Here is a 57671-nt window from a genome sequence, read left to right on the forward strand (position 1 = left end):
CAAGTTCAATGTTAGGCAATATTACATCCCGAAACTCATCTTCGATTACCGGCTTGATTCTACTTCCGAATTTTTGATAGGATTGGTCCTCTGCCTGTTTTAATAAAAACTCTACAAAACTATCTCTATTAAACTCGGATTCCTCGGAACCAGCAGCCGTAACATGTGAATAACTGCCCGGAGAAGGAATTTCAAAGGCATCTCGGTCTGTTGGACTATCAGCCTTTGCGGGATTCATTAGCTGGGTTGGTGTGACAAGTCCAAAGGTTAATACAGATACCATGACAAAAAGCGTTTTTCGAAGCCATTTATACATGTGCAACTCACCCAAATTCATTTACATATGTTTGTACTTTATGGAAAGGATATCCTTTATTATACTGCTTTTTCGAATAAATAGAAAAGTTACTTTTAAAAAAACTGGCAGTTTTTTTAAACCGCCAGTTTTCACTTCCAAATTATTTGCAATTGGTTTCCAGCGCATTTAGTACATTTTGCATCACAGCTTCCATTGGCATTCCTTCAATATCGTGCCTTGGAATAAAATGAACGACTTCTTTTCCCTTTAGAACGGCCATAGATGGTGAAGAAGGCTCGATTCCTGTAAAATACTCGCGCATCTTTGCAGTGGCTTCCTTGTCTTGGCCGGCAAACACCGTAACAAGATGTTCTGGTTTTTTCTCACTGGCTGCAACCGCTTGTATGACAGCAGGCCGTGCAAGTCCGGCCGCACAGCCACAAACTGAATTGACAATTACCAATGTTGTCCCATCGGCATTCCCCATAAATTCTTCAACTTGTTCCGCTGTATTTAACTCCTTAAACCCCGCTCTCGTCAGTTCTTCACGCATCGGCACCACCATTTGGCGCATATATTCTTCATAAGCATTAGACATATTAAATTCCTCCAATATTTAATCATTGACTTTAATTATCATTTTTTCAGAAATCTTTATTCTCAAGCATCGCCTTTTCGGGATTCTGTCATTTGCTTCCATACAGATCCCTTTGCCTCTTTGCCGCCTTCAATCCTTTCAATAGCCATTTTAATCTGCATGCTGACTTCAAATTCAGGATCGTTTTCTGCAGCTTTTAAAGCCGGCAACGCCGATTCATCACCCAGTTCGTATAAAAACATCGCTGCCCTCCAGCGCACCAATTTGCTCGGGTCTTGTAATGCCTTCGCCATTTCGGGGATAGCTTCCGGAAACCCCAAGTCGGATAAGCAATCTCCTGCTGTTCTTCGGACAGTGACCGTTTTATCGCGCAATGCTTTATAGAGCGGCAGCAACACTGCCTTATCTTCAATCATCCCAAGGTAGACGGCAGCCAATCTGCGGATGGAAGGTTTCTCATCCTCCAATGCTTTTTCAAGTACCGCCAGGTCATCAACATCAGGGTCATCCATTTGCTCAAGCACTTGATAGCGAACCTGCCAGTCAGGATGAGTCAAGTCTTCAACCCTAATTTTGTTTCGAGGCCTCTTTGTTTTGGCTCCTATCGCCGTTTCGCCTTCAGTCGCTTTGGCTATTAAGTCTTCCAGCCGCTCACGTGGAAAGGATGCTATTAACTCGTCGATTACCTCATGACCTACCTGGTCAAATTCACCGTATCTAACCCCTTGATTTTTCCATTTTCGGAGTAAAATATAATTGTCATCCTGAAGCTGGGCCCTTTCCCTGGCTTGCAGAAAATATTCCGGCATCCCGTACCGCTTTTCCGTCGTTCCATCTGTTAGCTTAACCTGAAGCGGAATGTCCTTAAACATTTGGACCTCTACTTTTATCTCACCGAAATGGTCGTTAACAAACACCTGAGCATCCATCACACCGGAGATATTTTCACCAAAAGCCTGACGGACCTTGGGCAATAATTCCTTCCAGTCGTATTTCGCATTTCGCTCCACAGCCAGGAAATCCGCTACATGGTATACACCCTTAACCCCTTCAATTTGAAGGATGGCCTGAATAATCGAAGGTGCATCTTGTATAGTATCTTTTTTATAGTTATGGCTTTTCCCCATTGGCAGTTCCTGGTCGAGGGTAATTTTCATTGTATTCGGGCTGGGCGTTGGTTCTATCGAGATAATTTTCACCACAATCACCTGATTCCTCTGTTTTCTTTTACAAGTTTATCATATTGATTACGGTTCATTCACATATTATGCATTTGTTTTAGCTATTTTCAGCTATTTCAGCAAGATAGGTCCATCGCTCAATTAATTGCTCTAGTTTCGTATTCAATTCAGATGCTTGCGCCATCAGTTCCTGCAATTTCGTAAAGTCGCTTTCGCACTTTTCCATTTCTTTTGTCACAGTTTCCAATTTTTCTTCTGTTTGGGCAATCGTTTCATCGATTTCTTCCCATTCTTTTTGTTCCTTAAAGGTGAGCTTTTTCTTTTTTTCTTTTTCAGATGCTTTGGCTGGAGCAGGTGGAGCCTTTACTTCTTTTTTTGTTTCCTCGCTATCCGCTTGTTCTAGATATTCGCTATAGTTTCCGTAAAAAGTGCCAATTTTCGCATCCCCGTTAAAAATAAGCAGCTGACTGGCCACTTTATCAAGGAAATACCGGTCATGGGAAACGGTAATTACGACTCCAGGAAATTCTTCCAAGTAATCTTCCAGAATTGTAAGTGTTTGCGTATCGAGATCATTTGTCGGCTCATCAAGCAGCAAAACATTAGGTGCTGTCATCAGGATTTTTAACAAATATAGCCGTCGTTTCTCACCACCTGAAAGCTTCCGGATCGGGGTCCCGTGTGTATAGGCCGGAAAAAGGAACCGTTCCAGCATTTGGGCAGCCGATATCGTCTTTCCATCTGATGTCTCCACGACTTCTGCGGATTCCTTAATGTACTCTATCATCCGCTTAGTTTCATCCATATCCTCGCTTTCCTGAGTGTAATAGGCGATTTTAACAGTCTGTCCAATATTAAATTCACCGGAATCAAGCGGAATCCTCTTGGCCAAGATATTCAAAAATGTTGATTTTCCCGTTCCGTTATGACCGATTATGCCAATCCGATCCCCAGGCTTTATAAGTAAATCAAATGACTCAAGAATAGGTTTGTCGCCATAACGTTTGGCGGCATGTTTAAGTTCGAACACTTGCTTTCCTAACCTGCTGCCATTAAGTGAAATATCCAATTTTTCAGCGGCAGGCTTACCGTTAGACACTTGGCCGTCTAATTCTTCAAATCTTCCAATCCGGGCCTTTTGCTTGGTGGACCTTGCTTGCGCCCCGCGCCTAATCCATTCCAATTCCCGCCGGTACAGATTTTTCTTTTTTTCATATACAGCGACTTCGTTCTCTTCTCGAATTGCCTTTGCTTCCAAGAAAGCTGCATAGTTACCTTTATAGCTGTATAGCTTTCCTCCGTCCAATTCAAAAATCCGGTTAGTGACCCGATCCAAAAAGTAACGGTCATGTGTAACAACCATTATCGAACCCTTGTACCGGCTTAAATAGTCTTCCAGCCATTTAACCGTCTCAAAATCCAAATGGTTGGTCGGTTCATCCAGAATGAGCAGATCCGGTTCAGCGATTAAAACCTGTGCCAAGGCTACCCGCTTTTTTTGACCGCCAGACATTTGCCCGACCCTTTGATTAAAATCAGTGATTCCCAATTTTGTTAAAATGGATTTAGCATTGCTGCTTGCATCCCAGGCATTAAGGGCGTCCATTTGTTTTTGCAAGCGGTATAGCTCGTCCAAATCAGCTGCATTGCCTGGGTCATTATTCAACTTAAGCAAAGCATTTTCATACTCCCGCAACAATTTTAAAATCGGTGCATCCCCAAGGAATACTTGTTCGAGCACCGTACGGTCTGTTTCAAAATCAGGCTTTTGCAGCAACAAGGAGATGGAATAGTCTTTGCCTGTAATGACCTTCCCAGCATCGGGAGTATCCAATCCGGCCACAATCATTAGTAACGATGACTTACCTGTTCCGTTAACGCCAATTAACCCGACACGTTCCTTCTCGCCGATTGTAAAAGAAATTTGGTCAAATAATTGCTTTTCCCCATAAGTTTTCGTTACATTTTCGACCGTTAACATTTTCATGCTTTAACCATTCCATTCTTGATAAAATTGATCTAAAAATACCTCCATGAATTGATGGCGCTTCTCTGCCATCCTCCTGGCAGAATCTGTATTTAATAAATCTTTTAGTTTAAGTAGTTTCTCGTAAAAATGATGAATACTAGAGGACTTTCCGTTCCGATATTCTTCAAGACTCATGTTTTCCCTTACCTTAAGGTCGGGTTCATAAATGGGCTGCCCCTTCTTTCCTCCATAGGCAAACGCACGTGCAATGCCAATTGCGCCTATCGCATCCAATCGGTCAGCGTCTTGGACTATTTTGGCTTCCGGCATGGTTAATTCGGTACCTTTTCCGCCTTTAAAGGAAATCGATGAAATGATCTGCCTTATCATTCCTTTTTCATCCGCTGTCAACGGGACGGTTAACAGGAAATCTTCTAGTTTTCGTTCCCCACTGGCTAAACTCTCATTGAGTTTCTCATCGGGGATATCATGAAGCAGCGCTCCCATCTCAATAATAAATGGATTGCCCGCTTGTTCTTCTCTGCATATAATCAGCGCGTTCCTTCTGACACGATCGACATGGTACCAGTCGTGCCCGGTCGCGTCGCTTCCTAATTGGTTACGGACAAACTGCTCGGTTGTTCCAATTATCTGTTGTTTCACTTGCGTTGCACCTGCCTTCATTCTGCTATTTTATCATGAAGAGGCGAAAAAAAATAACCCCAAAACTCCGGGGTCATGATAATCCGTTAAACCAGCTAATCCCTATCGTATTTTCCCCTGCGTGCACTCCTATAACCGCACCGAGTGGGCAGCATGTTATTTTTAGCTGGGGGTATTCTGTCTCCAACTGCCGCCGCCATTCCTCCGCTTGCTCTCGATGCAGGCCGTAGAGAATATAAACTTCTTTAATATGGTTTTTTTCATTTGCCAGATGGAAATAATCGAGAATTTTATCTTTGGCCTTTTTCTCGCTTCTCACTTTTTCCTTGACGAATAAAGCACCATTGTCAAAAGAGATAATCGGCTTGACATTTAGCATACTGCCGAGGAAAAATTGCAGGCCCGACATTCTTCCGCCACGGTGAAGCTGCTCTAGACTTCCTACGAGCACATAGGTTTCTCCGGTATTCCTAATTTTCTCCAGTTTTTCGATTACTGTTTCGAGAGGTTCCCCTGCTTCTGTCATCTCGATTCCCTTTTTTAACAAAGCAGACATCGGATAGGTTAGGATTTGTGAGTCCAATGTGATTACCGGAATATCTACCAGGTTCCCCGCCTGCTCGCTGGAGGAAACTGTTCCACTCAGTTTTCCGGAAATCAGCACAGATACAATTTGGTCGTAATCATTTGCCAGGCGTTGGTATAATGTTTGAAACGCACCAATAGACGGCTGTGACGTCTTTGGAGGGGTTTTCAGATGTTTTAGCTTTTCAAATAATTCGGCAGGTGTTAAATCCACCCCATCAGTAAATTCTTTGCCGTCGAGAGAAATTGTTAGTGGTACCGTATATAAATCGGGATGATTTTTTAACTCTTCATCTAAAAAAGCGGTACTATCTGTTACCCAAGCCGTTTTTGCCAAGGCCATCTCTCCTTATTTAAATTTAGTATCTGGTCTTAACATATAGTTATAATCATGTTACATTCAAATCTGAATATTGTAAATATTAATTTTAAAGCCCTGTTAAATTGACAGTTGTTTACAGTGGAAGAAGCTCAAGCACCCCCGTGGGCGTACCGGAGGGGCCTCCCCGGCTCCAGAAGCGCCTGCGGGGGTTTCCCCCCTGCCCCCGTACTCCCCCAGGAGTCAAGCGGCGCCTTCCGCTCCAAACAACAGAGTTAAAAAAATTAATATTATCGTTTTATAGAGCCAAAAAACAAGGGATACTCCACCTGGGGCAGTTATCCCTGTTTTCCTTTTATTGAGAGCCATGAATAAGTTCGTTTAATTCTTGTAAAGTGTTCCGCATAATCCAAATCATATCCATCAAGTCATCCAACTGTTCCTCGCTGACCAGACGACGAAAGTCAACCGTGGCCACATTTTTTATGGTTTCGGACGGAACTAGTGGATTGTATTGGACCGTTTGGGCAATTTCCCTTGTACTCCCCCAATTTTCCGCCAGCAATTCTTCAATTTTGCGGAACATTTCTGGGTCATTTGCATGTTCGAGGAAATACTGGAGCTTCACATAACAACCTGCTGATTGCTCCGCTTGGGAACCGGGAAGCAGTTCGGCCGCCAAATTCTCCAGTCCCGATTCCAGCTCCATTTTAGCGGCTGTTTTACCTTGACCTTCCTCAGACATACGAAAATTGATTGTAAACAAGCGGGACATCTTTGCTATATTTACCCAATCATTCCGGTCCGTAATGACGATTTGGCCAGTTAAATCCATATCATAAAAAGCGCCCTCTATGATGACCTTCATATTGTCAAATGCTGTGGGATCAAACATGCATTCATTACTCCTTTAAAAAAGTCCGGTTGCATTGCCAGCTTCATCCACATCCATATTTAAGGCTGCCGGTTTTTTAGGGAGACCTGGCATCGTCATGACATCCCCCGTTAATGCAACGATAAAACCTGCACCAATGGATGGCTTAAATTCCCTGACTGTGACTGTAAAATCTGTTGGCCTGCCAAGTTTGCCGGGATTATCAGATAAGGAATACTGGGTTTTCGCCATGCAAACCGGTAAATTGGACCAGCCGAATCTATCAAAATCGTTTAGTTGTCTTTTGGCAGCAGCTGAAAACTCTACCTCTTTTCCACCATATACCTTTTGAACCACCGTTCTGACCTTTTGTTCAATCGTTTCAGTGAGTTCGTACAACGGGTGGAAATTGTTTTCTTCGCGAGCCAATACTTCTAATAGTTTTTCTGCTAGCAGGATTCCTCCTTCACCGCCTTTTGCCCAAACTTCCGTTAAGGCGGCAGGGACCTTTTCCCGATTACATAACTCCAATAATGTTTCCACCTCGGCATCGGTATCTGTCACGAATTTATTTATCGCAACCACGACCTGCAGGCCAAAACTTTTAATGGTTTCAATATGTTTTTTCAGGTTGGCAAAACCTTTATTTAATGCGTCAATATTTTCGTCAGCTAGTTCATCTTTTGGTGTGCCTCCATGCATTTTTAATGCACGGATGGTCGCCACAATAACAACAGCTTCCGGCTTAATTCCCGCCATTCGGGATTTTATATTTAAAAACTTTTCCGCTCCCAGATCGGCTCCAAAACCTGCTTCCGTAATCACATAATCCGCAAGCTTGGATGCCGCGCGTGTCGCAATCACACTGTTGCAGCCATGGGCAATATTGGCAAACGGACCGCCATGGACCAAGGCTGGGGTATGCTCGATTGTCTGAACAAGATTTGGCTTTATCGCTTCCTTGAGCAATAAGGTTAAGGCTCCCTCGACACGCAAATCGCCGACCGTGACCGGCTCTTTATGATCATTATAGGCAACTACTATTCTTGATAACCTTGTCTTTAAATCCTTGAGGTCAGAAGCCAAACATAGTACGGCCATAATTTCGGAGGCCACTGTGATTTGGAAGCCATCCTCTCTTGGCACTCCTTGTCCCGGTCCGCCAAGTCCGACAATAACATTCCTTAATGCGCGATCGTTTAAATCCACCGCGCGCTTCCACACAATCCTTCTAGGGTCAATATTTAATTCATTTCCTTGGTGAAGATGGTTATCAAGAAATGCTGCAAGAGCATTGTTTGCCGTCGTGATGGCATGCATATCCCCGGTAAAATGGAGATTAATATCTTCCATCGGCAGAACCTGCGAGTAACCCCCGCCGGTCGCACCACCTTTAATCCCCATGGTCGGTCCTAAGGAAGGCTCCCTTATGGCAATCATGGCTTTTTTCCCAATACGGTTAAAAGCATCTCCCAATCCAACCGTTACCGTTGATTTCCCTTCTCCGGCAGGGGTTGGGTTAATCGAAGTGACCAGAATAATTTTACCTGTTTTATTGTTGTTGATTTTGGTTAATGCTTCGTTCGAAATTTTAGCTTTGTATTTTCCATACAGTTCAAGGTCATTTTCTTCTAAGCCGATTTTATTAGCAATTTCTTTAATCGGCAACATCTTTGCTGCCTGGGCAATTTCAATATCTGATTTGATTGTTGTATGCATCACCGATATGTGTCCCCCTCAATCCAGATTAGAATCATTTTCTTCTTTATTGTATCAAATTCTTTGTTTTATTCCGAGATTTAATGATTATCCAAAATAGTATCTTTCCTAAAATTCCAATAATGTATATAATTAAAACATTGAATTTTTTTAATACTCTTTAAGTGTGGCCAAATGTCCAATAAAAACTACTTACAAAGGGGATGATTGTTTGCCTATTAACATTCCAAGACTCTTGCCGGCACGGGAAATTTTAGAGCAGGAAAATATCTTTATTATGGATGATGAGCGGGCTGTCAGCCAGGATATCCGGCCGCTTAATATTTTAATTTTGAACTTAATGCCTGATAAAGAAACGGCAGAAACACAGTTATTAAGGCTGCTGGGAAACTCACCACTACAGGTCAATGTCCAATTTCTCAAAACCCTATCCTATGAATCTACACATACAAGCAGACAGCATCTTGAACAATTCTATACAGACTTCACACGAATTCGGAATCAAAAGTTTGACGGCATGATTATTACAGGTGCGCCTGTTGAGCTAATGGATTTCGAGCAGGTCAAGTATTGGTCGGAATTAACGGATATCATGGAATGGACCAATACAAACGTTACGTCCACCTTACATATATGCTGGGGTGCACAGGCTGCTCTTTACCACTTTTATGGAATTGACAAATTTGAATTAACCAGGAAATGCTCTGGTATCTATGCCCATCAAATTGTTGAGCAAAATGATATCCTATTGCGCGGGTTTGATGATCAGTTTTATGCGCCACATTCCCGTTACACGGACGTTTCTATTGAAGCCATCCAAAGCAATTCAAAGCTAAAGTTACTAGCTGCATCCAAGGAAGCCGGGGCCCTGTTGATCGCTTCCACCGACCGAAAACATGTCATGATAACAGGTCATCTGGAGTATGAGTCTGACACTTTGGCACAGGAATATGAGCGGGATTTAAAACGGGGATTAGAGATTCATATGCCGGAAAACTACTTCCCCGATAACGACCCGACCCAGCCGCCAATAAACCGCTGGCGGTCGCATGGGCACTTATTTATCTTAAACTGGCTTAATTACTATGTATATCAGGAGACACCATTTATTTGGAGATAATAGCCTGCCAATTTGGCAGGTTTTTTTTACAGTAAGGATGATTTTCCTTAAAAGTAGTCATAATAGTATCTTATAGGAGGGATGTTGATGGAAACAATTGTTGGGGTACACCGAAATCATTATGGAGATATTATTAGCTTTGTTACTTCAGGTGGAAGGGTCATTTCTTACCAGAAGGCATTAATTGAGACAGAGAATGGGGTAATCGGGGGTGTCCAAAAACAAGAGGCCCCCAATGGACATAGCATGCTAATTCCTGACCAAGACATGGATTTTGATTATTTGCCCACTTTATTTTAAAAGGCCGACTCTGAAATAGAGCCAGCCTTTTAAAATTTATTCATTTTCTTCGTTTTGTTTTTGGATTTCTCTCAGTGCATCCACCCGTGAGGGGTCTTCCTCAAAATATTGAACCAGATCTCCGATACGATCGATAGAATCCCAGCTAAGATGATGTTCAATGCCTTCGACATCATGATAAATATTTTCATCCTTAACCCCGATAATTTTTAAAAATTGCTCCAATAAATCGTGCCTGAACACCAGACGCTTGCCGATTTTTTTCCCTTTCACGGTTAACACAAGGCCGCGGTATTTTTCATACACTAGATATTCATCTTTATCAAGTTTTTGTACCATTTTAGTAACTGAGGAGGGATGTACGGATAGCGCCTCCGCAATGTCGGAAACCCTGGCGTATCCTTTTTCTTCAATCAGAATATAAATTTGTTCAATATAATCTTCCATACTAGGTGTTGGCATCCCATACCCTCCAAAAGTCTATCTTCATTAAAAAGTTTACTATAGAAAAATAAGAGTGACAAGGCAGTTTATCACTTAATCAATATACTCGCCCTATTAGGAATTTATATTGGCCTGTTCAAATAAAAATTTCAACCGGCTTTCTTTTTCATCCAACATTAGACTGGCATTAAAGGTGCGTTCCTTGTTGACAAACCCTTCAATCAGATCAGTTTTACCTTCTGAGAGAAGTAATTTAATATTCTTTTGGGTAATCATTTTTCCAAGTATTTTTTTAGAGATGGTAAAATTACAATGATTTTTATGATAATTTGAACAACCGTAAAAATCGCCCTTATCGATTATATATCCATCACATTTCTTACAAGGTCCCAGTTTTGTTGGACTACGCTTCTTAAACTTTGGCTTACCTGGAGAAAAACTGTTCGCTACCTCATCCGAAAAAGTCCAGCTGTCCGAATGATTTACGGCTGCAGAAATTATATGCTGAACCATTTTTTTCGTCTGCTCCATAAATTGTCCCGGTGAAGCATCCCCTTCTGAAATTTGCTGTAATTTCTGTTCCCACTTTGCAGTCATTTCTGGTGAGGCGAGTATTTCCTTCCCGATGGCATCTATTAAAATCCTTGCCTTTGAGGTTGCATAAACGAGATTTTTTTTGACGTCTATATAAGCGCGGTCTTTCAACATCGTGATGATTCCCGCGCGGGTAGCCTCCGTCCCCAATCCTTCGGTCTTCGATAATATTTTCTCAAGCTCTTTATCGTCTATATGCTTTCCCGCTGTTTTCATTAGTGTAATCAATTGACCCTCGGTGTAACGTTTGGGTGGCTGGGTCTGGCTTTCCTTTACTTCCACTTTCACTGTTTGCCCTGTTTCACCGGCAGTGAGCGATGGAAGGACCGGTTCATCGTCTTTCTCTTTATGGCTGATTACCTTGCGCCATCCTTCGGCAAGCTGTACTTTTCCCTTAGAGAGAAACCGGGCCCTGCCCTCGATTAAGGTCGTTACGGTTGTATACTCGGAAATGGATTTATCATAATGTGCCGCGATTAAGCTTCTGACAATAAGGTCGTAAATTTTTTTCTCGTCTTGGCTGAGCTTCTCCATTCGTGGCACTTGTTCAGTCGGTATAATCGCATAGTGATCCGTAACTTTTTTTTCATTTACATACCGCGAATTTTCTGCAATTGAGGAAATTGGGAGTGGAAAAAAGCTTTGGTAATCGGTGAACTGACTTATTTTAGTAAGAATTTCAGGAAAATTACCGGCTTCCTCTTTGGTAACATACCGCGAATCAGATCTCGGGTAAGACACGTGCCCTCTCTGATATAAACCTTGAAGAACATCCAAGGTTTTTTTCGGTGAAAATTTGAAACGTCTATTTGCTTCCGCTTGGAGAGCGGACAGATTAAATAACAGTGGCGGTAAAAATTCTTTTCGTTCAGATTTTACTTCACTGACTTCGGCGCTCTTTTCGCGGCAGAAGGCGGCTACCTTTTCAGCCATTTCTCTCTTATTGACTCTGGTCTCCCCTTCTAACTGCCACTTCCCGGTATATTTTTTACCGTTGACTAAAAAGTGGGCGATTACTTCCCAAAACGGTTCAGACTTAAAATTCTCAATTTCCAGCTCCCGTTTTACAATCAAGGCCAAGGTTGGCGTTTGAACCCTGCCGACAGAAAAAGCATCAGAAAAGCCGCGTTTTTGCAGAAGAAGACTGTAAAGCCGTGAGGCATTCATGCCTACTACCCAATCAGCACAGGCACGTGTATATGCTTCAAAATAAAGATTTCTCGTTTCCTGCTCCTCTAAAAGCTTTTGGAATCCCGTACGAATCGCATTAGCCGTCAACGAAGAAATCCAAAGTCGTTTCATTGGCTTGCGGCAATGGGTCAATCTTAGTATGTTTCGGACAATTAATTCTCCCTCACGCCCGGCATCGCCGGCATGTATGATTTCACTCACGCGGGAATCAGAGACTAATTTTTTTATCACTTCATATTGTTTGTATTTATCTTTCGTCACTTCATATTCAAAATGCTCAGGTATCATAGGCAAATTATCCAACGACCACTTTTTCCAGTCCTGCCTGTATTTCTCAGGCTGAACCAGTTGACAAATATGTCCAATTGCCCAAGTAACAAAGGCTCCCTCTGGAAAAAGCTCGTTCGGATACACCTCTATAAATCCATTTTGTCTTTTATGTTTAAAAACAGATGCTAGAGTTGATCCTTGATCTGGTTTTTCAGCAATAATCAATTTCATATGATAACCCCTTTTTAAGGTGGAACATGCTTTTTTATGGGATCAAGAAATCCCCTTTAGAAAACTTTGCTCTTCATTTTACCTGTTATTTTGATGTTAAGTAAAGACAAAAAGTTATAGACCTTGTGTTTCAAAGGGATGATCCAGTTCGTATAACCTTCGATATTTTTCTTCAGTCTGAATGAGAACTGAGTGACTGCCCTCCATGGAAATGGCACCTTGGTCAAGAAATAAAAGTCGGTCCATATGTTCCATGCCTGTGAGATGATGGGTCACCCAAATGATTGTTTTACCCTTTAATGTTTCAAAAATCGTTTTTAACAGCCTTACTTCCGTTATCGGGTCAAGACCGATGGTTGGTTCGTCCAACAGCACGATGGGGGTATCCTGCAGAAGGATGCGGGCCAATGCCACCCTCTGCCGTTCACCACCCGAAAACCGCTGCCCTGTTTCCTGCATATTCGTCTCGAAGCCATTGGGTAATTGGTTGATCATTTCATCAAGTTGCACTAGTTTGCAAGCTTGACGGACCTCTTCATCTGAAGCATCAGGTTTTGCTAACCGAATATTGTTCATTAAAGTGGTATTAAATAAATAAGCCTTTTGATTTAATACACTCATCCATTTCGTGATTTCCGGACTGAAATGAAACACGTTTTGTCCGTTCATTCGCACCTCGCCTGCTGTAGGCGGCAAATAGCCTTGTATCAGTTTTAGCAGTGTCGACTTACCGGTACCGCTCCTGCCCAATACTGCAATTTTCTCCCCTTGTTTAATCGAGATATTCACATGGTCTAACAGAAGCTTTTCTGAATTGTAACCAAATGAAAGCTGGTCCACTTCAAGCAACAGGTCAGACCCGTCAGTAAACGAATGACTAATATCCAATCCCTTTTCCATTGAAAAAGGGGTTCCAATGTTTTCAAGGCGCTTCCATGCATCCTGATAAACCGTCATTTCACTGAATTCTCCAGATAGAGGTAACAACGACTCTAAGATAGATAACATCGCAAGACCGATAGCAGCAATAAATTCAGGTGAAATTTTCCCGCTTTGCGACAACCCGCTTGCCCAGGCAATAGAAGAAACCACAATCGTTCCCAAAACAAACCGGTTTAATACATCACGCCAATTCGCAAAAGCTTGTTTTCTTGCTTCAATTTCGAATATTGCTTTTTCTTGATGAACATAGTTTTCAATAAACTGAGGATCATTCCCGCTAAAAATCCAATCACCAATGCCCATTATGCCATCTGTGAATTGTTGATAAAGCACATTCCTGGTCCTTTTTAGCTTTTGATTCCTCTTTTGGTTAAAAATCAGTGACACAATCGGGCCCACAAATACCAAGAGCCCGACCAGCACCGCGAGCAGGATGGCAAAGGGAATGGAGAAATACCCTGTACTAATCACAATGACAGCATAAATAACGAGAGATACAACTGCAGGTAGCAAAGTTCTTAAATAAAAATTTTGCAGCAGTTCAATATCATTGGCAAGCAGCCCCAAAATATCGCCCGTCCGAAATGAAGCATGAAGCGAGAGTACTCGTGGCTCCACCAGTTTATATAATTTCATCCTCATGCCTGAAAGAATTCTTAATATAAATGAGTGGGAGGACAACCTTTCAACGTAGCTGAAAACTGCCCGTGCCAGTCCGAAGGCACGCACGCCTACGATGGGTACATATACCATAAGAATGGATTCAGGTTGAGTTGACGACTTCGATATTAAATACCCAGAAGTGAACATTAACGCCCCTCCCAAAAGCAATGTGAGCGACCCCAAAAAAATGGAAAGGATGAACAGACGTCGGTATTGCCGTATATAGGGTAATATCCATTTTTCTCTATCCATTTAGAATTCTCCTTTTTGGGCCTGAATCAGATGGTAATACACCGATTTTCTTTCCATTAATTCATTGTGGCAGCCTGTTTCAACAATCCGTCCGTTATCCATGACGATGATTTCGTCCATGTCCACCATCCAATGCAACCGGTGGGTGGCAAAAAACACCAATTTGCCTGAAAATAGCTCCAGCAAGGTTTCCTTTATTTCTGCCTCCGTCTCAATGTCGAGATGGGCTGTCGGCTCATCGAGGATAATGATAGGCCGCCTCCCTAAAAACGCACGTGCAATCGCAATCCTCTGTTCCTGTCCCCCGCTTAAATCACGTCCGCCGTCTCCAATTAAAGTGTTCAGACCGTTTGGTAACGATTGGACGACCTCATGCAAACCGGCTTTTTTAATAGCTTCTGTCACTTCCCAATCAGCCGCTTCAGGATGATAGAATCGAATATTATTTAACATCGTATCGTTAAATACATATGGACTTTGCGGAATATAGGTTATTTGGTCCCGCCAATTCCGTACTGACAGTGTAGGCAATTTATTTCCGTTTATTTGAAACTCTCCCGATACTGGGGTAATAAACCCGCTTAACAGATTAATAAATGTGGATTTACCGGCACCGCTTGCTCCAATGATTCCTATCCTTTTGGCTCCAGCTACCGTAAAATCGATATCCCTTAGGCCCGCTTTATCGTTATCTGAATAACGGACATTCACCTTCCGCATCGAAAACAAACCGTTCGCGCTCCAGTACATTGCCTCTCCCATGGATGGAAGGGACGATTCTTCCGCTAATATTTCAGATATCTTCTTCCCCGCGTTCTTTCCATCAAGGGTTGCATGGTAGTCCGCACCGAATTCCCTGACAGGAAGAAAATATTCTGGAGCTAAAATCAAAATGGTTAACGCTTGTGACAATTGTAACGTTCCGTTTATTAACCCCAGACCTAAAAAAACAGCAACAGTGGCAATCGACAACATGGTGAAAAAATCCAACGCAAACGTTGACAGAAAGGCAATTTTTAACGTTGAGATGGTCGCGTGCCGGTAATTTTCACTCACCTTCTTGATATTCTTTATATGTTGTTTGCTAAGCCCTAAATATTTTAGTGTTTCAAGTCCTCTTAGGGAATCTATAAAATGATTCGCAAGCATTTGGTAGGACTGAAATTGGCGGTCTGCTTTACTCTTTGCAGCATGTCCAAGCAAAACCATAAAAACAATTAATATCGGCATAACAGCCAGCAAGATTATAGCGGAACGGGCATGAAACCAAAAGCTATAAACCACAATGGCCACAGGTATAATCAGCATATTCATTGTTTTAACGACAATCAGCTCGAGATAACCGCGATATTTGAAAATGCCGTCCATGACCAGTGTAACTGTTTGCCCGGTACCTACTTCGCTTATATATTGGGGTCCTAGTTGGAATAGTTTTTGGACGAGGGATTTACGTAGACGATCACATGTATTTGCCGCAAAATGGAAGGCAGTTTTCTTTTTCATCACAACAAGAAGTTTACGAAAAAAAATGGCACATAAAAAAATGGCCAAGTCATCGCTTACATTGTGAAGCAAATCTCCTCTAAATAAAGAGGAGATTGCTGCAGCCAATGTATAGGCCTGCAAGATAATCATGGCGCCCTGCAGGACAGTTAAGATTCCTATTTTCCATAAAACCGGTTTGATTCCTTCGGAGGAAAACATTGCTCTATCCATCAGTAAGTTAAATGCTCCTTATCCGTTACCCGTTTTCGGAATATATAATAGCTCCAGACTGTATAACCGAGAACAAAAGGTAATATGGTAAATGCTACAATGGTCATGACTTTTAGGGAATATCCTCCGCTTGAAGCATTGTATACGGTTAAGTCAAAGGCCTTGTTAATTGAGCTAATCATGACACGCGGAAATAACCCGACAAAAATAGCCGAAACGGTCAATGCCAAGCCCATGCCTGAAAGTGTAAACGCCCATCCTTCCCGGTTTGTTGACACAGCATAAAAGCCGGCACCGTAGGCAAACACAATTAACACCACGATAATTAGTTCGGGAACCAGCCTGACTTGAAAGATGTCGGTCATGGACCAGGATAACCCGACAAACACCACGAGCGAACCCAATACGGCCAAGTTAATTTTTTTCGCTAACTTTGCGGCACGCTTTCTGATTTCCCCGGCTGTCTTTAAGGTAAGGAAATGCAATCCATGCAAGAAACAGAGAAGCGTTACAGTGACCCCGCCCCATAAGGAGTAGATGTTAATAAAGTCTGAAAATCCAGCCGACATGTTCATATCCTCTTGGATGGGCATTCCTCGTAACATGCTTGTGAACAAGACACCCAACAAGAACGGCGGCAGCAAACTGCTGATAAAAATGACCCAATCCCAAATGTTAGTCCAACGTGGATTTTCAACCTTGCGGCGGAATTCAAACGATACCCCCCGTCCGATCAGGCAAAGCAGGACAACAAACAAGGGTAAGTAATAGCCGCTGAACATAGTCGCATACCAGTTAGGAAAAGCCGCGAAGATTGCTCCGCCACCTGTCAAGAGCCATACTTCATTTGCATCCCAAAAAGGGCCTATCGTGTTAACCAATACGGTCCGTTCCGACTGATTTCGAGCCAAAAACCTTGATGACATGCCCACCCCGAAATCAAAGCCCTCAAGAAAAAAGAATCCTATAAACACAATAGCAATTAATACAAACCATAATTCGCTTAATTCCATCTTAAGCACCTACCTTAAATGGATCCGTGGATAGATGTTCTCCATGCTCGGACAGTTGATCTGGACCCTTTTTCACTTCACGAACCATTAAGTAAACCATTACCCCAAATAGAATGGTAAAGACAACAAGGTACAAAATAGTTGAAAATAGTACCATGCCGGCAGGGACATTCGGTGACACGGCATCAGCTGTTGTCATTAGACCAAACACCGTCCAAGGCTGGCGTCCCACTTCGGTCATAATCCAGCCAAATGTGTTCGCCAAAAACGGAAACGCAATCCCAGGAAGAAAGAATTTTAACAATAATGCGCTTTTTTCCAGACGGCCTCTTCTTAACTGGAATAGACCAATAATAGGGAGAAGGATCATCAGCATCCCAAAACCAATCATTAACCGGAAGCTCCAATAGGTAGTTTTGACCGGCGGTATATAATTTGTCCCTTCGCCTACAACAGAATCGTATTTAGCCTTGTATTCTTGCTGCAGGGTTTTCATCCCTTTCAAACTTCCTTCAAATTTTGAATAAGATAAAAAGCTTAAAGCATAGGGTATATTTAGTTCAAATGTATTTTCATGATTTTTCGAGTCAATAATTGCCAATGCCGACCATGGAGCTGGATCTGCTGTATTCTCCCAAATCCCCTCTGCCGCCGCCATTTTCATAGGCTGCGTTTTGACAAGATATTGTGCCTGGGAGTGTCCGCTAAGCGCAACACCGATGCTTCCAATGAGTCCGAAAATCATGGCCATTTTCATTGATTTTCTGTAGAAAACCAAATGTCGTTTTCTTAGCAGATTGTAGGCACTGATACCCGCCACGAAGAAGGCACCGGTGCAAATGGCTCCAGTAATCACGTGCGGGAATTCCACGAACAACTGGCCATTAGTAATCAAAGCGAGAAAATCATTCATTTCCGCACGTCCATTTTTTATCGAAAAGCCGACAGGAACTTGCATAAATGAGTTGGCGGTCAGAATCCATACAGCCGACAATGTCGTTCCTAATGACACAAGCCAAATACACGCCAAATGCAGCTTTTTCGATATACGCTCCCAGCCAAAAATCCAAATTCCAATAAAGGTTGATTCCATAAAAAAGGCAAGCAACGCTTCAATGGCCAACGGGGCACCAAAAACATCCCCTACAAATCTGGAATAGTCAGACCAGTTCATACCAAACTGGAATTCCTGGATAATCCCTGTTACTACCCCCACCGCAAAATTAATTAAAAACAGATGCCCCCAAAACTTTGCCATTTTTTTGTAGAGTTCATCTTTTTTAACCACGTAGAATGTTTCCATGACCGCAACCATCAGCACAAGGCCTATGGAAAGCGGAACAAAGAAGAAATGGAAAATAGTTGTTGCGGCAAATTGGGTTCTTGCCAAAAAAACCGGATCCACTTAAACTCCTCCTTTTTTAATATAAACATGGTGTTTACGTTACTTTGCTCACAATTTCACAAATAGATTTAAAAAAATAGGTATGGTATGTAAGGCATGTCTGAATACTATTCTTGAATTGTGATTTTTCTCACTTATATATTATCAAATTTAACCAATACGAATGGAAATAATTGTGACGAATTTGTGTCTTATGTATGAAATTATTCCTAGTGTTTATTAGCCACAACAAGGACTATCCGAACGGACAGTCCCTTATATCAGAATATCACCTTGAAATTCACCAAACGTAAGAGTCCTCCTGGTACCAATTTTCTTTTGGAATGATATTGGATACGGTTAAAATCAAAGAAGGAATCCTTTCAACATCAAAAATAATGGCACCGATTTTTTTTGTAAACATGATAAAGGCACTGCCATGCGAAAAAGTCTTAAGATCGCCTCCGATGTGAAGCAGAGCCATTAGGACCGCTTGCTTCTCTGCTTCTTCCATCACAATCTGTGGTGAGAATCTTAAAATCCATTCCTCATTTTCAATGGAAAAACGGAACATTGTCCCACCCCAATACTTATAATATTAATAATAAATAATATGTCATATAAGTTGTTTTATGTTATGGGCCACAAAACATTTTTTGATTTTGTCCGTTATATTACTTTTCCACGAAAACAATCGTCTCACCTTGACTGTCTAATTCCGTTATTGTATATTTAATTCATCATGTAATCGAATACATTAGCTTTTGCTTTGGTCATTTGTTACATGGTAATATTTATCTTTGACACAATGGTGTCTTGAAAGGCTTAGGAGGAAAAGAGCACATGCAAACTGGTAAAGTAAAATGGTTTAACAATGAAAAAGGCTTTGGTTTTATCGAAGTTGAAGGCGGCGACGATGTATTCGTACATTTCAGTGCAATTCAAGGTGATGGTTATAAATCCCTTGAAGAAGGCCAAGAAGTTTCTTTCGAAATCGTTGAAGGAAACCGTGGACCTCAAGCTGCAAACGTTACAAAACTATAATTCATAAATGACTAATAATGACTTAAGGCTGACATTTCGTCAGCCTTTTTAATTTAAGATAGTTTTTTTCCACATTGTTGAATTTTTTCGCCAATTGTGCATTGGGAAATGCAAAACCGATGTGCCGCCCTCCGCCCGCTCTCCCTTTTTATGTGGCTATGTAAAAAACAGCCATCACAATATTGCATCATTAAGGTTTCAACTTGGTTAACCAGTCCCTTTCTTTCTGCATAATTCACGTAATCTTTTACCCCCTATGCCAACAGATTGAACAGATCCAAATCATTCGTTTCTAATTGAAGCCTTATCAGGCGCTGCCTACAATATAATCGTTTTTGAAAATATCTCTTTCCCCTGTAAAGCCTGAGTAGCCAGCCTATCAGCTTCTTTATTATCGTTTCTTGGAATAACGGTGTACTTGGGTTTTATGTTAAGTGATTTCATTTTTTCTTCAATCCGGTCAAGCCAACTGTTTAAAGTTTCTTCATAACACGGCCATTCCCCCTCAAGCTGTTTTAACACAACCTGAGAATCACCCTTGAATTCACAAGTTAAATGATGAACTCCCAATTCCTCAAGGATATTTAATGAAAAATAAAATGCCGCATATTCCGCTTCATTATTCGTTTCCATTTCCTCAAAAAGTTGATTGGCCCGGATCCGGTATTTCTTCTTCCCTTGCTTAAAAAACGCCACCACGCCCAATCCTGCCTGATTGGTTTCCTTTTGAAATCCTCCATCAAAATAGATAGTAATATCATGAGGATCCTCCTCGATTTCGGTTAACAACTTTTTCATTTCCTTCATGATCCACGATGTCCCATTCTCATCGTAAAAATACAGGTCCGTAACCTTTCCGCTGGCTTCCAATTCTTCGCCCGTTTGGATGGCGGTTTCACCCGATACCCATTCAGAGGAAAACTGAACCTTTTCGCCACTTTTTAATTTATGCATCCACTCTAACCGGTATTTCATTGTTTTCAGCCTTTCGAGATGTATTTAGATGGGGATTTATAATTCATATGATAGAATATATTCTTTATCATACCCAGTTGTACATTAGAAATATATTTTAATGCTCTACAGTGGTAATATATGATAAACTTTCTTTTAGATTGAGGCTCTGATATATGGCTGTTGATTGCAGCGAAAGAAGTACAGCGAACCCGCAGGAGTCGAGCTTATCCGCTCCAATCAACAGAATAATAAAAATTAACATTATTGTTTAACCATAGCCTATATTAAAAGATATTTTTATTTCTAAAAAGTGGAAATGACGAGCAGAAACCGGAGGACCGTTTATGAATAAAACTTTCATGGCAGATTTAAGTTTACTTTTGGTCACATTGATTTGGGGTATCACGTTTGTTTTAGTGCAAAATGCGATTGATTTTCTTGAACCGTTTGCTTTTAACGGAATTCGCTTTTTCATTGCTGCCTTGCTGCTATTGGCAGGACTGCTGCTATTTGAGAAAAAGCAGTTAAAGTTATTAAATAAAAAAATTATTGGTACAGGCATGTTTATCGGTTTCTGGCTTTTTCTTGGCTATGTGACGCAGACGATTGGTCTTTTATACACATCCACCTCAAAGGCTGGTTTTATTACGGGATTAAGTGTTGTATTTGTACCATTGGTCTCGATGTTTTTACTAAAACAAATACCTGGGAAAAATGCTGTTTTTGGTGTGCTGACAGCAACCGTTGGCCTATTTCTGCTGACAATGACAGATGTTTCTGCCTTGACCGTTGGGGATGGGTTTGTATTTATCTGTGCCATCAGTTTTGCTATGCATATCATTATAACTGGGAAATATTCAAGCCAATATCCTACCCTGCTATTAACGGTGATTCAAATTTCAACGGTAGCGATATTGTCTCTTGGTTCCTCCTTTTTATTCGAGGACTGGCGAACATCGTTTAACTTGGATACCTTAACGCATGCAGAAGTAATCACTGCACTATTAATTACAAGCGTATTTGCAACAGCGATTGCCTTCTATGTTCAAACCAATTTTCAAAAATATACTTCCTCCACAAGAGTGGCATTGATCTTTGCCATGGAACCCGTGTTTGCTGCGATCACTGGTTACTTTTGGGCACATGAGCATTTATCCATCACATCATTTTTCGGCTGTCTGCTGATTTTTATCGGCATGATTTTAGCGGAACTTCCAGTCAATAAATTCCAACTGTTCCGAAAACAAGATAGTCTAAATAGCTGAAAAACTCCCTTATAGGGAGTTTTTTACAATTGAGATTCCCAATTAAAATCTTACCTTAATTTTTGGCCATTTACTATCCTTTTTGGTGCACAGATATCCAATTATCCCAACAATTACGCCAAACACAGCTCCTCCCACCACTTCCTCCGGTTCATGACCAAGAACCTCTTTCAATTTTTTCGGGGGCTTTTGTTCAAACTTTACGGTTTCATCGTGATGGATTGTTTCAATTAAGTCATTCATGGAATTTACTTTTAAGGTCAGTTCACCTGTTTGCCTTCTGACACCTTGGGCATCGTACATGACAATGAGACCGTAAACGAGTGATAAGGCAAAGTCCACCGCCCGCAGGCCTCGTTTCAAGGCAATATACGTTGTTAAGGTAGCGACGCCAGCCGAATGTGAGCTTGGCATGCCTCCGGTTCCGAAAAATAACTCCGGACGCCACTCCCGCTTCTTTACAAAGTGGATCGGTATTTTCACTCCTTGGGCAAGCCCGATGCTCAACAAGGCTAAATAGATGCCTTTATTCATGTTATTCACCTCATGTTTATTGTGATAAAGCTTGGGTTTTATTATTCGGTGCGGGTCATACTAATTGATGGGAGGTGAAGACAAATGGGTAAAAAAGGCGGGGCAAGCCGTGGAATCAAAGCACCTGGAGTCAATCCTCAAGGTTATGGACAAGATGCGGAATTCTCTGAGGAACCAAAAAGCAAATTGGAGAATGCAGCGAAAAAGAGCAACACCAAGAGATAAGTTTTGAGCTGATGAGTTTTTCGACACAAACATAAATCAGGCTGACTCTTATCTGAGTCAGCCTGTGAATTTCTACGATATAATGGCTTCTTCTACTGGCAGCAACCTTCCTGCTCCACGAAGCTCCAATTCCATCAGTTTCTTTAGTGCCTTGTCTTTTTCAATTTTTAAACCAGCTTCATCCAAGCTGCAGCTGACCGGTACATCGCATTTTATTTCTGCAAGCTTTCTGGATAGCCGGAGCATATCCAGATCCTGTTGAATTTTGGTTTTATGGGATTTGGAAAGCGAGTCCAAATTATCAATAATGTCCTCTACATGATGGTACTCTTTTAATAGCTTAAGAGCCGTTTTTTCACCAATTCCTTTTACACCCGGATAATTGTCGCTTGGGTCGCCCATTAATGCTTTAAGGTCAATCATTTGCCTTGGCATGATTCCTTTTTCTTCAAAGAAACTTTGCGGTGTATGGACAAGATAATTGCCGTACCCTTTTTTTAACAGGATGACGGAAATCCGTTCATCAAGCAGTTGTAGAATATCTTGGTCCCCGGTCAAAATGGATACATCAGCATGGTGTTTTACTTGGTTTGCAATGGTGCCGATACAATCATCTGCTTCATATCCTGCCAATCCAATATTTGGAATATCAAATGAGGCTACCACCTCTTTGACTAGATCAAATTGAGGTATTAATTCTACCGGTGCCTCACCACGGTTTCCTTTATAGTCAGGAAATAACTCGGTACGGAAAGTCTTGCTGCCCATATCCCAACAAACAGCGACATGGGAAGGTTTAAATGTTGAAACAGCCGTAAACAAATGCTTTATAAAACCATGGATTCCGTTGGTTGGAATTCCTTTTGAATTAATCATAAATTGCCCTGTAACAGCAGTTGCATAAAAGGCTCGGAATAATAAAGCCATACCGTCAACCAGTAAGAAAGTTGGCTGGTGCTTTTTCATATTGGACCTCCTCCTATAAGCGTCGGCCCGACAAAGACCCCGCATAAGCCGCTCTTGGGTAAAGCAGCACGTTTCCTATTATAACATAGGTTGGCATAAGGTTCTTCATCTATTTCGTTACTCCAAAGGCACTACTTTCCATTCCCGTCTGCCAATTGTTGAACAATTTCTATCAGCATTTCCACGGATAATCCACCATCTAAGGCCGCCAAAAGACTATCATAAAAGTATTGTACTTGTTCACTCAATTCACGGAGCAACAGGTGATATTCATTTGTCAAATATTCAACATAATGTGCTTCTAAACGGGCCGATTCTTGTGTTAAATACTCATCGGCCAGTAGATTTAATTGACTTTCTAATTCCGTGCTCATCAACTTTTTCTCATCCTTCTCAAAAAACGCCTTCGGATTCTTAAAATAAGTTAACGCCTTGCCAAAGAGCTGCCGATTAACGTCCTTAAAAGCAATCGGAAAATCAATTTCCTTTTCGGGCCGCTTTTCATAAGCCGAGAACGAAAGGTCCTGGTTAATTTGATTAACCGATTGATAAAGGGTCCCTTGATACTCCTTGAGCAGCTTCTCCACATACCGGTCCAACCTGACCGTTGTTGCCCGCATTTCCTGAGCGAAATCATAGCCGATACTCTCGAGAAATTCTTCGAGTGCCACATTCAGCGCCTTTTTTATCGACCGTCCGTCATTTTTCAAAACGGATGGATTAAATGCTTCTTTAAAGAAATCATTAAAACGGAAAAATACCCTTTGCTTGATATAAAAAACAAGTTCCTCGGTCTCTTGTGCCAATCTTATTTGCAAGGGGTGAGCATCTTGTTTCTCAAACAAGGATTTGATCAATGATAACTGATGATTCAAATCTTGGCGTTTCTCTTCCTTTACGGTCTGATCTTCCTGTGAACTCTCAATTAACCGTTTTACCATTTCACGGACCCGGGACACTTCGTTTTCTGCAGCTGAAATCGCCATTTCCGTTAAATCATTGGAAATAAAACGGTAAAAACCTTGTTCAAAAAGGTTGATTCCCGATTCAATGCCCGATACAGTATTCCTCTTTTCATTCAATGCCAACAAGCTCGAAACCTTATAAAGGTGCGGGTTCCGAATCCCGTATTGGACTAACTGCCCGGAAACATATTGGACAACCGCTTCTTTTTCCTCTTCATTTTCAGCCAAATCAATTGCGTTAATGACAAAAAACATTTTATCCAATTGAAAAGATTCTTTCACCCTGCCAAGCTGAATCAAAAATTCGCGGTCTGCCCGTGAAAATGCATGATTATAATAGGTAACAAATAAAATCGCGTCCGAGTTTTTGATATAGTCGAATGATACTCCTGTATGCCGCGCATTGATGGAATCGGCTCCAGGTGTGTCGACCAGTGTGATACCCTTTCTGGTTAATTCACAATCATAATATAATTCAATCCACTCGACATAACAGGATTTTTCCTCTTTCACGACATACTCATTAAACTCGCTGATATCGGTTTCTAAGATAGTTCCTAGCCGGTGAATGAGGGCATTATACCCCGATTGGAACGCACGTAAGAATGCATAATGGGTTTTCTCGGATGCGTTTTCCTGCTCTGTTTCTTGGAGAATACGATCAAGTTTCGCTAAGGCCTGAGAAAAGTCGTCAGCCTTTGATTCGAACACTCTCAATGATCGGTTGATATCCTCAAACATGGCAGCCTTTTCCTTAAATTTTATACGGACGGTTCCGTGACTATAACGTGAGGTAACCGGCATGATTTTATTGATAGCTGCAGTAGTCGGATTAGGTGAAACAGGGAGTACCTTTTCCCCCATAAGCGCATTGGCGAAGGAAGATTTTCCCGCGCTGAAAGCCCCGAATAAAGCTACTGTAAATCCTTTATTCTCCAATCTCTGTGCCTTTTCTGTCAGTTCATTTGCCAGTTTCTGAAAACCTGGTAATTCTAGGACTAACCGGGAAGCGTTACGAAGCCGAGCACTTGTCTGTTTCACATCCCTGAGTTCAAGAGGACCCTCACTGGGTTGCTTTTGGCTAATCGTCTTTTGGGGGATGTGCCTATTTGATTCAGGCAATGCAACGACAGTCCCTCCCGCTTCGGCGATTTCAAGCATTTCTTGTTCCTGCTCAAAAAGCCAATGCGTGCCGCCGTTGAAAGGTTCTCCTTCAGTAAGTAGTCCTTCTAATGTCTGTTTCACATTTGATATCATCATTTTAAATTCATTGATACCGGCAATAGCTGAAAGATATTTTTCCATTTCATGAATTTCACTTTGATACTGCTCAATAAGCTGTTTATTTTGTCCGTTCAGTGCCGCCAAATAACACGTCCTAAATTGTGCTATATGGTTTTTAGCTGCTTTTTTTATTTCGCCCGCCACGTCTTCCGTATACTGAAGCAGGTATTGCCCGGATAGCCTGGCCCCCTGCTTGACAGCCTTTTGCAGTAATTCTTGGGGAACCTGGAGGGAATATGACTGGGCTAACCTTTGGGCCTCCCCATCATGAATGCCTGTTTCTTTTAAAGTGCGAAGCAGAAATTCCCGAATATGCCATTCGAGTTGTGATTTCGCCTTTTCTAGAACATCTTGATAAAAAGCGGACAGTCTGCTTTCTTTTTCTTCTTGGGTCTTTTGTTTGGAAAACAAGAAACCCACTTTAAATTCAGGCTGGCAGGATTCCAGGTAACTTTCCGCTAATTTCCTGGTTTGGAACGGCATTAAATAGGCATTGCTGAGAATCTTTTCCAATCCATTGTCAAATTCTTTTTCCTGTGTGTTGGTACCTTCCGTTACTTTTTTTAGTTCTGTTGAACGTTCATTATATTTTTTATGAATGGATGCTTTTTCCTCTTCAGATAAATCACCTGTTAATTCAAAAAAAGGCAGAAGCGTATCTTCTCCATGCTTTCTCATCTGGCCAATATGGTCACTGGTGATTTTTTTGAGGGAATGAAATACGGAACGTAAAAGTAATGGCTGCGTATTTTCCAACTTATTCAAGATAAAATTCTGTAAACCGGTGAATTCATTGCAAGGATGGTCTTTTTCCCGCAATGAGGTGTAAAAAATCCTTGCCGGTCTTACCCCCCAGGAGGCAAATGAATCCACTACACTTTTTTGAAAATCAGTAAAACTTAATTCTTCCTCATTATGTTTATCAATCTGATTTATGACTAAATAAACATCCTTGCCTGCTTCTGTTAATTCTTTTGTAAAATAGAAGTTTAATTCCGCTTGAACATGATTATAATCCATTACATAAAAGATTAAGTCGGCTAGGTGCAGGGCTGATTCTGTTGCAACCCTGTGGGCATCATCAGCTGAATCAATGCCTGGTGTATCCATTATGATGGAATTAGCCGGCAATACAGAACTGCTGTGGCTGATTTCAATTTCCTCGATTTTGTCCCCATCTTTGCAATAGTTTTTTACTAGTTCATAATCATATGGCGCTAAATATAATCTCGGCTTTTCGTATTTAAAAAACACCTTTGCATATTCTTCACCCGTCTTTACCTTAACTAAGTTGGCACTTGTCGGGATTGGACTTGAGGGAAGAATATTCTCACCGATTACCCGGTTAATCATTGTTGATTTTCCGGCAGAGAAGTGGCCACAGAAGGCAATCGTAAATTCCTGGTTGGCAAACTTTTTTGCTAGTTGCTTCACCTTTTCAGCTTGTTCCATATCTTTTTGCATTATTAAGTATTCATACACTGAAACCAGTTTTTGTTTTAGTGTTTCAACCGTCTCAGTTTGTTTTACTGTTTTTACCATTGTGTATATACCCCTTAGCAGACATAATAATATTTCTATTTTACACAATAATTCTGACTTTTCCTATATTGATATACCAGAGACTATAATAAATTATTAAAAATAAATAAGGTCAAGGAAAACTCCTTGACCTCGCTTACTTCTTATTAATGTGTCGTATTTTTTAAAACGTGCCTCATGACAAATGCATAAATGACAATCGTTGCTGCTGCAAAAGCATAAGCCATATGTAACACCATCCTTATCAGACTCTTCGTAGTGAGAATGATTTTCATTATTAAACTCATTTTAGCATAAATGATAATCACTTTCAATAAGTCTAGTGAATCTGTCATAATTATTTAACAATTTTCGGAATGAACCGATGATATCCTTTGAAAGCATGTTTATACATGGTTAACATACTCAAGGCCTTTTCCTCCTCCGCAATACGAACCGTAAGCATTATGCCGTTTAAAATCGTAAATAGAAAGGCGGTAAAATAGCAGTTAAATAATAGGGGCACGACGATAAATTCCAAAAAAACGACCAAATAATTAGGGTGTTTGATATACCGGTATGGCCCCTTTTTAATCACATTGATTTTAGGTATGATAATGATTTTTGTGTTCCAGAGTCTTCCCAATGCAGCAATGGCCCAAATTCTTAGGCCTTCAATCAGAATCAACAGGAAAACAAGCCCCGGCCAAACAGTGGACAAGCCCCGGTTCGAAAGCAGCTTCTCCAAGCCCAAAATCACAAAAAACAAGCCATGCATCGTTACCAAATAGCGATAATGGTTACTTCCAAATTCAACAGCTCCCTGTTGTTTCATCCACCTTTCATTGCTCTTGGCCAAGCATAATTCTGAAAAACGCTGTAACAGGAGGAAAATAAACAATGATGTAAACGGAGAAATACCGTTCATTCCATCCACCTCAATAATAGTAATTCAGAGCTGAATCCCGGACCTAAAGCTGTACAAAGTCCATAGGAACCGGGTGCGATCTCCATTTCCAAGTACCGCTTTAGAACAAAAAGAATGGTAGCGGAAGACATATTTCCATATTGTTTCAGGACTTGGAAAGAGATATCCGTCATAGTTGGAGCAATTCCCAGTGCACTTTCATAGGCATCCAATACTTTTTTCCCGCCGGGGTGGGCAATCAAATAGTCCAACCTCTTTAGTGAAATTTGGTTGTTTTCCAAAAAATGATTCACAATGGGCTTTAACCATTCTCTAACGATATGGGGGATATCCCTCGAAAAAATCACAAATAGCCCATCGTTCTTTACATCCCAGCCCATTACATCAAGCGATCCCTGCATTAAGGATGATTCCGTGGCTATTATGGATGGATATGTGGCTTTATGGCCCAATTCGCCAACATTGCAGGCATCCCCGCAAACCAAGACACAAGCGATTCCATCGGCAAAAAGCGAAGTTCCAATTAAATTGCTTTTTGAAGCGTCATTGGGCTGAAAGGTTAAACTGCAAAGTTCGACCGAAAGCACAATTACCTTTGCCTCCGGGAAAGCTAGACAGTATTCAAATGCACGTGATAAACCTGCCGCTCCGCCGGCACAACCGAGGCCCCAGATTGGAATCCGTTTGGTGTGCGGATTAAACGGCAATTCGTTCATAATTCTTGCATCAATACTTGGAGTGGCTAATCCGGTCGAAGAGATAAAATAAATCGCATCTATTTCCTCGTATCCAATGGGTCTTTTGAGGAATAGATCATTTTGCAGGCATTGTTCAATGGCTGCTTTTCCGAACCGAATAGTTTCCTCAATGTAGGCGTTATTCTTTTCCTCAAATGTATGCCGTTCACGATACCAAGACAGTTCCTTTGCAAAATATCTTGATTCAATTTGACCATTTGGAAATGCCCTCAATAATCGGTCAATTTCCGTAAAAGACTCAGAAAATAATTCCCTTGCAAACTCCGTTGCTTGCTCCTGGCTGATTTGATGGGGTGGAACCGCCTCAGCTGCAGAAAGAATAGTCGGCATCTTCATTCTCCTTAAAAGAAACTAGGAGTATTTTTCCATTTATTCTTCATTTGTATGTATAAGAATCCCCTGAAAACAAAAAAAGCTCCCTCGGCCTGAGGAAGCAAACGTTTTGAAGGTTGTTGTTGTTGTGCAAATTTATTATAACGTGTTTTATAGATTCTTTCACTATCTAAACTTTTCCAACCTGAAACAAAACGTCATGTTTGAGTAAAAGTTTAACGCTATTCCTTTTCTGGTTGTTTTTGGACTTCTATCTTAATTTTATTATTTGCCAGTATGCCACAGACTTGGCAGTATTGCAGTTCATTATATAAAAGTCGGCATTGTCCGCAATAATATTTAACCAATTTCATCACCACAGCCATTATTTGGATTCTTCTACTATCCTATTTACGCCGATTGAAAAATGTGACTCCAGCGATGCTCTTCAAGAAAATCATCCATTTATTAACCTTAAAGAAAGAAACCTTGTGATATTTCACATTTCCGCCACATTTCCCTGCCCTTTGATGTGATATAAATCACTGTTGTATCAGTTTTTTACCATTAACATTTTAGATATATAAGGAATGAACAATTTGTGAACTCGCGAATTTCATATTTTACTTTCACAATTGTTTTGTATTATGAAAGAGAACTTATCTTTAATTGTCAAAAAGTTGAAGGGAGTGTAGGGGGATGGCGAAAGCGGAACTTAAAGCAAATCAGAAAACCGAAACAGAAGAAAGCTCCTCTCTGAAGGGGACACTTGCGTCCGTTTTCTTTCTGGGAATATTTATTGTCGTTACTTGGTTAAGTGTCTACTACTTATTCGTGGACCGTTTCTAGACTTAAGGGGGGGAAATGAAAAATGCATATGCATAAATTCGAAAAAATCTGGCTGATTTTTGGTGTGAGCTGCCTCATCATTTTCTTGTCAGTTATCGGGGTAAGCGCCTTCTATCTAGGCAATAAGCCTCCTAGCTGTTTAACAACCATTAATCCCGAAAAGGTAGATCAGACGAAGCCTTTCAATAAACCTGGCCTTCATAAAGTGGAAGGAAAAGAATGGGATTATGAATTGGTATACGTAGCACAAGCTTTTTCTTTTAATCCAGCACAGGTGGAAGTTCCACTTGGAGCAAAAGTGAAAGTGATTGCCACAACAAAAGATGTCATTCACGGGTTCGAAGTAGCTGGAACAAACATTAACATGATGCTTGAACCAGGATATGTCAGCGAATATACAACAACTTTTGATAAAGCAGGAGAATATTTAATTGTCTGTAATGAATATTGCGGCTCCGGCCACCATTTAATGTTCTCAAAGATTGAGGTGGTAGAAAAATGATGAACACTCAAGCAACAAAAATCAAAGTCGACCCGCGTGATGCGAAGCTCTCCATGGCACACTTTTTCGTTGCCTTTACCGCCCTTGCAATCGGAGGACTTATGGGGCTTTTACAAACCCTTGTGCGTTCAGGGAAATTTGAATTGCCTGCCGGAATTGGCTATTACCAGTTATTAACCGTTCACGGCGTTATGATGGGGCTTATTTTAACAACTTTCTTTATCATGGGATTCCAATATGCAGCTGTCAGCCGAACAGCAGGTACCCATTCAAATGCCGCAAGAGGGACAGGATGGGTTGGCTTTTGGCTGATGACGATTGGCACAGCCATGGCCGCAACCATGGTGCTTCTAAATAAAGCATCGGTTCTCTATACGTTTTATGCACCATTGCAAGCCCATTGGATTTTCTATTTGGGGATGACTTTGGTTGTGGTCGGAAGCTGGGTAGATGGGGCGGCACAAGTAATGACATATGCAAAGTGGCGCAAAAACAATCCAGGAAAACCAAGCCCACTGCTAAGCTTTATGGCTGTTATTAACACTGTTTTATGGATTGTAGCCACATTGGGTGTGGCAGCCACTGTCTTATTTCAATTACTGCCTTGGTCACTAGGCTGGGTGGATACAGTAGATGTTTTGGTCAGCCGTACTTTGTTCTGGTATTTTGGCCACCCGTTGGTTTATTTCTGGCTATTACCTGCTTATATGTGCTGGTATGCCATCATTCCAAAAATTATTGGCGGTAAGATTTTCTCCGATTCATTGGCACGCTTGTCATTCATCATGTTCCTATTGTTTTCGATTCCAGTAGGGTTCCACCATCAGTTAACAGAGCCTGGTATTGATCCTGCTTGGAAATTTTTACAGGTCATTTTAACATTTATGGTTATTATACCGTCTTTAATGACTGCATTTTCCTTATTTGCGACCTTTGAGAGATACGGACGTTCCAAAGGTGCTAAAGGACTGTTCGGCTGGTTTAAGGTTCTTCCATGGAATGATGCCCGGTTTACGGTTCCGTTTATTGGGATGGCTTCATTTATTCCAGCCGGTGCCGGGGGGATTATAAATGCTTCAAACCAAATGGACCAGGTAGTCCATAACACCATCTGGGTAACAGGCCACTTCCACTTAACGGCTGCAACTTCTGTTGTATTAACCTTCTTTGGAATTTCTTACTGGCTAGTGCCACATTTAACAGGACGAAAATTAACAAAATCGATGAATAAGTTGGCCATTATCCAAGGCTGGGTTTGGTTTATCGGAATGGTGTTCATGTCAGGCGCGATGCATATTGAAGGTTTGTTGGGCGGACCTAGACGTTCAGCATTCTCCACTTATGGCAATTCAGCGCAAGCGGCCGAATGGATTCCTTATCAAATCGCACAGGCGGTTGGCGGTACCATCCTATTCTTAGGAATCATATTAGTACTCATTATCTTTATAAATCTCGCATTCTTTGCTCCAAAAGGCGAGGAGGAATTCCCAGTTGCTGAAGCCGAGCAATCTGAAGCGGCTGTTCCAATGGTATTTGAAAACTGGAAATTATGGCTGGGCATAACGGCTGTCCTTATTTTATTTGCCTACACCATACCGTTTATTGATATTATACAAAATGCCCCTCCTGGATCCAAAGGGTTTAAGACTTGGTAAAAAACATGCAAAAGGCTTCAATCGATATCGATTGAAGCCTTTTTGAAATCAATTTGAAGGTTTTGAATAAATTTTCTTATTTTAACTGATAAACTTTTTCGTATTTGTCGTATAGGTAATCAATTAAGTACTTTGCATTCAACCCTTCACCCGTAACATCATGCAAAATTTCAAGCGGTTTTTTCATCTTTCCGTACTGGTGGATATGTTTAGTCAGCCACTCTTTAATGGGCTGCAATTGACCAGATTCTACTAGCAAGTCATAATCAGGCAAATCTGTTAGCATTTTATGTTTAAATTGCGCTGCATACATATAACCTAAAGCGTACGAAGGAAAGTAGCCAAAGCTTCCCCCTGCCCAATGCACATCTTGTAGGACACCTTCCGCAGCGTTTCTTGGCCGGATTCCTAAATATTGTTGATACATATCGTTCCAAACCTCCGGAAGGTCAGCAACGGCAATCCCGCCATTAAATAATCCTTTTTCAATTTCGTAGCGGATGATGATGTGCAGCGGGTACGTTAATTCATCAGCTTCAATTCGGATAAACGATGGCTTGGACTCATTTATTGCACGATAAAATTCCTCTATTTCAACATGTTCAAATTGTCCGCTGGCGTATTTCTTTAGTAAGTCATAATTGCATTTCCAAAAAGGCATGCTTCGGCCAACCATATTTTCATAAAATAAGGATTGGGATTCATGGATTCCCATGGAAGTTCCTGTACAAAGCGGAGTGCCTATCAGGTCCTTGGAAATATTTTGTTCGTAAAGGGCATGGCCCCCTTCATGGATGGTTCCAAAGACAGCCACCCGGAAATCAGTTTCATCATATTTGGTTGTAACACGTACATCACCAGGATTTAACCCGGTGGCAAAAGGATGAACGGTTTCATCCAGCCTGCCGGCATCAAAATTAAAGCCAATTTGGGAGAGAAACTCTAAACTTAGCTTGCGCTGGTTTTCTTTGCCAAATGGCTTAAACAAGAAATCCGTTTCCGGCTTATTGGAGGATTGTGATATTTTCTGGACTAACGGAATAATGTTTGCCTTTAATTCGCCAAAAACTTCGTCCAACACTTCAACCGTCATACCTGGCTCATATAAATCAAGCAGTACATTATATTTATTTCCCTGATGCCCCCAATAGTCGATAAACCGTTTAGTCGTCTCCACCAGCTTTTCTAAATACGGTTGGAATAACGAGAAATCTGATTTTGCTTTTGCTTCTTCCCAAACACTTTCCGCTTTGGATTGGAGCACAACAAACTCCTTGTATTCCTCTGCAGGAATTTTTTTATTCTGTTCATAATTCTTCTTGCATTCTTCCAATACTTTCCGGGTTTTTTCCGGCAGGTCAGCTTTTGAAAGGTTAGCTATGTATGCGGCCATTTCTTCAGAGGTAGACATTTTAAATACCTCAGAGGATAACAACCCGATTACTTCCGATCTTTGATCTACACCTTGTTTCGGGGCCCCCGTCCTTAGGTCCCAGTAAAGCAGACCAAGGGCTTCATGATAGGAAGTCATTTTTTTAACATAATCAAGAAATTCATTTTCAAGATTTACATGCGTCATTTCATATCCTCCTTTTATTCCCTAAATTTTATCATATTTTTCTGATACTTAGACAGGCAGGGATAAAAAAACAACAGAAATGAATTTTCTGTTGCACAATAACTATCTTTTAATTTTTACCAATCGCGACCTTCCATATTTCCGGGCCTTCCTGAAGGTACTCCCAAGAAAATTGCTCCGGTCTTTCCATCATAAATTGATACAGTAATGGTTTCGGGTCATGGTCGTTCATGATTTGCATCGTTTCTCCGGATGACAGTCCATCAAATGTTTTGAAGATTGTCGGGTGCTTTTCACGCGGAGGGATTTCGGGTACAATGATTACTTTTGCGAAGGTTGTCATATGTTAATCTCCTTTTATCGTCATTTCATGTTTATTATAAAAAAAATTTATCAAATATATAGTGAATCCCATCACTATTGGTATATGATTTAATTAATCCTAGATTAGGAGGCAAGCAGTATGAAAGAATTCATTGGCAACTGTTCATGTTGTAACAAAGAGATCTTCTGCTTGGACGGGTTTTTTAATGGCATTCTCACGGAAACGAAAGAGATTTACTGTTTTGACTGCCATGAAACACTGAAAAAAAAGGAAGAGAATCCGCAAGGTTAGATGCGGATTCTTCCTTGTTATTCTTCTATTGATAAGTCCCTAACAGGAAGTTTTTCTTCTTCTTTGTGTGTTGGTTTCCGTAAATGGAATAATGCTTTGATACAGAACAAAACTAAGATCATAACACCGACTAAGAAAATAGTGTCAGGTACCGCACGCCATGTTAGCAGCGTTTGCACTAAGTCTTTTTGCAGGAACGATGCGGACCGTGATGCCGCATATCCGTTTTCAAACGCTTCTTTGATTTGCAAAAAACCCACCGGCAGCAAGGATAAGAACACCATACCTGCTAAACCAATGTTTAATAAAATACAGCTGATTTTTAACCACTTATCATGCCAGAATTCAGGTTTTACAATATTTCTTAAGGAGTACAAAAGAACGGCAATCGCAAACATTCCATATACGCCCATCATCGAACCGTGGCCATGTGCCGGAGTCAAGAATTGTCCATGTTCAAAATAGGATACAGCTGGCAAATTAATCAGGAATCCTAATACACCCGCACCAACCAAGTTCCAAATGGCAACGGAGATTAAGAACCAGAATGATCCTTTGAATGGGAATTCCACTCCTCCGTCACGCATCATTTTATATTGGTCATAAGCTTCCAAGATTAATAAGGTTAATGGGATGACTTCCAATGCCGAGAAAACAGACCCTAGCCCTATCCAAACTTCTGCAGAGCCATTATAGTAATAATGGTGCCCGATTCCGATTACGCCGCTGCCAAGCAGCAAAATTAATTGGAAATACAATTGTCTCTCAGTCGACTTTTTCGTAACCAATCCTAATTGAACTAATAAGAATCCAATGACAACAACTGCAAATACTTCAAAAATACCTTCCACCCAAAGGTGAATAATCCACCAGCGCCAATAATCGGCAAAGGTAAAGCTTGTTCCCGGATTGATAAATAATGCAAACACATAGAATGCCGGGACAGCAATAGCCGAATAGAACAGCAGGTGAATCAATCCGCCTTTGTCAGATTCCCGTTTCAAACCCGCTTTCACCCCGCGGAATACAATAAATAACCAAATTAACATTCCGACAATCAAAATCAGCTGCCAAACACGACCCAGCTCAATATATTCCCAGCCAGTATGGCCGAATAAAAACCATGCATTTCCTAGTTTTCCATTCGCACCTAGCCATTCACCGATCATACTGCCGCCGACTAGCACAACAAGTGCCCAGAATAAAATATCAACTAATAACCCTTGTTTCTTTGGCTCATACCCGCCTACAAGCGGCGCCACATAAATACCCATGCCCAGCCATGCCGTGGCAATCCAGAATATCGCCAGTTGCAAATGATAGCCTTTTGTAATATTAAAAGGAAGTATATCGTGTATCCACTTTATGCCAAAGAAGCTCTCAGGTTCGATATAATAGTGTGCCAAGAGGGCACCAAACATACATTGAACAAAGAATAGCACCGTTACAATGGTAAAATACTTACCTGATTTAACTTGCGAGATCGTGACAGGTATTTTCCGCAGGTCAATTTTCGGAAATTCCCCTTCCTTATATGCTTCCTGCATGCCAAATTTGTAGCGATAGAATAAGAATAGAATCAACCCTAGCATAACCAAGAAGATGGTGATGCTGGCACCACTCCACCAAACTGCCGTGAATGATAAATGGTTACCGGCATCTTCATAATAAGGCCAGTTATTAGTATAGGTAATTTGATCGCCTTCCCTGACCGTACTAGAAAGCCATGCCGTCCAAAAGAAGAAATCCGAGATTTGCTTTATTTGGTCACCGGCCGCCACATAAGCCCGATCGTTTTTAGGCATATCGGAATCCTTTATCAGATTGTCCTTTAATCCCCAGCCATCGCCTTTTGTAAAAATCTCCTGATAATGTGATCTGACTCTGTCAAGGCCGTAGCTTTGCGCAGCGGTAAGCGTTAATGTATCTTTTCCGGAGTCATACCGGTTTTTGCGCATTTCTTTAATAACCTGGTTTTTTATGCCAGCTTTTTCGTCTGCACTTAGATCAGAAAACTTTTTGCCATATTGCTGTTCTGCTTTATAATCCTGCATACCTTCTGTATATATTTTTAACGATTCGGCCGTATAGTCCGGGCCCATGTAGGACCCGTGTCCCAAAACCGTACCGTAGTCCATTAACCCATATTTTTGCCAAACGGCCTGGCCACCCATTATGGATGACTTCGTAAATAAAACCTTTCCTTGCTCGTTCGTCACCTTAAGCGGGCGCGGAGCCTGTTCTTTAAAGATCCAATATCCTCCGCCGAGCAAGACTGTGAAACTGAGCAGAATCACAGTAATTAAAATCGATTTTAATAAGGCGTTTTTCTTTTCTTTACCGCTCTGCTAACTGGAGTATTACGCTGTACTTCCATCCAAAAGCCACCCTTCTATATTTTTCACATTTGTTATTGTAACGTTCACAAGTCCGACACAAAGTGAGGCTTTTCGTCTTTTCACTGTGATTTTTAGCACAAAAAACAATCATGATTTAACACTCCCAACCCAAGCATGAAAATAGTTCTTCTCTGACCATAATGATAGTGACACAAACAGTATGTTATACGTGGCTCTTTTTGGTGGCTCGACCCTGTACAAAAAACTGTTTGAGTGAGCTTGGTGTTCAACCCTTTGTTAGCTCCCTTCGTTGGAGGGATGACTACGTACAGAAAAATGCTTATGTTCAATCTCACTCACTGTTTGTGATCCTATTTAAGAAGGGGATTTTTATGGAGGTATTTATTGAAAGGTGTGCTGGTTTGGACGTTCATTCGGAAATGATTGTGGCTTGTGTCATGACTGGAAATCAAAATGAAGAATTATTCAAGGAGATTGAGACATTTCCTACTTTAACAAAGGATTTATATCGTCTCTTAAAATGGCTTGAAAACCATGAGGTTTCCCATATTGCAATGGAGAGTACCGGAGTATATTGGAAGCCTGTATTCAATATTTTAGAAGGCTTTTTTGATATAACACTGGCTAACGCACAACGTATCAAGAATGTTCCAGGTAGGAAAACAGATGTATCGGATGCAGAATGGATTGCTAAATTATTACGACATGGTTTAATCGAAAAGAGTTTTGTTCCACCAGTCGATCTTCGAGAGCTTCGTGATTTAACTAGACTTAGAAAGAAATGGATTGGTCACTTAACTTCTGAAAAGAATCGAATTCAAAAGGTATTGGAGTGTTCGAATGTAAAATTAAGCACGGTCATTTCTGATGTGTTTGGCGTTTCAGGAAGAAAACTTCTTGAACGACTTATAGAACAAGGATATGTGGACGCCTCCGATGTAGAAGAAAGAATTCACGGCAGAATGGCGATGAAAAAGCAGAGGATTACGGATTCTTTGTTTGGCACACTAAATGATCATCAGCGTTTTCTAATCCGTCAATCCTGGTCGCATATTGAATACTTAGAAAAGCTTATTAAAGAAATTGAAGATCGAGTCGATATCATATTACAAAACTACCAAGACGAACTCCAGTTACTTACAACGATACCCGGCATTAAAAAAGATACTGCAGCGATCATTATTGCCGAAATTGGTGTAGATATGAGTCAGTTTCCAACACCGCACCACCTAGCTTCTTGGGCTGGTGTTTCACCAGGAAACAAAGAAAGTGCAGGGAAACGGTATAGTACAAAGACTGTAAAGGGAAATCCTCATATTAAATCGGCAATGTGCGAAGCTGCATGGGCTGTTTCAAGGTGTAGGAATCGCTGGTTAGCAACGAAATACTGGTCAATAGCTGCAAGAAGAGGAAAGAAAAAAGCACTCGTAGCTTTATCGCATCGAATGCTTCGAATTATTTACTCCATGCTTATCAACAAGGAGCCATTTAGAGAAATGCAAATTAATTAGTATAACCAAAACCAAATAGATATATACAAAGTTACCCTCCTACAGGTAGCTCTGCTTTCTTATTGGCTTTTTAGGTTATTTACAGGGTTTCCAACCTCGATCAATAGTATACGGGAGCCCCGGAGGATATTTATTTTCACAGAAAAAGAGAATGATTTTCATTGACTATGATGCACGTCACAGGTTAACTATGCCATTTAGTGCTACAATATAGCTAAATGAAGAATGACTGAACTGAAGGTGATAGGAAAATGATGCAAAAGGACATTAAGGAGCGGCTATCACGTGTACCGCTTTTCAAAGAATTATCTGATGATGAATTGGAACAAATTGTACAAATTGCCCAGACACGTTTATATAGAAACAAGATGTATGTGTTTATGCAAGATGATCCGCTTGACCGGGTATTCTTTATTCAAAGCGGGAAAGTTAAAATCTATAAAACCGATTTCTCCGGGAAGGAGCAAATCGTTTCCATTTTAGAAGCGGGCGAAATGTTCCCCCACGCCGGGTTCTTTATTAAAGGCCACTACCCTGCCATTGCAGAGGTAATCGAAGATGCGGTATTAATTGTGATTCCCATTGATCGATTTGAAAAAATTCTCCTTACTTATCCGGAACTTTGTGTAAAGCTGTTTAGGGTGCTTGGAGAGAAAATTATCGACCTCCAGGCAAGATTGGAGGCCCAGGTTCTCCATAATACATTTGAACAGATTGTCTTGCTGCTCATCAGGCTATGTAAAACAAATGGGGAAAAAGCGGGTGACCACTATAAGTTAACTACCCAATTTACGAACCGTGAACTGGCCAATATGATTGGAACCTCAAGGGAAACCGTCAGCCGGACCATTAATCAGTTAAAAAAGAAAAATTTAATTGTCCACGATGAGGAAGGGAATTATTTAATTGACCGTGATTTGCTCGAGCAAGAGCTATTTTATTAAGCTATGACTAGAAGGGGGAATTTAAATGGCGCAAAAAGTGATGGAACTGGATGTTAGAGAGGACTTAAATAACAAAATAGAACCATTCCAAAAAATAATGGAAACAATAAAAGATGCACAAGCAAACGATATCTTTGTCCTTCATGCACCATTTACACCAATTCCTCTATATGCCGTATTAAAGGGAAAAGGCTTTACCTACGAAGAAGAACAAGTCGAGAAAAAACATTGGAAAATAACATTTACAAAGATTTCTTAAGAATTCGGAGATAGGAAAAGAGGAAGCCATTGCGCTTCCTCTTTTTGTTATATGATATTAATTTCCTTCGGTTCAACTGGTAAAACACCATAAATTCTCTTCAGGATCGTCTCATCCATATCTTTATCCAGTAAAATATGCACAGTACCTTGATCTGTTTCGCTTCTTATTAATCTGCCAATCCCTTGCCTTAATCTCAGAAGCATATAGGGTAAATCCACTTCTGTAAATGGAGCCTCCACTCCTTCCCGCTTCGCGATAAAAACAGGGTCATGCGGCGGGTATGGAAGGGAAAAAACCACTACATTTTCAAGGGATCTCCCCGGTATGTCAAGACCTTCCCAAAGATGTAACGAGCAAAGAACCGCCTGCTCCACGTTTTGAAACTTGGAGACAAGAGTGCTGATTTCTTCATCTCCCTCAAAATAGACAGGGAATGGAAGATGCGCTTTACCGAAGTGGGATTTAATTTGCATCATTTCAGTTTTTGAATTAAGCAGTATTAGGGCCCTGCCTTCTGATTTTATTATTTGCTCAGTCAGATACTCCAACTTTTTGTCGGTATCCGATTCTCGAAACTTTGGAAGATAGACCTCCATTTTATCCTCATAATCAAATGGAGAGTTAACGGAGAAGGATAAATAATCCGTAATACCGAGACTCTTCGCGATATATTCAAATGAGTTTTCATTAGATAATGTGGCCGATGAAAAAATATAAGGTTTTTTCTGTGAAAATACCTCTTCCCGAAGCACGTCCGCGACCAGTTTTGGCATGATAACTAATGTGCGTTCGCCGCGGTTTTCCTCAAACCAGGTTATTCCATTTAGTTCCTGAAGAAACAGGGATAAAGAATGAGTGATTTGTTCCAAATACTCTTCCACAATTTTTAAATCGTATTCGTTAATCACAAATAATTCGCTCTCAAAAACCAGTTCTTCTTCTAATTGCTGTAATGTCATAAGCAGTTTTCGGCATGCCTTCATCACATGTGAATGCTTATGAATCAACTGTTTCTCGGAGTTATCAGGCTTTGAGGAAAATTGAGAGATTGAATTAAAGAATTTTTCATTTTCCAAAATGGCTTCTTCAATCGTATTTAATGTCCTCTCCCGAACGTCATTTTCCATCAGCCTCGTGAGCAGAGATTCTAGTGTATATTCAGTGAAGCGATAACTGAGCGCTTTTTGGGCCGCATATTCCAATAAATGACCCTCATCAAAGACAACAGAAGAATACTCTGGAAGTAACGGGAGCTGCCCTTCCCGCTTTCGCGAATTTTTGGTCCAAACATGCTTCATATAAAAATCATGGGAACAAATAATCAAATCCTGTGCATGGCGATAAAACTCCCTGTTTAATGTGAGCCCGCAGCGATGGCGCTTTTCACAGGAAAAACAATCCTGTAAAGGGTCCCAATTCACCGATCCCCATACTTCATCTGACAGCCCAGGAAATTCCCGCCGGTCGCCATATTTTGTAAATGTCTGCATGGAACCGCCATTATGCACAAAGTCCGGCAATTGCTGATAGATATCGTCGATTTCCTCGGGGAAATGGGTTCTTCCGAGGTCGAGTTTATTCAAGCACAAATATTGTTCCTCGGATTTTGCGAGCCGTACATCGATATTCAGGCCCAGTATTCGCTCCAGTTTGGCAATATCCCCTTCTTTTTTCACCAGCTGCTCGATTAACGTTTCATCCGCACAGGCAATCACGGCAGGGCGGTTCGTATAGCGCGCGTACAAAATAGAATAGAGTAAATAAACAATGGTTTTTCCTGTACCGACCCCTGCTTCCGCAAACATCACTTGTTTTTCTTTAAAGGCCTTTTCCAACTGAAAAGCCATAAAGATTTGTTCATCACGCAGTTCAAAACCCGATTCCGGCAATATATCGTAAAAAACATCACCAATCCACTGGTTTAACTGATCATAAAATGTCTCTGTTTTAGAAACGGTAAATGGCATGCGCTCCTGCATCTTATCCCTCCAAAAAGAATAGCGCCTCTACGACGCCATCATTTTCCACTTTTTATGTCTCTGTAAACTTCAACTGTTGATTGCAGCGAAAGAAGCAAACCCGCAGACGTGCCGGGGGAGCCTTTTCGGCGCAGGAAGCGCCTGTGGGTCTCCCCTGCCCCGTACACCCACAGGACATTGAAATACTACGCACGAGGAAAATGCGGTACCATTTTCGAGGAGGCGAACGCCTTCAGCCCCAATCAACAGGGCTAAAAATTAATAATATCCTATAACAAAGCCTTTTTTATAAATTTTTATCAGGACGCGGAGGTCTTTTCCCCCAATATTGATAAAGGTCAGTTTTAATAAAACCGTTAAACAGCTTTCTTTTCTTTGTTGCGGGTTTTCCATATAGCTCTTCAAAGTTTTCATTTGAAGATAGGATATAAATGGACCAAGTATCAAGCTTGCTGAACGCCTGACCCATTTCCCGGTACATCTGTTCAACTTCTTGCTTTTCTCCCAGCCTTTCCCCATAAGGTGGATTTCCGATAATTACCCCATATTCCTTTTTGACAGAAATGTCTTGTACCCGCATTTGTTTAAACTGAATGACGTCTGCCAATCCTGCTTCAGAGGAATTTTCCGATGCCATTTTTACCATACGGTGGTCGATATCCGACCCGGTAATATCCAGCGGCTGATTATAATTGGCAAGTTCCTCCGCCTCGTTCCGGACCTCCTGCCAAATTTTTTTTGGAATCCAATGCCAGCTTTCTGAAACAAAATCCCGATTAAAGCCTGGAGCAATATTCTGTCCGATCATCGCTGCTTCCATGGGAATCGTTCCCGAACCACAAAATGGGTCGATAAAAGGCTTGTCCGGATGCCAATTGGTTAGCATAACAAGAGCCGCAGCAAGCGTCTCCTTTAATGGCGCTGCGCCTTGAGAGGCGCGGAATCCCCGCTTATGAAGACCCTGTCCGCTTGCATCAATTGTAATCGTTGCAACATCTTTTAATAATGCCACCTCAATTCGATAATACGAGCCATTTTCCTCGAGCCAGCCAGACTTCTTATAATGCTGTTTCATTTTTTCCACAATCGCCTTTTTAACAATCGCCTGGCAATCGGATATGCTGAAAAGTTTTGATTTTACCGACTTTCCCGTCACAGGAAACTCCGCATCCTCAGGCAAATATTGCTCCCACGGTAACGCTTTTGTCTTTTCAAATAATTCATCAAAGGTAAAGGCTTTAAATTCACCTACAATAATCTTGATCCGGTCAGCAGTACGCAGCCATAAATTGCTTCTCGCGATGGCATATTCATCTCCACTGTAAATAACCTTACCATTTTCGACTTGACATTCATATCCCAGTGCGCGGACTTCCTTGGCCACTAGTGCCTCAAGCCCCATTGCCGCTGTGGCAATAATTTTATATGTTCCCATTTTTTCACCCTTTAAATTCCCTTTATATGTATTTGCGCTATGTTCTATAAAGTTCGTTTCTGCTTGCGCTAATAATTCCATTATGTTCATAACTGTTTCAACCAATTCAAACCATCACTGAAACACATAAAAGGCCCTCCTATAGGAGAGCCATTTAATTCCAATAACTTATCCATTAATAACGTTCTATAAGCCATGTTCTGTACCAAAGTACTTCAAGCGACTGTTATGTCTCGTACGATGGTGGTAATCATCTATCTACAGATTCAGGAAGAATCTGTCCTTCTCCTCGTTCATTTCCTCAGAGAAAGCGCCCCTACCATAATTTGGGTTTCTCGCTCGCGGGGTTTACCCGTTCCACCCTTTCCATTTCTGGAAAGGCTACGTCACTGTGGCACTTTTATAGGTACTCATACCATATCCAATAGGACTTAGGTATTTTCCCAGCCGTCAGCCAAGAGAGCCTTGACTGCCCTGGCTTATGTTTTCGCCAGGCACGAACACTACGGACATCTCAGTCCGTGCGAGCATGGACTTTCCTCTGCAGTTTCACATGTGCTTGCTGCAGCAATTACCCGAACGTCATTAACGCACATATATTATTATATGTATTTCTTGTTGGTTATTCAATGGTTATTAATAGGAAATCACGGTACAAACTGCTATTCGTATAATTTACTGCCAAAAACATGCTTTTCCAAATTAGACAAACGTTTTAATATATCAAAGTTGGTTGTACCGGCAGGCTGAGCAACCGGCTGCCTTTTCGATGCTTCTTCGAGCTGTTTGCGAAGTCTTAAGTTCTCCTGCTGCAGGTCATCGACTTCTTGCTGAAAAGTCCCATAATCTTTAATAATTAAATCTAAAAATTTATCTACCTCTTCTTGTTTATAGCCACGGACACCTGACTTAAACTCTTTTTCCAAAATATCTTTTGCTGTTAACTTAATTTTATCTGACAGCATTCCAATCACCTCGATATCGCCAATCATTACTTTCTATTTTTTCAAAAATAAGCGGTTTTGTCAATTTTCATCTGGAAAAAACACAAAGTATTACCAAGTTTCCTTTCCTAAGTATATGTGGTATAGTTTAAAAATCTGACTGTTTGAACTGTTCTTCTTCCACAATATTTTGTAGATCATAAAAGGTGATTAAGTGAATTGGATAGTCATTATTTTTTTGATACTGTAAGGCCAACTCATATAGATACTTAGGGCTTCCTTCTTTTTCTTGGTCGTATAACAGAAGCATACCTTGGCTTTTTTCAATAAAAAATTGATTTTTCAAACGAAATTGCCATGGTTTTTCATATCCTCTTTTTGTGATGGAATCCACAAAATCTGCTTGTATCAAAATAGATTCATACCACTCTTTGTTATCTTCTTTCCAAGTGGCTTCTTGATCCAAGAATGGGGAAATAACGGCTAACTTTAATTCCGGGTATTCCGTCTGGAGATCGAATACCACTTCCGCCGCCCAAAGCTCCACACCCAATTGCCCGCTGATTAAAACCCATTCCAGCCCCTCTTCAATTAATGGCAGCAAAGCTTTCTTAATAGCCGCTTTTATATATATAACAGACGGATGATCTTTCTTGAAAATCCCCATTTCGTATGGCTTATAGCCGGAAATCACCAGAACATTCAGCAAATCGGGCTCTCCTTTATCTTCCATTTTGAAAAATGGACAATCATTTTTATAATGTCAGCATATCATATTAATGAAATTAAAATAAAAAACAAGGGCTAAAAAGCCCTTGCATTGTTCATTCTTATCTTATGGCCTGCGACCCCTGAATGGTCCGGGCCCGAAGCCTGGGCCACCCATACCAAAACCGGGGCCACCCATGCCATAACCAGGTGCCATATTAGGCAGAGCATTTGCAGCCGGCATCGCTGCAGGTGCTACTGCTTGTGGCATCATCCCAGGAGCACACGGGTTGCAGCAATTAATCTGCTGGTGGCAGACGTCCTCCGCACATGAAGCTGTCTGCGGGCAGTAATGTTTATGCTGGAATAAATGATGATTAATCGTTGTCGTGTGCACTGGATGAATGTGAGGCACGATAGTCGTGGAGAAAGTGTGATTCACAAAATTAGTAGTTGGATGAATGACCGGCGGGGTTACATTAGTACCTAGAAACATAGTTTATTCTCCTTCCTTTTGTTTAATTCTGCTTACATTAACAGCCTATGTAGGAAGGGATACTCTTGTACTAATGAAAATACCTATTTTTCGTTTATAAAAAGGAATAAAAGCTGTCCTTCAATCCAGTAAATACAACTGCAATAATACATACAACAACAAAATACAGAAACAAAATAGCTTTATACATATTTCCCAGCTCCATACATTTTCAGGGTTTAATTACTTCACACAAATTAATATTTTACCCTGTAAGCACGTGTTAGACAATATGGAAAAGATATATTTTTTTATGGAATTATGAACATTTTATGAATTCCTGTTTTTACGGCTAATTTGTTTCTATACCCGTCCAGAACGTTTTGCCTGTTTTCGAAACAAACGATTGTATCTTTTATCAAGCTGCTCCATACTAGTATTTTTCAGCGATTTCTCTTGTCCGCTATTAGAGGCAAGACAAAGGGCTTTTTCACAATAATCAAGGGCAAGCTGCAAATCCTTTATACGATGTTCATGGATGATGGCCAATTCAATATAGGCAGAAAGCCTCTCTTGAACACCGCCACATTCAGCCACCTTTAAAAATAAATCTCTGGCCTCTTCAAAGTTATGGTCCTTTTTATGCTGATAGGCTAAAGTCAGCATTGCCCTGCCCGAGGTCACATCATGAATGGATGTCAATTTTGTTAATACCCTTTCGGCCTGCTGCTTTTCCCCCAGTGCAGCAAACCACCGGCCCACCTCATAGGTTTCTTTTCTCGTCTGGTTTTGGTCCATCCCGCATAATTGGAAAGTTAAATGGGTGTATAAGGTAACGAGTGATAATATGTCCAGCTCATTATGTTTTAAAATACCCAGCATACCTTCTGGCTTTTTGCTCTCAATGAAATCAAAGTAAATCATGGGTGCCAGATATCCAGGAATATCATCCGCTCGCTCCACACCCAGTACATCTTGTTCGACATTGGTTAACTTTATTCTGTCCAGCTTGTGTTTCCACAATCTCCTTGCCGCATGATAGATATCAAAATGGCCAAATTCGGGCAGTTTTGGCACATGCTCCCTTACAAGCGTATGCCGCGTCTTCACTTGTGGCCAATCAAACGACTTTCCATTATAAGTAACTAGTGTTTTATAATTAACTCTTTCTAAAAAACTTTGGTACAAAGGAACTTCGGCACCCGGATGCGGCAAGATATGCTGCCGCAGAATGAGCTGCCTGCCCGAAACGCTGGCATAGCCCAACAAAAAAATCGCATTACCGGTCCCTCCTCCAAGCCCTGTCGTTTCGGTATCAAAGAAAAATAACTCCTCAGCCCGAAAACCTTTAGCAGATAGTGGATGATGTATTCCTTCTTTATTCCATATATCAACCGCGGTCAGAAAATCGCGAAAGCAATAATTCCCGTGCTTTTGATCAAGCGGGTAGGCCACTTCCCGGATTAAGCAATAACTTTCATCAAAATAGTACGGAACCACCTGTTCCGCCTTCCACTGTTCCAAAAAGGGAATCTCAATGGATGGGGGTTCTGGCTTAATAGGTGTGTGGACAGGCTGGTTCCCAACTGACAGATGGGGCTTTAGCCGATTTAGTTTATTTTTTAAGGACATTGCTGCACTTCCTCGTTTGTAAAATATGCAGGGATAAAAGCGTTAATAATGGTTAGTGCATCTTGTTTTGCGGTGCTGCTAACGGTATCGGTACCGATGCATGACGGGCATCCTGATTCGCATTGGCAGTGAGTGATCATTCTTTCCGCTTCTTTAAATACGTTGCCTATATCACCATAGATTTTTTCACTTAACCCAATCCCGCCAGGATACCTGTCGTAGAAGAAAATGGTTGGTTTTTCATTATGATCCGCTTTCACCTGGGGAATGACATGAATATCCTGTGGATCTGCCATTACGAATAATGGAGCTATATGATTAAGTGCATGTGACGCACCGACTAGGCCTTGTTCGGTTCTTTCCTGCCCAAGTTCGGTTAACGGCTTATTTAATGAAACCCAAGCGGCATTCGTATGCAACTCCTCTTCCGGCAAGTGTATCGGCCCAGACCCGATATTCTCATGGGTTTCAAATTTAATTTTCTTGAAGATGGTGGCCATTGCCCTGACACTGACATCGCCAAATCCTACTTCAGAAGCTGGATTGGATTGAGTCCTATCCATTTCCAATACCTTTAACTGTACTGCTAAATTGGCATCCGTATAATAATCGACAGCCACTTCCCGTACAAAAGCTTTCTTTTCCTCCCAATCTAGTTTTTCCACTTGATACTGGGTACCTTGATGCAAGTATATCGCTTCCTCATGAAGAAGTGTCATGGACGAGAACCTGTCCATTTCTCCAATGACCCTTGCCTTGGCAACATCGGTAATATCGACGATTACGACATTTTCCTGGGAGGCGGACCGCAAACTAATATTGTGTGCCGGGAAGGAATCGTTCATCCAATACCACTTGTTCCCGTTTTGATAGAGGACTCTCTCTTCTGTTAAGTACTCCAATAGCTCTTCTGTCTCCACTGTCCCAAATGCTTCACCTTTCTTGAACGGCAACTCGTAAGCGGCGCATTTCAGATGGTCGATTAATATAATCAGATTATCAGGTTGTATTCGGGCCGTTTCCGGACTTTTATTAAAAAAGTAATCCGGGTGTTGAATAATATATTGGTCGAGTGGACTTGAACTGGCGACCATGATCACAAGTGCCTCACCGTGCCTCCGCCCAGCCCTGCCCGCTTGCTGCCAAGCGCTTGAAATCGTGCCTGGATACCCCGTCATAATACAGACCTGAAGCTGGCCGATATCCACTCCCAATTCAAGTGCGTTCGTGGAGACCACTCCATAAATGTCACCTGAGCGTAGACCTTTCTCAATTTTCCGCCGTTCCGTTGGCAGATAACCGCCCCGATAACCCATGATGGATTTTGGCCCTAATTGGTTTTTTACTAACTCTTGCAAGTAAGTCAGGATAATTTCAACCCGGACCCTGCTTCTGGCAAATACAATCGTTTGAATTTTATTTTTCAGCAGTTCCCCCGCAATTCTCCTAACCTCAAGCGTGGCACTTCTTCGGATATTTAACGGCTTATTCACGATAGGCGGGTTATAGAAGACAAAATGCTTGGTTCCGCTCGGTGCCCCATTGTTGTCTATCAGCTCCATTGGTTCCTCCGTTAACCGTTCAGCCAGCTCTAGCGGATTGGCAATAGTGGCGGAAGTACAAATGAATACCGGATGACTTCCATAATATTCGCATATCCGTTTTAATCTTCTAATCACATTGGCTACATGACTGCCGAATACCCCCCTGTACGTGTGCAGCTCGTCAATCACGACAAATTTCAGGTTTTCAAATAATGATACCCATTTCGTATGGTGCGGCAGGATGGCGGAATGCAGCATATCCGGATTCGTGATGACGACATGCCCCGCTTGCCTGACCCGTTGGCGGATATTGGCAGGGGTGTCCCCGTCATATGTATAGCTGTTGATATCAATGCCTGCGGCTTGGATGATCTCATTGATCTCACTTTTTTGGTCCTGAGCAAGCGCTTTGGTTGGGAACATGTAGAGGGCGCGTGCATTTGAATTTTGAAGGATCGTTTGCAAAACAGGAAGATTATAGCATAATGTTTTCCCGGAAGCTGTAGGAGTTACCGCTACCACACTTTTTCCGGAGGTTATCTTATCATACGCTGTCCGTTGATGAGTATAAAGCTGTTCAATCCCCTTTTGTTGAAGAGCATCCTTTAATAGCGGATGCAAATTTTCCGGCATTGGCACGGTTTGAGCCTTCGTTTCCGGAATGGTATGCCATGTCACAATATTGTCTTTAAACATTTCGCTGGATTTCAATTCTTGGATTATTTCTTGAAGGTTTTTTCTCAATTTCATGAATCTCACCCCATGCCTTTATTTTAGCGAATAAACGTTCGTGAAAAAAGAGCAATTACTGGTTTTTGGTAAAAAAATCATCGGTATTATTTACCAGGGGTATAATGGGCAGGGTTAACGATGAAATGCATAGAAAATAAAAACGCCGCAGCTGGTGTGCTGCGGTGTTTTTATAAACTGGTTGCAACGGTTCGATTACAAGGAAAGCATTTCTTGCATGTCCTCTTGGGCAGTGCCAATTAGTTTTAGATTAAACTTATCCTGAAGGACTTTTAATACACCTTCAGAGATAAATTCAGGTGGTTTTGGCCCGATACGGATATCTTGGATTCCAAGGCTGAATAATCCTAAAAGAATCGCTACCGCCTTTTGTTCAAACCATGACAACACAATGCTGACAGGCAGCTCATTCACTTCACATCCAAATGCATCAGCTAATGCCATGGCAATTTTGACTGTCGAAACGGAATTGTTGCATTGTCCCAAATCGATATAACGCGGAATATCTGTTCCTGGAACCACCCCATAGTCAACGTCGTTGAACCTGAATTTACCACAGGAAGTGGTCAATATAACGGCTTCAGGAGGCAATGAAGTCGCAAGCTCACGGTAGTACTCCCCTCCTTTTCCAGGAGCGTCACACCCAGCAATCACAAAAAACCGTTTGATTTTTCCAGCTTTCACAGCATCAATCACCTCAGGAGCCAATCCAAGGACGGTTTCATGATGGAAGCCTGTAAGCAATGTTTCATCTGATTCAATATGTGCTTCAGGGAGTTCTAAAGCCCTTTCAATTAATGGAGTGAAATCATCATTCACTATCTTTTGAACATTTTCAAGGCCAGCCACTTCATAAGAGAACATCCGGTCAGCATAGGTTCCCTTGATAGGCATAACGCAGTTTGTAGTGGCCAATATCGCTCCCGGGAACTTTTCGAAGAGTCGGCGCTGGTCATACCATGCTTTTCCGATATTACCCTTTAAATGGGAATATTTCTTCAATACCGGATAACCATGAGCAGGAAGCATCTCGGAATGGGTATAGATATTGATGCCTTTGCCTTCTGTTTGTTTTAGTAATTCCTCCAGGGCAAATAAATTGTGCCCTGTGACAACAATGCTTTTGCCTTCAATTTTATTTTGGCTGACACGGATAGGCTGCGGAATTCCCAAGCGTTCCGTATGGGCTTTATCCAATAGCTCCATCACGCGTACAGCTGATTGCCCTACTTTCATTGCCATGTCAATATGCTCTTGGAGATTAAAATTGGAATTGGTTAGTGTCATATAAAGCGCTTCATGAGTTACCGTATCGACAAATGGATCCGTGCATCCCAACTGATTGGCATGGGTACGGTAGGCAGCAATTCCCTTTAATCCGAAAATAATAGTGTCTTGTAAGCTGGCTATAGTTTCATCTTTTCCACAGACACCAATTACTTTACAACCGCCGGTTGGTGTTTGTTCACATTGATAACAGAACATGGCATTCCCTCTCTCTCGTAAATTCTTCCAACAAAAGCATACCTTTTCTGCTGAGATCATTTATGTGATAAACGTCACACCAAATTAAGTGTTCATATTATTGTCAAGATTCCGTATGTCCTCGTAACCTGATTGGGTGTCCCGGCATATATTATGGTGTGAATTTTGAAAGTGGGGGAAAGAGCATGTCAACTAATCTTCCAAGCGACAAAAATAGTGGAAAGAAACCATTTCCTGAGCCTTTTGGTGATTTTTTCAAATCTATCAACCAGATATTTAATGAACAGCCTGTAAGAGGTTTTCTGCAATCCATTGACGAGTTTTTTAATACCCCATTCCCATTCGAGCCAGGATTCCATGTAAACACCGAGGAAACAGAAAACGAATATATCGTATCGGCCGAACTCCCCGGCGTTAAAAAGGAACAAATCAATTTACACACTTCGGGTAATTCCTTAACTATATCCATCGAAAATAAGGTACTTGAAACGACTGAAGACGAACGCAGCCAAATTTACCGTCGCAAATATACACACAAACAGTCTTCACGTACAATTGTTTTGCCGATTACAGTTAAGGAAGAGAAAATCAAAGCTTCTTATCGCGACGGCCTATTACAAATCCGCATTCCCCGCGAAAAAGGAAACGTGATCCAAATAGAAGACGAATAGGGAATGCTCCTAGAAATGTAAAAAGACGGCTAAGTATTAGCCGTCTCAGATTGTCGAGAAAGGGTATCTTTCTCGGCAATTTTTTATATTGTCGAAGTCTAACCACCAGATTTTTCATTAAATATTGTGCCTGCTCAAAGTCCTGTTGATTTCCGCTCCAGGTGCTTCGCGGACCTTAGGGTGCCGGGGAGTCTCCTCGGCGCTTAGGCGCCTGCGGGGTCTCCCCTGCCCCGTACTCCCGCAGGAGTCTTCGCACCTTCCGCTCCAATCAACAGGGGAAAATAACTTTAAGTATTGCCACACACATTTTCCAGCTTGGTTAAGTGGTTGGCAAGCTTTTTCATGTTCTGGCAGGCGGCAGTAAGAAGAGCCTGTTCGCTCGCCTTCTTTAATCCCCGTAACCGACAGTAGCGAAGCCCATGCAGCTCTTTTGAGTCTGCGAAGCTTCGCTCAATTTTTTCCTTCCTAAATTTATAAAGCATTTTTCCCGATTTAGATAAGCGATTTAATCTTACCTTTTCTTTGTGCTCCTCCCAAACATGTCGTGTTACGACTTTTACCTTATTTTTTGAACGCGTCCATTGGGATAGAAGCGGGCAGTTCACACATTTCTTTGAATCAAACTTGTATTCTCTATAACCCTCACGGGTTGTTGTTTTGTACATTAACTCTTGGCTATTGGGACAAACGTACAGATCATGGTCCTTGTCGTATGTAAATCTCCATTTAGGGAATAAGCCGGTAGTAGGGTGATATCTCCTATGGGCAATTACCCCAAAGATTTTCCGATCAGAAAGTCCCCTACAAATAGGGCTAGTAAGATAACCAGAATCTAATGCAACGGCTTCTACTTTAAATCCAAATCGCTAGACCTGACGGTCCAAACGATTCAGATATGGAACAGAATCATGAACATTTCCAGGTGTAACATAAACATCGGTAATGATATTAAGCTTCATGTCTGTAGTTCGGTGATCAAGATAACAGAACATTTCTTGCTTGTTTTCACGGGACATAAATCCACATTCAGGGTCTGTTGTACTAACGCGAATTTCTTTAGTCTCTTTCACTTCCTCTCTTTCCTTTAATGGCTTTTTTCCATGATTAACTCTATCCTCCTCAACTGCTTTGTTTAAATCATCAAAATATTCGCGAGTCTCTACTTCGACCTCTTTCTTTGAAAACTTGTTCTTATTTGCGTTTGCCTTTAAATGAGTAGAATCCGTAAATAAAACACGACCACCAACCATTTTGTGGTTCATTGCCTGTAGAACAATTTCATCAAAAATCTCCTGAAAAATATCTGTATCTTTAAAACGATGTTGGCGATTCCAACTGATTGTTGAATGATGGGGCACTGGGTCATGGAATTTCAAACCTAAGAACCAGCGGTAAGCGATATTCATTTTTATTTCTCTTTCTAATTGTCGCCCGGAACGAATGCCGTATATATATCCAATAAACATCATTTTAAAAAGAATAAGTGGATCAGAGGGGCGGCCATTATCATCACTATAATAAGGACGTACTTTTTCTAGAAGAAACGAGAAATTAATATATTTATCAATTAAACGAAGAAGGTGATTGTCTGGAACCATTTCATCTATAGATACAAATTCATATTCGTTTTGAGAGGACTCTTTAGGTTTGAACATTAGGTTTCACCACTTTATTAATAATTTTGTTAATCATATTATAACAAATTAACGCGGTGAATTGTTAAAGTTAATGAACAAAATAAAGTACTGTCGAAGGTTTTTCGACAGCCTGAGACGGCTAAGTATTAGCCGTCTTTTTATGCTTTGGCTCTGTTAAACGATAATGTTAATTTTTTTAACTCTGTTGATTGGAGCAGATGAGCTCGAATCCTGCGGGAGTAAGGGGCTGGGGAGAGACCCCGCAGGCGCTTTAAGCGCCGAGGAGGCTCCCCGTCACGCCCGCGCGGGTTCGCTGAGAGACTGAAGCGGAAATAAACAGTCAAATTTAACAGAGACTATACTTTAAAGATTCCACCAAATCCCTTAACCAGCGAAGTCACCTGTGAAACAGCACTAGCCATTTGGCCTGCCGTGTTAATCATTTTGTTAAAATCAATGGACCCATCCTGTGACTTGAATGAGTTCATGATTGATTGCATCCCATTTGGTTGTTTCGGTATGAAACTTTGCTTGGGATATGGATTCATACTCGGATACCCGCCCATAGGCATATAAGGCTGGGGAATTGTTTCATCTTTTGGCTGTAAAGGGTTTTGGAACAAGAACTGTGAATCCTTATTTGAGTATGGTTGGTATGGCATACCCAAATATGGTGTTCCTGTTCCGTAATTTTGGGCAAATGGCTGGGCTGCCTGCGAGCTATAAGGATATGGTTGGGGATTCATCCACCCGTTTCCAGCCATTTGTGGATAGAATGGGTAAGTTTGTTGGCGCCACCCGAATGGATTATTCCAAGCTGTATTTTCGATATTTGGCTGCATCGCCTGTCCCGAAGATCCATAAAAGAATCGATTATTAGGGCTCATGGTACCAAACACGGGCAAACATCTCCTCTTTCTTTATCTGCTACACAGTATGAAGATTTCCCCCGATAGGTGAATCAAAAAGGATGACTGAAGTTGTCTATTCCGCTTGAATTTTGTCTAAAGTTTAAATTTTATAAAAACAAGGAATTTTTCTTTTCTATGTTACGATAAAGAAAATGGTGAAGGAGGAAAATTACATGGACGTTCGCGAATTAAAAAGTAAGTTTTTACTTTCCCGGGACTATAGTACCGAAGATGTAAATGCACTAATGGATTTTGCTAAGAAAGCCTATATTCATGACGAAATTACTATCAAAGAATATCGCCAGCTTGTCCTTGAATTAGAAAGCCAAGGTGCTAAAGCGCCTTTCGAGCAAGACTCCCTCATCGAGAATACTAAATAAAATTTACAAGAGATGCTAATCGGCATCTCTTTCCTTTTGGCTCAATTCATTTAATACCTCGGTAAGAAAATATTCAATGGTCCGATTGGCATTTAAAAACATCTTCTTGCTAGTTCCAGGAAAAAATGCCTGAATAGAATTTCTTTCGATATGCTCTGAAGTCGTGTCAATTTGTTTGAGGTGAATATACTTGGAAGTATTTCTTTTTAGCCAGTCATTCATCATGACCTGCCATTCCTCTTTTACGCACTTTACTTCGTCTGCAAATGGTTTTATGACTTTATAAAAATCTTGTTGCTGTTGTGTTTCCCGAGCTTCTTGGTAATACTTTAAACATAACTGATTATATGTTAAAAGTTTTTCTGTTAATTCAAGGAGTCTTTCCTCCATTATGATTCCCTTCAATCCTTTTTTAATTTGCTGTGTTAATTTCCGCTCCCATCAACTGGCTTACAAAAATCAACCTTAACATTTAACACATCGATAAATTAAAAGAGCAGCTATTGAAATCGGCTGCTCTTTTATATCATAACGAATTTCAAAAACCAAGTTCAAGTTTTAAGGATGAAGATACATTGGCGGAATGTGGATTTATTATGATATCTTCCTTAAGTGGGGAGTGTTTATAAATGTTTTCAAGGGCAGAGAGTTTTCTTGCAGGCATTGCTATTTTCCCTTGCTCCTGCGCATCCAGCTCGTCACGCCGGTCTGAGAATGATGCTTCAAGAACACCATCCAACTCTTCCAATTGATCATAAATCCCAGCCAGTTTGGCCATTAGCTTTTCTTTTTCATTAGGTTGTTTATACATCAAGAACCCTCCTCATGTTTTTATGCCAGAGAAAATTATTCCCTTTCCATTCCACTAGGGAACAACAATAACAAGGTCAGGACAATATGCTTTATTAACAATAATTCTCCTTCCTTATTACGCTTCCTTCATGATTGACAAAACTAGAAGTGTTTCGCTAAAGAAAGTGGCAAATAGCAATTTTCCTGACCTTAATTCGACATTTTCTCTTTCGCATGAAAAATGCAATTTCGTACAAGCTAGTAATGGAGGTGGTTTTAATGTCTAAAAAAAATCGTCAAACCAAAAATCAAGCAAAGCCGTCACAACCTGAAAAGCGCGTTGGGTACGGCGATAAAAAGCTGGAGGGGCCAAATAGCCCTGCAGAATAATGGGTATGAAAGAAGCAAGGATACCGTTCCTTGCTTTTTCATTTCCATTTTTTTATGTCCAATACTTTTTTTAGCGCGAGTAATAATTGAAGTTGATCGGACTTCGCATAGTACCAATCGGTAAGGTGAATAGGATGTTTGAACCGAGCAGCAGGTGCATGCAGCCAAAATGGCGATACATGATGATGTTTGCTCCAGTCTACGTATTCGTGTTGATGGTGTTTTACAACAGGGAAAGTTGCCCGAAGCATAGGGGTTTTTCCGGCCGTCCTGATTTTAAAGTACTGCTCATAATCAAACCGCGAACCAGTATGGGGGGTTTTATCCGCAAACTCAAAAAAATGGGGAAAAAGCCGAGGGTGAAACAAAATCCTTACCAATCTTTTTCCCAGTCCAATCCGCTTAGAAAGGGATCTAAAGCCATTTACACTAGCCCCATACACCTCTCCGCCGCATGTTGGAAACAAAACGCAACTAAAATGAAGCCAATCCTGAAAATTAAAAACAAATGAATGAAACACTTTACTTTTATAAATGGGATGTTCAATGACAGGATTCTGTATCACATTCTGTTCATTAATAATCAGTGCGGTGGTCAGCCTGTCAATATCTTTGGTCTGCCAATAATGTTGCCATTCTTTCTGAATAAACCGGGATATATGAAAATACGGAAATAAATGAAACAGGGGACGGTTTAATTTCGTCGAGTAATGGTAGAGCAGCAGCTGGGGATAGGCATCATGAAAAATAAGCCAATTGGCCCGTTCATAGGTCATAAACAGTTCCTTTCTTACTTGAGAGGAAAGAAGCTGGCGAAAAATGGAGCCTTCTAAATCACACATATTCCAACCGCCATTCCTTGACACCATACTGGCAAGAAAAGACCAAATGATATCAGGATGCTTTTTAAAATAGGAAAAATAGCCATTGGTTCTGGTAATATTATCAATATTTCTCTTTTTTGTTTCTTCTCTAATTTGACTAATGATGTTCTGTTCATGTAATGTAAGATAACTCATATCGTTTTTCCTTCACGAATTTAATAGTTTATCAAGGTAAGACAAATATCCTCTGAGAAATATGTATCATTTCTTTTCTTGACAATAACGGTACAATTATTATTAGAGTTTTCAACATGAGTTATTCTATTCAGCGAATTTTCCAATGATTTGGTATCTAAGGCATGTCTTAAAGAGGTGCATATCATGAGTGTGAATTATCCTAACGGAAAAAAGTATGTTCAAAGACAAGTGGAACCCAGGTTAAAAGTGACAAATCAAAAGAATGGAACTTTTAGTAATCGTGGGATGACACTGGAAGAAGACTTAAATGAAACCAATGAATACTATCGGAATCAAAAAATTGCGGTTATCCATAAAAAACCAACACCGATTCAGATTGTGCAGGTCGATTACCCCAAACGGAGCGCGGCTGTCATAAAAGAGGCATACTTTAAACTTGCTTCCACTACTGACTATAATGGTGTATACAAAGGAAAATATATTGATTTTGAGGCAAAGGAAACACAAAATCCAACATCGTTTCCGTTAAAAAATTTCCATCAGCATCAGATTTCCCATATGGAGGAAGTATTAAATCACAGGGGAATTTGTTTTGTCATCATTCGATTTACCAAATTTGATCAAGTATACCTGCTTGGAGCAAAGCACTTATTGACCTACTGGAACAGAATGATAAATGGAGGCCGAAAGTCCATCACAAAACAAGAAATTGAAGAAAATGGCCATTATATCCCACTGGGATATCAACCTAGAATTGACTATATTAAAGTTTTAGAAGATTTGGTTGGAAAGGAAGGAACCTCCAATGGCTGAACAATTTCAATCCAGGGAGGAACGCCGTAAGAAACTCCAAAAAAGCGGCAATCCAAAACCCAAGAAAAAGCCACGAGGACTTGCAATAAAAATCTTCCTATCTCTGGTCATGCTTGGATTTGTCGGTTTACTTGCTGGGGTTGGAACTGTTGCCTACTTGGTGAAGGATGCGCCCGAGCTTGACCCGAAATTATTAAAAGATCCTATCCCTTCGAAGATTTTAGATAAAGACGGCAAAACCATTACCGAGGTTGGTGCCGTCAATCGGGAATATGCCAGCTATGATGATATACCGACAGTGCTTGAAAATGCAATTTTGGCAACAGAGGACTATCGGTTTTATCAGCATCACGGAATTGACCCGATCCGTTTGGGAGGCGCCATCATCGCCAATTTCAGGGAAGGTTTTGGTGCTGAAGGCGGCAGTACAATTACCCAACAGGTTGTCAAGAATTCGTTTTTGACACATGAGAAAACGATAAAGCGTAAGGTTCAGGAAGCATGGCTTGCTTATCAGTTGGAACAAAAATATACCAAACACCAAATCTTTGAAATGTATGTTAACAAGGTCTTCGTATCAGAGAACAGCTATGGGATGGCTACGGCGGCTAAAATTTATTATGGCAAAGAATTAAAAGATTTATCCTTGTCGGAAGCAGCCCAAATTGCCGGAATGCCCCAAAGTCCCAACAACTACAATCCTTTTACAAATCCGGACTTAGCGGAAAAACGCCGGAATA

General features: G+C 41.1%; 53 protein-coding genes, 1 other RNA gene and 1 pseudogene (2 of these 55 cut by a window edge). 16 read left to right on the forward strand and 39 right to left on the reverse strand.

The features are described 5' to 3' along the window. The 8 genes from ACY8D0_RS18400 to ACY8D0_RS18435 all read right to left on the reverse strand — a co-directional run. On the reverse strand, positions 1–316 hold the 5' portion of the coding sequence (locus ACY8D0_RS18400; protein ID WP_462411955.1) for a YpjP family protein. Its footprint begins 278 nt before the window's first position; 316 of the gene's 594 nt are visible here — the first part of the coding sequence; it begins with the start codon at positions 314–316; the stop codon falls past the left edge of the window. A gap of 142 nt (positions 317–458) precedes the next feature. Continuing rightward, positions 459–896 (reverse strand): BrxA/BrxB family bacilliredoxin, encoded by a 438-nt coding sequence (locus ACY8D0_RS18405; protein ID WP_462411956.1) that lies wholly within the window; start codon positions 894–896, stop codon positions 459–461. 62 nt (positions 897–958) lie between these two features. Then, positions 959–2095, reverse strand: a complete 1137-nt coding sequence (locus ACY8D0_RS18410; RefSeq protein WP_462412500.1) for a conserved virulence factor C family protein — start codon at positions 2093–2095, stop codon at positions 959–961. 79 nt (positions 2096–2174) lie between these two features. Continuing rightward, positions 2175–4064 (reverse strand): ABC-F family ATP-binding cassette domain-containing protein, encoded by a 1890-nt coding sequence (locus tag ACY8D0_RS18415; protein WP_462411957.1) that lies wholly within the window; start codon positions 4062–4064, stop codon positions 2175–2177. A 3-nt stretch (positions 4065–4067) separates the two neighbouring features. Beyond that, a complete protein-coding gene (locus ACY8D0_RS18420; RefSeq protein WP_462411958.1) occupies positions 4068–4709 on the reverse strand; it encodes an HD domain-containing protein in 642 nt (213 codons plus the stop codon). A 73-nt stretch (positions 4710–4782) separates the two neighbouring features. Next, positions 4783–5631, reverse strand: a complete 849-nt coding sequence (locus ACY8D0_RS18425) for a DegV family protein (protein ID WP_462411959.1) — start codon at positions 5629–5631, stop codon at positions 4783–4785. 337 nt (positions 5632–5968) lie between these two features. Then, positions 5969–6508, reverse strand: coding sequence for a hypothetical protein (locus tag ACY8D0_RS18430; RefSeq protein ID WP_462411960.1), 540 nt, complete (start codon positions 6506–6508; stop codon positions 5969–5971). 15 nt (positions 6509–6523) lie between these two features. Continuing rightward, positions 6524–8206: a formate--tetrahydrofolate ligase gene (locus ACY8D0_RS18435; RefSeq protein WP_462412501.1), complete on the reverse strand. Its 1683-nt coding sequence runs from the start codon at positions 8204–8206 to the stop codon at positions 6524–6526. Between the two features lie 211 nt (positions 8207–8417). Here ACY8D0_RS18435 and metA point away from each other — a divergent pair, with 211 nt between their 5' ends. Both metA and ACY8D0_RS18445 read left to right on the forward strand, forming a co-directional pair. Continuing rightward, entirely contained in the window at positions 8418–9326 is a 909-nt protein-coding gene (metA, locus tag ACY8D0_RS18440; protein WP_462411961.1) for a homoserine O-acetyltransferase MetA, read from the forward strand. 87 nt (positions 9327–9413) lie between these two features. Further along, complete coding sequence (locus ACY8D0_RS18445) at positions 9414–9626, forward strand: DUF3892 domain-containing protein (RefSeq protein WP_462411962.1); 213 nt, start codon at positions 9414–9416, stop codon at positions 9624–9626. A 36-nt stretch (positions 9627–9662) separates the two neighbouring features. Here ACY8D0_RS18445 and mntR read toward each other — a convergent pair whose 3' ends face one another. The 7 genes from mntR to ACY8D0_RS18480 all read right to left on the reverse strand — a co-directional run bounded on the left by mntR (position 9663) and on the right by ACY8D0_RS18480 (position 18900). Next, positions 9663–10088 (reverse strand): transcriptional regulator MntR, encoded by a 426-nt coding sequence (mntR, locus tag ACY8D0_RS18450; RefSeq protein ID WP_462411963.1) that lies wholly within the window; start codon positions 10086–10088, stop codon positions 9663–9665. A gap of 96 nt (positions 10089–10184) precedes the next feature. After that, a complete protein-coding gene (locus ACY8D0_RS18455; protein ID WP_462411964.1) occupies positions 10185–12356 on the reverse strand; it encodes a DNA topoisomerase III in 2172 nt (723 codons plus the stop codon). Positions 12357–12470: 114 nt separating this feature from the next. Continuing rightward, positions 12471–14213 (reverse strand): thiol reductant ABC exporter subunit CydC, encoded by a 1743-nt coding sequence (gene cydC, locus ACY8D0_RS18460; protein ID WP_462411965.1) that lies wholly within the window; start codon positions 14211–14213, stop codon positions 12471–12473. Beyond that, positions 14214–15929, reverse strand: a complete 1716-nt coding sequence (gene cydD / locus ACY8D0_RS18465) for a thiol reductant ABC exporter subunit CydD (protein ID WP_462411966.1) — start codon at positions 15927–15929, stop codon at positions 14214–14216. Next, entirely contained in the window at positions 15929–16942 is a 1014-nt protein-coding gene (cydB, locus tag ACY8D0_RS18470; RefSeq protein ID WP_462411967.1) for a cytochrome d ubiquinol oxidase subunit II, read from the reverse strand. Before cydB ends, cydD begins: the two co-directional genes overlap by 1 nt. Before the next feature lies 1 nt (position 16943). After that, complete coding sequence (locus ACY8D0_RS18475; protein ID WP_462411968.1) at positions 16944–18347, reverse strand: cytochrome ubiquinol oxidase subunit I; 1404 nt, start codon at positions 18345–18347, stop codon at positions 16944–16946. Positions 18348–18627: 280 nt separating this feature from the next. Continuing rightward, positions 18628–18900, reverse strand: coding sequence for a hypothetical protein (locus ACY8D0_RS18480; RefSeq protein WP_462411969.1), 273 nt, complete (start codon positions 18898–18900; stop codon positions 18628–18630). A 269-nt stretch (positions 18901–19169) separates the two neighbouring features. Here ACY8D0_RS18480 and cspD point away from each other — a divergent pair, with 269 nt between their 5' ends. After that, positions 19170–19370 carry a cold-shock protein CspD gene (gene cspD / locus ACY8D0_RS18485; protein WP_462411970.1) on the forward strand — a complete coding sequence of 67 codons (201 nt, stop codon included), beginning with the start codon at positions 19170–19172 and terminating at the stop codon, positions 19368–19370. Between the two features lie 53 nt (positions 19371–19423). Here the strand turns inward: cspD and ACY8D0_RS18490 are convergent, their stop codons facing one another. Together ACY8D0_RS18490 and ACY8D0_RS18495 are read right to left on the reverse strand one after the other, a co-directional pair. Beyond that, positions 19424–19609, reverse strand: a complete 186-nt coding sequence (locus tag ACY8D0_RS18490; protein ID WP_462411971.1) for a zinc-finger domain-containing protein — start codon at positions 19607–19609, stop codon at positions 19424–19426. Positions 19610–19688: 79 nt separating this feature from the next. Then, positions 19689–20345 (reverse strand): reverse transcriptase-like protein, encoded by a 657-nt coding sequence (locus tag ACY8D0_RS18495; protein WP_462411972.1) that lies wholly within the window; start codon positions 20343–20345, stop codon positions 19689–19691. A gap of 326 nt (positions 20346–20671) precedes the next feature. Between ACY8D0_RS18495 and ACY8D0_RS18500 the strand changes: the two genes are divergently transcribed. Next, entirely contained in the window at positions 20672–21592 is a 921-nt protein-coding gene (locus tag ACY8D0_RS18500; protein WP_462411973.1) for a DMT family transporter, read from the forward strand. A gap of 42 nt (positions 21593–21634) precedes the next feature. On the opposite strand, the gene ACY8D0_RS18505 is transcribed toward ACY8D0_RS18500, so the two are convergent. After that, the gene (locus ACY8D0_RS18505; RefSeq protein WP_462411974.1) at positions 21635–22126 is read right to left on the reverse strand and encodes a divergent PAP2 family protein; all 492 of its coding nucleotides are present in this window, start codon (positions 22124–22126) and stop codon (positions 21635–21637) included. Between the two features lie 84 nt (positions 22127–22210). Here ACY8D0_RS18505 and sspL point away from each other — a divergent pair, with 84 nt between their 5' ends. Further along, entirely contained in the window at positions 22211–22351 is a 141-nt protein-coding gene (gene sspL / locus ACY8D0_RS18510; RefSeq protein ID WP_462411975.1) for a small, acid-soluble spore protein L, read from the forward strand. Positions 22352–22423: 72 nt separating this feature from the next. On the opposite strand, the gene ACY8D0_RS18515 is transcribed toward sspL, so the two are convergent. From ACY8D0_RS18515 to ACY8D0_RS18530, 4 genes are all read right to left on the reverse strand, one after another. Next, positions 22424–23317 carry a 5'-3' exonuclease gene (locus tag ACY8D0_RS18515; RefSeq protein ID WP_462411976.1) on the reverse strand — a complete coding sequence of 298 codons (894 nt, stop codon included), beginning with the start codon at positions 23315–23317 and terminating at the stop codon, positions 22424–22426. 131 nt (positions 23318–23448) lie between these two features. Next, positions 23449–27108: a dynamin family protein gene (locus tag ACY8D0_RS18520; protein WP_462411977.1), complete on the reverse strand. Its 3660-nt coding sequence runs from the start codon at positions 27106–27108 to the stop codon at positions 23449–23451. A gap of 337 nt (positions 27109–27445) precedes the next feature. After that, positions 27446–28015 (reverse strand): isoprenylcysteine carboxyl methyltransferase family protein, encoded by a 570-nt coding sequence (locus ACY8D0_RS18525; RefSeq protein WP_462411978.1) that lies wholly within the window; start codon positions 28013–28015, stop codon positions 27446–27448. After that, positions 28012–29103 (reverse strand): type III polyketide synthase, encoded by a 1092-nt coding sequence (locus ACY8D0_RS18530; protein WP_462411979.1) that lies wholly within the window; start codon positions 29101–29103, stop codon positions 28012–28014. The genes ACY8D0_RS18525 and ACY8D0_RS18530 overlap by 4 nt, the downstream gene beginning before the upstream one ends. 681 nt (positions 29104–29784) lie before the next feature. Here ACY8D0_RS18530 and ACY8D0_RS18535 point away from each other — a divergent pair. From ACY8D0_RS18535 to ACY8D0_RS18545, 3 genes are read left to right on the forward strand one after another with little or no spacing between them, the layout of a single operon-like run. Further along, complete coding sequence (locus ACY8D0_RS18535) at positions 29785–29934, forward strand: cytochrome c oxidase subunit 2A (protein ID WP_462411980.1); 150 nt, start codon at positions 29785–29787, stop codon at positions 29932–29934. 22 nt (positions 29935–29956) lie between these two features. Then, on the forward strand, positions 29957–30436 hold the full coding sequence (locus tag ACY8D0_RS18540) for a cytochrome c oxidase subunit II (RefSeq protein WP_462411981.1): 480 nt from the start codon (positions 29957–29959) through the stop codon (positions 30434–30436). Continuing rightward, complete coding sequence (locus ACY8D0_RS18545; protein WP_462411982.1) at positions 30433–32091, forward strand: b(o/a)3-type cytochrome-c oxidase subunit 1; 1659 nt, start codon at positions 30433–30435, stop codon at positions 32089–32091. Before ACY8D0_RS18540 ends, ACY8D0_RS18545 begins: the two co-directional genes overlap by 4 nt. 76 nt (positions 32092–32167) lie before the next feature. Here ACY8D0_RS18545 and ACY8D0_RS18550 read toward each other — a convergent pair whose 3' ends face one another. Further along, on the reverse strand, positions 32168–33670 hold the full coding sequence (locus ACY8D0_RS18550; RefSeq protein ID WP_462411983.1) for a carboxypeptidase M32: 1503 nt from the start codon (positions 33668–33670) through the stop codon (positions 32168–32170). Positions 33671–33779: 109 nt separating this feature from the next. Further along, the gene (locus ACY8D0_RS18555) at positions 33780–34013 is read right to left on the reverse strand and encodes a DUF2249 domain-containing protein (protein WP_462411984.1); all 234 of its coding nucleotides are present in this window, start codon (positions 34011–34013) and stop codon (positions 33780–33782) included. A gap of 120 nt (positions 34014–34133) precedes the next feature. Here ACY8D0_RS18555 and ACY8D0_RS18560 point away from each other — a divergent pair, with 120 nt between their 5' ends. Continuing rightward, positions 34134–34286 (forward strand): hypothetical protein, encoded by a 153-nt coding sequence (locus ACY8D0_RS18560; protein WP_462411985.1) that lies wholly within the window; start codon positions 34134–34136, stop codon positions 34284–34286. Positions 34287–34303: 17 nt separating this feature from the next. Here the strand turns inward: ACY8D0_RS18560 and ACY8D0_RS18565 are convergent, their stop codons facing one another. Beyond that, positions 34304–36583 carry a nitric-oxide reductase large subunit gene (locus ACY8D0_RS18565; protein ID WP_462411986.1) on the reverse strand — a complete coding sequence of 760 codons (2280 nt, stop codon included), beginning with the start codon at positions 36581–36583 and terminating at the stop codon, positions 34304–34306. Positions 36584–37017: 434 nt separating this feature from the next. Between ACY8D0_RS18565 and ACY8D0_RS18570 the strand changes: the two genes are divergently transcribed. The 3 genes from ACY8D0_RS18570 to ACY8D0_RS18580 all read left to right on the forward strand — a co-directional run bounded on the left by ACY8D0_RS18570 (position 37018) and on the right by ACY8D0_RS18580 (position 39360). Next, on the forward strand, positions 37018–38157 hold the full coding sequence (locus ACY8D0_RS18570; protein ID WP_462411444.1) for an IS110 family RNA-guided transposase: 1140 nt from the start codon (positions 37018–37020) through the stop codon (positions 38155–38157). Positions 38158–38408: 251 nt separating this feature from the next. Next, a complete protein-coding gene (locus ACY8D0_RS18575; RefSeq protein WP_462411987.1) occupies positions 38409–39101 on the forward strand; it encodes a Crp/Fnr family transcriptional regulator in 693 nt (230 codons plus the stop codon). A 25-nt stretch (positions 39102–39126) separates the two neighbouring features. Beyond that, positions 39127–39360, forward strand: coding sequence for a DUF2249 domain-containing protein (locus ACY8D0_RS18580; RefSeq protein ID WP_462411988.1), 234 nt, complete (start codon positions 39127–39129; stop codon positions 39358–39360). A 47-nt stretch (positions 39361–39407) separates the two neighbouring features. Here ACY8D0_RS18580 and ACY8D0_RS18585 read toward each other — a convergent pair whose 3' ends face one another. The 9 genes from ACY8D0_RS18585 to hcp form a co-directional block, all read right to left on the reverse strand. Further along, positions 39408–41342 carry an ATP-dependent DNA helicase gene (locus ACY8D0_RS18585; protein ID WP_462411989.1) on the reverse strand — a complete coding sequence of 645 codons (1935 nt, stop codon included), beginning with the start codon at positions 41340–41342 and terminating at the stop codon, positions 39408–39410. A 286-nt stretch (positions 41343–41628) separates the two neighbouring features. After that, a complete protein-coding gene (locus ACY8D0_RS18590) occupies positions 41629–42777 on the reverse strand; it encodes a THUMP domain-containing class I SAM-dependent RNA methyltransferase (protein WP_462412502.1) in 1149 nt (382 codons plus the stop codon). A gap of 184 nt (positions 42778–42961) precedes the next feature. Next, positions 42962–43360, reverse strand: an RNA gene (gene rnpB / locus ACY8D0_RS18595) — RNase P RNA component class B. A gap of 79 nt (positions 43361–43439) precedes the next feature. Continuing rightward, positions 43440–43742: a cell division regulator GpsB gene (gene gpsB / locus ACY8D0_RS18600; protein ID WP_462411990.1), complete on the reverse strand. Its 303-nt coding sequence runs from the start codon at positions 43740–43742 to the stop codon at positions 43440–43442. A gap of 127 nt (positions 43743–43869) precedes the next feature. Continuing rightward, positions 43870–44427 carry an SLOG family protein gene (locus ACY8D0_RS18605; protein ID WP_462412503.1) on the reverse strand — a complete coding sequence of 186 codons (558 nt, stop codon included), beginning with the start codon at positions 44425–44427 and terminating at the stop codon, positions 43870–43872. A 129-nt stretch (positions 44428–44556) separates the two neighbouring features. Continuing rightward, positions 44557–44925 (reverse strand): CotD family spore coat protein, encoded by a 369-nt coding sequence (locus tag ACY8D0_RS18610; protein ID WP_462411991.1) that lies wholly within the window; start codon positions 44923–44925, stop codon positions 44557–44559. 342 nt (positions 44926–45267) lie between these two features. Continuing rightward, positions 45268–46536, reverse strand: coding sequence for a ribonuclease H-like domain-containing protein (locus ACY8D0_RS18615; RefSeq protein WP_462411992.1), 1269 nt, complete (start codon positions 46534–46536; stop codon positions 45268–45270). Beyond that, positions 46527–48830 (reverse strand): DEAD/DEAH box helicase, encoded by a 2304-nt coding sequence (locus ACY8D0_RS18620; protein WP_462411993.1) that lies wholly within the window; start codon positions 48828–48830, stop codon positions 46527–46529. Before ACY8D0_RS18620 ends, ACY8D0_RS18615 begins: the two co-directional genes overlap by 10 nt. Positions 48831–49025: 195 nt before the next feature. Continuing rightward, positions 49026–50315 carry a hydroxylamine reductase gene (gene hcp, locus ACY8D0_RS18625; RefSeq protein WP_462411994.1) on the reverse strand — a complete coding sequence of 430 codons (1290 nt, stop codon included), beginning with the start codon at positions 50313–50315 and terminating at the stop codon, positions 49026–49028. A gap of 185 nt (positions 50316–50500) precedes the next feature. Between hcp and ACY8D0_RS18630 the strand changes: the two genes are divergently transcribed. Further along, the gene (locus tag ACY8D0_RS18630) at positions 50501–50986 is read left to right on the forward strand and encodes an Hsp20/alpha crystallin family protein (RefSeq protein WP_462411995.1); all 486 of its coding nucleotides are present in this window, start codon (positions 50501–50503) and stop codon (positions 50984–50986) included. Positions 50987–51273: 287 nt separating this feature from the next. On the opposite strand, the pseudogene ACY8D0_RS18635 reads toward ACY8D0_RS18630, so the two are convergent. Together ACY8D0_RS18635 and ACY8D0_RS18640 are read right to left on the reverse strand one after the other, a co-directional pair. After that, positions 51274–52641: pseudogene (locus ACY8D0_RS18635) on the reverse strand (IS1182 family transposase). Between the two features lie 338 nt (positions 52642–52979). Beyond that, positions 52980–53522, reverse strand: coding sequence for a YppG family protein (locus tag ACY8D0_RS18640; RefSeq protein WP_462411996.1), 543 nt, complete (start codon positions 53520–53522; stop codon positions 52980–52982). Positions 53523–53707: 185 nt separating this feature from the next. Between ACY8D0_RS18640 and yppF the strand changes: the two genes are divergently transcribed. Further along, positions 53708–53914: a YppF family protein gene (gene yppF, locus ACY8D0_RS18645; protein ID WP_462411997.1), complete on the forward strand. Its 207-nt coding sequence runs from the start codon at positions 53708–53710 to the stop codon at positions 53912–53914. Positions 53915–53929: 15 nt separating this feature from the next. Here yppF and ACY8D0_RS18650 read toward each other — a convergent pair whose 3' ends face one another. The 3 genes from ACY8D0_RS18650 to ACY8D0_RS18660 form a co-directional block, all read right to left on the reverse strand. Next, positions 53930–54304, reverse strand: coding sequence for a DUF1798 family protein (locus ACY8D0_RS18650; protein ID WP_462411998.1), 375 nt, complete (start codon positions 54302–54304; stop codon positions 53930–53932). A gap of 148 nt (positions 54305–54452) precedes the next feature. Further along, complete coding sequence (locus ACY8D0_RS18655) at positions 54453–54725, reverse strand: hypothetical protein (protein WP_462411999.1); 273 nt, start codon at positions 54723–54725, stop codon at positions 54453–54455. Positions 54726–55134: 409 nt separating this feature from the next. Next, positions 55135–56115, reverse strand: coding sequence for a DUF2515 domain-containing protein (locus tag ACY8D0_RS18660; RefSeq protein WP_462412000.1), 981 nt, complete (start codon positions 56113–56115; stop codon positions 55135–55137). Between the two features lie 186 nt (positions 56116–56301). Here ACY8D0_RS18660 and recU point away from each other — a divergent pair, with 186 nt between their 5' ends. Both recU and ACY8D0_RS18670 read left to right on the forward strand, forming a co-directional pair. Then, positions 56302–56931, forward strand: a complete 630-nt coding sequence (gene recU, locus ACY8D0_RS18665) for a Holliday junction resolvase RecU (protein ID WP_462412001.1) — start codon at positions 56302–56304, stop codon at positions 56929–56931. Continuing rightward, on the forward strand, positions 56924–57671 hold the beginning of the coding sequence (locus tag ACY8D0_RS18670) for a transglycosylase domain-containing protein (protein ID WP_462412002.1). Its footprint extends 1805 nt past the window's final position; the window shows 748 of its 2553 coding nt (coding positions 1–748); its start codon is at positions 56924–56926; its stop codon lies beyond the right edge, outside the window. The genes recU and ACY8D0_RS18670 overlap by 8 nt, the downstream gene beginning before the upstream one ends.

It is taken from the genome of Neobacillus camarae (assembly GCF_054950115.1).

Bases quoted from the DNA above. Each gene is read 5' to 3' on its own strand.
- ACY8D0_RS18405 (WP_462411956.1), bottom strand. From the start codon at position 896: ATGTCTAATGCTTATGAAGAATATATGCGCCAAATGGTGGTGCCGATG.
- ACY8D0_RS18415 (WP_462411957.1), bottom strand. From the start codon at position 4,064: ATGAAAATGTTAACGGTCGAAAATGTAACGAAAACTTATGGGGAAAAG.
- ACY8D0_RS18430 (WP_462411960.1), bottom strand. From the start codon at position 6,508: ATGTTTGATCCCACAGCATTTGACAATATGAAGGTCATCATAGAGGGC.
- ACY8D0_RS18435 (WP_462412501.1), bottom strand. From the start codon at position 8,206: ATGCATACAACAATCAAATCAGATATTGAAATTGCCCAGGCAGCAAAG.
- ACY8D0_RS18445 (WP_462411962.1), top strand. From the start codon at position 9,414: ATGGAAACAATTGTTGGGGTACACCGAAATCATTATGGAGATATTATT.
- mntR (WP_462411963.1), bottom strand. From the start codon at position 10,088: ATGCCAACACCTAGTATGGAAGATTATATTGAACAAATTTATATTCTG.
- ACY8D0_RS18455 (WP_462411964.1), bottom strand. From the start codon at position 12,356: ATGAAATTGATTATTGCTGAAAAACCAGATCAAGGATCAACTCTAGCA.
- cydC (WP_462411965.1), bottom strand. From the start codon at position 14,213: ATGGATAGAGAAAAATGGATATTACCCTATATACGGCAATACCGACGT.
- cydD (WP_462411966.1), bottom strand. From the start codon at position 15,929: ATGGATAGAGCAATGTTTTCCTCCGAAGGAATCAAACCGGTTTTATGG.
- cydB (WP_462411967.1), bottom strand. From the start codon at position 16,942: ATGGAATTAAGCGAATTATGGTTTGTATTAATTGCTATTGTGTTTATA.
- ACY8D0_RS18480 (WP_462411969.1), bottom strand. From the start codon at position 18,900: ATGTTCCGTTTTTCCATTGAAAATGAGGAATGGATTTTAAGATTCTCA.
- cspD (WP_462411970.1), top strand. From the start codon at position 19,170: ATGCAAACTGGTAAAGTAAAATGGTTTAACAATGAAAAAGGCTTTGGT.
- ACY8D0_RS18495 (WP_462411972.1), bottom strand. From the start codon at position 20,345: ATGAAATACCGGTTAGAGTGGATGCATAAATTAAAAAGTGGCGAAAAG.
- ACY8D0_RS18500 (WP_462411973.1), top strand. From the start codon at position 20,672: ATGAATAAAACTTTCATGGCAGATTTAAGTTTACTTTTGGTCACATTG.
- ACY8D0_RS18505 (WP_462411974.1), bottom strand. From the start codon at position 22,126: ATGAATAAAGGCATCTATTTAGCCTTGTTGAGCATCGGGCTTGCCCAA.
- sspL (WP_462411975.1), top strand. From the start codon at position 22,211: ATGGGTAAAAAAGGCGGGGCAAGCCGTGGAATCAAAGCACCTGGAGTC.
- ACY8D0_RS18515 (WP_462411976.1), bottom strand. From the start codon at position 23,317: ATGAAAAAGCACCAGCCAACTTTCTTACTGGTTGACGGTATGGCTTTA.
- ACY8D0_RS18520 (WP_462411977.1), bottom strand. From the start codon at position 27,108: ATGGTAAAAACAGTAAAACAAACTGAGACGGTTGAAACACTAAAACAA.
- ACY8D0_RS18525 (WP_462411978.1), bottom strand. From the start codon at position 28,015: ATGAACGGTATTTCTCCGTTTACATCATTGTTTATTTTCCTCCTGTTA.
- ACY8D0_RS18530 (WP_462411979.1), bottom strand. From the start codon at position 29,103: ATGCCGACTATTCTTTCTGCAGCTGAGGCGGTTCCACCCCATCAAATC.
- ACY8D0_RS18535 (WP_462411980.1), top strand. From the start codon at position 29,785: ATGGCGAAAGCGGAACTTAAAGCAAATCAGAAAACCGAAACAGAAGAA.
- ACY8D0_RS18540 (WP_462411981.1), top strand. From the start codon at position 29,957: ATGCATATGCATAAATTCGAAAAAATCTGGCTGATTTTTGGTGTGAGC.
- ACY8D0_RS18545 (WP_462411982.1), top strand. From the start codon at position 30,433: ATGATGAACACTCAAGCAACAAAAATCAAAGTCGACCCGCGTGATGCG.
- ACY8D0_RS18550 (WP_462411983.1), bottom strand. From the start codon at position 33,670: ATGACGCATGTAAATCTTGAAAATGAATTTCTTGATTATGTTAAAAAA.
- ACY8D0_RS18555 (WP_462411984.1), bottom strand. From the start codon at position 34,013: ATGACAACCTTCGCAAAAGTAATCATTGTACCCGAAATCCCTCCGCGT.
- ACY8D0_RS18560 (WP_462411985.1), top strand. From the start codon at position 34,134: ATGAAAGAATTCATTGGCAACTGTTCATGTTGTAACAAAGAGATCTTC.
- ACY8D0_RS18570 (WP_462411444.1), top strand. From the start codon at position 37,018: ATGGAGGTATTTATTGAAAGGTGTGCTGGTTTGGACGTTCATTCGGAA.
- ACY8D0_RS18575 (WP_462411987.1), top strand. From the start codon at position 38,409: ATGATGCAAAAGGACATTAAGGAGCGGCTATCACGTGTACCGCTTTTC.
- ACY8D0_RS18580 (WP_462411988.1), top strand. From the start codon at position 39,127: ATGGCGCAAAAAGTGATGGAACTGGATGTTAGAGAGGACTTAAATAAC.
- ACY8D0_RS18585 (WP_462411989.1), bottom strand. From the start codon at position 41,342: ATGCAGGAGCGCATGCCATTTACCGTTTCTAAAACAGAGACATTTTAT.
- ACY8D0_RS18590 (WP_462412502.1), bottom strand. From the start codon at position 42,777: ATGGGAACATATAAAATTATTGCCACAGCGGCAATGGGGCTTGAGGCA.
- gpsB (WP_462411990.1), bottom strand. From the start codon at position 43,742: ATGCTGTCAGATAAAATTAAGTTAACAGCAAAAGATATTTTGGAAAAA.
- ACY8D0_RS18610 (WP_462411991.1), bottom strand. From the start codon at position 44,925: ATGTTTCTAGGTACTAATGTAACCCCGCCGGTCATTCATCCAACTACT.
- ACY8D0_RS18615 (WP_462411992.1), bottom strand. From the start codon at position 46,536: ATGTCCTTAAAAAATAAACTAAATCGGCTAAAGCCCCATCTGTCAGTT.
- ACY8D0_RS18620 (WP_462411993.1), bottom strand. From the start codon at position 48,830: ATGAAATTGAGAAAAAACCTTCAAGAAATAATCCAAGAATTGAAATCC.
- hcp (WP_462411994.1), bottom strand. From the start codon at position 50,315: ATGTTCTGTTATCAATGTGAACAAACACCAACCGGCGGTTGTAAAGTA.
- ACY8D0_RS18630 (WP_462411995.1), top strand. From the start codon at position 50,501: ATGTCAACTAATCTTCCAAGCGACAAAAATAGTGGAAAGAAACCATTT.
- yppF (WP_462411997.1), top strand. From the start codon at position 53,708: ATGGACGTTCGCGAATTAAAAAGTAAGTTTTTACTTTCCCGGGACTAT.
- ACY8D0_RS18650 (WP_462411998.1), bottom strand. From the start codon at position 54,304: ATGGAGGAAAGACTCCTTGAATTAACAGAAAAACTTTTAACATATAAT.
- ACY8D0_RS18655 (WP_462411999.1), bottom strand. From the start codon at position 54,725: ATGTATAAACAACCTAATGAAAAAGAAAAGCTAATGGCCAAACTGGCT.
- ACY8D0_RS18660 (WP_462412000.1), bottom strand. From the start codon at position 56,115: ATGAGTTATCTTACATTACATGAACAGAACATCATTAGTCAAATTAGA.
- recU (WP_462412001.1), top strand. From the start codon at position 56,302: ATGAGTGTGAATTATCCTAACGGAAAAAAGTATGTTCAAAGACAAGTG.